The sequence below is a fragment of the Alcaligenes sp. genome (genome assembly GCF_050255915.1).
In the GTDB taxonomy this organism is placed as follows: domain Bacteria; phylum Pseudomonadota; class Gammaproteobacteria; order Burkholderiales; family Burkholderiaceae_B; genus Alcaligenes; species Alcaligenes aquatilis.
This window is the reverse complement of record NZ_JBFWIQ010000018.1, coordinates 1-57671: the sequence shown is the minus strand read 5'-3', so window position 1 is coordinate 57671 and position 57671 is coordinate 1. Positions and strand designations below refer to the sequence as shown.

Below are 57671 nucleotides of genomic sequence, written 5' to 3'. Positions count from 1 at the left end.
CGCTGGTGGCCTGCACCAGGGAACCAATCAAGCCTACCGCCAGCGGAGCTTCAAACAAAACCGGATAGCGGCCAGTAGGAATACGGCGGGCCGACAGACGCGACAAGGTACGCTCGGCCGCGTAACGGCCAACCGACTCGGGACTGGCCAGACGGGAAGGATCACGCGAGCTGCTGTACCAGTAATCGCGGTGCATATGATCACCCTTGCCGGCAATGGGGCTGACACTGAGCGAATGACGGCTGTAGGGATAGCCACCCAAAAAGCCGCGGCTGTTGCCCATCACAAAGTGCCCTTCCAGCGTATCGACCGACGCACCTTCGGAATTGCTGATCAGTGGGCTTAGCTCCAGCGCGGCTTGCTCGGCACGGATCGCCAGCTTAGTCGCCTGGTCGGCATCCAGCATCCAGGGGTGATGCAAGTGCAGATCGGGATAGCTCTGGGCCAACATGTCTTTTTCAGGCAGACCGGCGAACGGATCTTCAGCGGTATAGCGGGCAATATGCCAGGCCGCTTCCACCGTTTCACGCAGCGCCTTGACTGAAAAGTCCGAGGTCGAGGCCGAACCACTTCGCTGGCCTGCGAACACCGTAACACCCAAGGAGCGGTCTTGCGTCTGCTCTACCGTTTCCAGTTCCATCTGGCGTACCGAGACGGCCAGACCTTTGTTTTCTGAAATATCGACGGCAGCATCACTGGCGCCCAGTTTTTTGGCATGCCGCAGCGCCTCGTCTACCAATTCGCAAAACTGGAACTGATTGGCACTGATCGACAATTGGGAAATAGTTGGATGACTCATTGCTACTCTTTGAGGGTTAGGCGGTTATCATAGCCAATTGGCGACAATCTTTGCTATTTCACTTCTATGGCCCGTCCACGCACTGAAATCGATGAAAACGGTTACGACCGCCCCAGCAAATCGCAGGTAAAACGCGAAATGCACGCTCTGCTTGACCTAGGCAAACGCCTGATCGAGCTCTCGGACGACCGACTCAAACAACTTGATCTGGGCGAGTCCTTAATGGCCGCCATCAAGGATGCCAAGCGCATCAGCCCGACGGCCCGTGAAGGACGCCGCCGTCAAATCCACTATGTGGGCAAGCTGATGCGCAATGTGGATCCCGAACCGATCCTAAAGCAACTGGACGTCTGGGAAAACGGCTCCAAGGAAGACACCCGTGCCATGCACAGGCTGGAAGCGCTGCGCGACCTGTTGTTGCGTGATGACGACGCTCTGACTGAATTCATGAATGAATTTTCCGGCGCCGATATCCAGCAATTGCGCACCCTGATTCGTGCCGCACGCAAAGAGGCGGAGAAAAATGCCACACTGGTACAAGGCCAGGATCCACAGCGCAAACACTACCGCGCCCTGTACCAGTACATCAAGACCTTGGTAGATCTTTCGGAGTCCGCATGAACCCGCTGCTTGAGTCGATTGAAATTGAAACCGGTGCCAATCCCCAGCATGCCGTTATCTGGCTACATGGTTTAGGTGCCGACGGCCACGATTTTGCCCCTATCGTGCCAGAGCTGGGCCTGCAAAACGCCCCCGCTATCCGTTTCATTTTCCCGCACGCCCCCATCCAGCCCGTCACCATCAACGGCGGCATGGCCATGCGTTCCTGGTACGACATTTATGTAGCTGACCTGGTACGTCACGAGGATGAAAGTGGACTGCGTAAATCTCAGATCGAGGTGCAAAACCTGATTGCACGCGAAAATGCCCGTGGCATTCCTACCGAAAACATTGTGCTGGCCGGTTTCTCGCAAGGCTGTGCCATGACCTTGCAAACCGGACTACGCTTGCCCGAACGTCTGGCCGGCATGCTCTGTCTGTCCGGTTACCTGCCTTTGGCCGCAGCAGTAGAAAACGAGCGCCATCAGGCCAATCAAAACACACCTATTTTCATGGCGCATGGCAACATGGACCCAGTTGTGCCGCTGACCCGTGCCGAAGCCAGCCGTCAGCAGCTGGAGGCCATGGGCTATCAGGTGCAATGGAATGTCTACCCCATGCCCCACGCGGTTTGCCCGGAAGAAATCAGTGCGATTGGTCACTTTCTGAAGCAGGTACTGCGCTAATCAGCTCACAAGAAAAAAACGCCGCTGCAATCACAGCGGCGTTTTTTCTTGATTCAGTTTTTTATTGATACACCCGAGCGATACGCTCCTGCCATCTCTTTTCCCGAACCAGCACCCCATCCTCCTTTAGCACCCGCGTAAATGTCAGGTAGAAATAAGACTCATCGGACTCGATCCGGGCTTGGGCGGACATATCGATCTCCCGCCCCTGGATGCTAAACACATTGCGCCGATCGCCCTGATAGCGCGCCTTGGCGGGTGCAGCGTCGTTGACCTCCCAACGATACATTTCCTCGGAACGGTATAAATTGTCATGCAACACCCAGCTAAGCTCGTTGCTGGTCGTAAAGATCGCATCACCCGTCTCTTCGTTACGAACGCTGCTGAATACAGGACCGTCGCCATCGATAGTGCGACCAAAGGGAGCCGCTTCGCTAGCCTGGGGTGGCGACATGATGCAAGCCTGCGTGCCCTGCTCCCGCACAGGCACCACCGGCAAATCCACCCAGGTATCAACCCCCGGAAACAGACTGGTGACACCCGCCGTCGGGCTGGGCCAGACCATGGGAAACTGCGCATTGCTTACCGCCAAACGAATGCGATGGCCTGGCTTGAAACGCCATGTGGTGAAGTGAATGGAGGTCTCCAGGTTGGTCGCCTCACCCGGCACCAAGGCCTGAGGCTCCAGACGCGAAACACGCTGAGAGGGATTGATGATTGCCCCGCTGACCAAAGAAACCTGCCCATCGGGGGCCACATCTTCCAGCCGTACCGTCCATTGATAAAAAGGCGCATCAGCCGCTACCTTCAGGCTTACCTTGGGCATGCCCATGATTTCCATGGCCTGGCTCAAAGGTGCGGAATCATAAACCAGGCTATGGGCATCGTCGGCTGACATGTCCCCCGTCTGCTCGCCCCACCAGCCGCCCCCCGCCAAACCCGCTCCGGCCTTGTAAGGTAAGGTCTGGGCCAAGCCTGAGGCAGGAGCAATAGCCGCCAGTTGGTGCCCGGCTTGAGGATGCAGGCGTTCAGTCCTCGCGCCCTCCACGGGCCATTGCGAATCGCAGCGCCAATAACCAGGCACGGTTTGCCGATCTGTAGCCGGAGCATGGCCGGTACGCATAAAGGCCATCCGGCGGGGTTCATCCAGAATCCCGGTATCTATATCTTTAAGCCAGTAGTCCCACCAGCGCACCGCCTTCTCGCGCCACTCATAATTCGGGCCAGGTACACCATACTCCGGCCAGGCATGGTTCCAGGGTCCCATCTCCACAATCACAGGGGCTTTCGAGGTTCGACTGACATCCAGCGCAAAATCGCGATAACCATCCAGCAAGCCACCAATCAAATAGGCCGGCACTTCCAAAGGCTGCTTCTTGAAGGCCAGAGACTCGGCGCGCCAGAAATCGCCGTCCTGCTGTTGACGCAGCCAGGTAAAAATCCAGGGCTCGCGGTCAAAACGGTTCTTGAAGTACTCCTGATCAATCCGATACTCCGGACTTTGCGGCATGGCGTTATCGGTATCAATCTGGTGCGCATAGGAGTCGATATGCAAGGCACCATCAATATAGTGAACGTCGTTGTAGAACAGATCGGTAGAACCGTGTGCCGCAATAATGGCCTTGAGTGCAGGCGGTTTTCTGTGTGCTGTCATCAAGGAATTGAACGCACTCCAGGACAAGCCATACATACCCACCTTGCCGTTGGACCAGCTCTGGCGGGACAGTTGATCAATCAGCTCCTGGGCATCTGCAATCTCGGCAGCGGAATATTCGCTGACAGGGACCGGGCCAGTACTACCTCCCGTGCCACGCACGTCGACCCGCGCCACCACATATCCCCGCTTGGCAAAATAAGAGCCATACTCGTAGTCACCCAGCGCAAAAAAATCGTCCTTGCGATAGGGCAGCATTTCCAGAATGACTGGGAAGGTTTCTCCCGGTGCTTTGGCCAACGGTCGGTAATACGTCACCGCCAGGCGCACGCCATCCCGCATTTCCAAGCTGTCGTTCTCCAGGGAGAACTCGTAATGGTTTTTTTCTGACGACATCGTTGTCTGCCCGGAACAAGCCAGCAGACCGCCAATCAAGAACAAACCAAGCAGCCATCGCTGCACAGCAGCCAGATTCAATCGCATCATTGTGTCCCCGGTATAAAGTGCCGTCGGTGTTGAGCACCATCCATTGATGTGGCGGCAGCCGCGCTCAAACGCTGTGCTGCCTGCCATCACGAGCGCATCATAGTCCCGACACCGTTGAGTGAGTCGGGACATTAGGGGCACAATTAAACGGGTATTTCCCTGACAAACGGATTGAGCTGTCTGTGCTTAATCCGATCGACGCGTCTCACCCAGGTCCAACCAGACACGCCGCATACTGGGGTCCTCCGGATCCGCATCGTTCTGAAAACCCAAGCGCTTCATCAAGGCTTGCATAGGCGAGTTGGAAGCCAGCACATAGCCATCGATATAGGTCAGCCCTTGCTCGGCAGCGGCCTGGATCAGCGCCTCCATCAAGATCACGCCCAGACCGCGCCGCTGCCAGGCATCCCCTATCACCAGGGCATATTCCGCCCCCCGGCCATCGCCATTACGAAGATAGTGGGCAAAGCCAATAATCTCGTCACGGGGATGGTTACGGTTATCAGGATTGGGCGAACGCACGGTAGCAATCAGCGCCAGTTCCCGGTCGTAGTCGATGCGGGTGTAGCGGGACAGCATGCGTGGTGTCAGTTCACGCAGCATGGACACAAAGCGCATGTAGCGGCTTTCGTCCGACAGGCCGCGCATAAAGGTCTGCAAAGCCTCGGCATCCTCGGGGCGGATGGGGCGCAAGGTCCAGCGCTGTCCGTCCTTGAACTGACGCCGTTCAATCATGTTGCGCGGATAAGGATGAATCGCCATGTGACGATAGCCGGCTGTCTCAGGCAGCACCAGCATGGACTGCTTGCTCAAGGAGATCGAGATACTCTTGATGTACAGGCTGTTCTCACCCGCCATAATGGGATCGAGCACCACACGACGCACGCCGGGCAGCTCACTCATCAAGTCCGACAAACGCTCCAGCACCTGCAACAACTGCGTCAATACCAAGGGCGTCAATTGCGAGGAAAGGCTCTTGCGCCACAAGGGACTACGCTCGACCAATTGGCGTGCCAGATAACGGTTCAAGGGTGGCAGTTCCACCGCCGGATAGGACGAAGAAAGCCAATCCGCGTGATCGGCCCCACCAAAGACCGCATAAGGACCCAACTTGTCATCGGTTTCAAAGCGCAGGCCCATGGGCGGAACATCGGGATCAGGTTCACCCTGATCGTGTGTCACACGCAAGTCGACAACCGGCACGTGAAAGTAGCGCAGCAAATCGCGACACTCCTGCTCGCTGGCCTCGCGGCGCTCGCTTTGAATCTGGCGCACCAATTCACGGGCAGGTTCTACTTCCGGCAAGGTGCCCAGCGGCAAAGGCGGCAAGGTCTGCTGCGACAAGTGCTGGTTGTAGTGATAGCGGGCCAGCAAGTCGAACGCATTGGCTGCGGTATCCGGAGTCCGGAAAGCCGGCGTCCCCACCCCATCGAGCAAATGACGCAAGGGCCGCATATCCGCATCCCCAATCAAACACGTGATGATGGGCTTGCGAGCACTGGCCGACAACATGGCCAACTCACGCGATACCGCCGGCATATCGGCCAAAGGGTCCGGGGTCAACAAGACCAGCACCCCGTCAATATCCTTATCGTCCAGCAAGGTGGAAATGACCGAGTCGATACGCATGGGCGTCAGTGGTACATAGGTCACCACTGGATTCTGAACCTGATCGCCAGGGGCCAGCAGGTTGTCCAGCGCCCGCTGGGTCGAGGGCGAGAGCTCTGGGCAAGTCACTGCCGCATCCGAACCCAGAACATCCAGGGCCATCTGCGCCGCACCGTTCCCATTGGAAAACAAAGCAATACGCCGCCCTTTGGGCCGACGGGTATAAACCAGCACTTTCAGAGCCGAGAACAACTGCACAAAGTAACGAATGCGCACCGCCCCCACGCGTCGCATCAAGGCATTGAATACCGCCTCGTGGGCCTCGCCTTGCTGACGCTGGCCGCCTACCTTCAAGACCACCACCGGTTTGACCGCCGCCACCGCGTGCAAGGCACTGGTGAAACGGCGGGACGCGGGCGTATGTTCCAAATACAGCGCAATACTGTCCGTGCGCGGGTCCATGGCCAGATATTCCAGCACCTCGGGCACATCGATAACGGCCTCGTCCCCCACCGACACAATCGCAGAGAAACCCAGGCTGACATCTTCGGCCCAGTCCATCAAGGCCGAGGTAATGGAACGCGACTGAGATACCAGAGCCACACGGCCCGCCAGTGCCATTTGTGGCTCGTGACTTAAATTGATGCCCAGATGCGGCCGCTGTATTCCAAAGGCACGTGGCCCCAATATCAGACAATTATTAATGCGGGCCCAGGAGCGCGCATACACCATGTCTTCCATGGGATCGCGGGAGGCCAGGTTCGAGGGCAGGAGCAGGACCACACGGGGTTTGTGTACCCGGATCGCATCCAGAGCCTGCGGCAAACGCACCGGCTCAATACAAACCAGCGCCAGATCCAGGCGCTGTGTCTCCGTCAATCCTTCCAGACGATCCGGCACTTGCACTTGCGTGGCGGTTATACGAGCCTGCGTGATCCGTCCAGCCAATCGGGCTGGCACCTCTTTGAACAGAGGCATAGGCAAGGTGGAGACGACCAACACCGAACGGGGCTCAAACAATGCTGTCAGACGATGCCTTAGGGCTGCCATGATTGTTCCGCCATAAGAAAACCACACACCAAAATAATGAATCCCCTCATCTTAAGCACAGCTGTCTACAAATAAAAGAGACTAGGCCAGCTATCTCTGTCTTGCATCATGCCGTCAGTTTTTACCCTGGAGCAGGCCGTTCATATACTTTCGTATAGAAACCATACGCCAATGCCTGGGGAAAAACGGCTCAAAGCCAGTCGCAAAACGGCTTGCAAACCGTAAAATAACATTCGTTCGGAAAGCAGGAACGTTCATTTCCTCTGACAGGAAAAACACACTATGTCCAACGACGACAGTCGAAGAAACAGGCTGCACAGGCCCCTCAGACACACCTGATCCGCTCGGTTGTCTGCTGATAGGGCTTGCGCAGCACGATCAGGAGTCAACCATGCACCGCATTATTCATACAGAACCGATCCGGGCCTTTGCGCCTTGCCGATCGCCACTTGCTACACCGTGCCATACCGAGCGCGCTGTCCCCAGCCATCGCCCCGCTCTTGCCTGGCGTAACAACACGGTCTGACGCTGACTAAATAAATCCGCTTGTTCTTACCTGTAGTCTGCCGACCCTCAAACCGGTCGGCAGGATCTGCTGCGTCCATCTCTTGGGATGGACGGCACAGTCACGCCTGTACCCCAGGAGCATTACCATGAGCATTCAACAACACCGTTCGCCACTGCGTTCAGTGGACAACGACGCCAAGCTGCGTACGGCCACCGAAACCGGGCTTAGCCTGGAGACAACCCTGGCCGCTGTGCAAGCCAATCTGAACGGCCTGACCGACGCCCAGGCCTTGAGCCGCCTGACCGAATACGGCCCTAATGAGGTCGCCCGGGACAAGCCTGCCCACGCCCTGGTTCAATTGGCCCTGGCCTTCAAGAACCCCTTTATTGCAGTGCTGATGGTGCTGGCTGCGGTCAGCGCCGTCACTGACATCATCCTGCCCATACGCTCAGGCGAAGAGGTGGACTACACCGGCGTGCTGATTATTGTGGTCATGGTCACCTTGAGCGGCCTGCTGCGTTTCTGGCAAGAGTACCGTTCCGGCAAAGCCGCCCAGGCCCTGAAAGCGATGGTGCGCACCACCGCCAGCGTACAACGACGCGCTACCGTGTCCAGTGCCACGGTCATACGCGAAATCCCCATGAGCCAGATCGTGCCCGGCGATATTGTGCGCCTGTCGGCTGGCGACATGATCCCGGCAGACCTGCGTCTGATCGAGTCCCGCGACTTGTTCGTCAGCCAGGCTGCCCTGACAGGAGAAGCCCTGCCTGTTGAAAAGTACGATGTCTTTAGCGCCGTCAGCAGCAAGAGCGCCTCTGCTTCCAGCCCCCAGGCCGGTGTGCTGGAACAGAATAATATGTGCTTTATGGGCACCAACGTGGTCAGCGGTACGGCCACGGCTGTGGTTGTAGCCACCGGCGCCAAGACCTATTTTGGTTCGCTGGCCAAAGCCATTGTGGGTTCGCGCGCCGAGACCTCGTTTGACCGGGGCGTAAACAGTGTTAGCTGGCTGCTGATTCGCTTCATGCTGGTCATGGTACCCATCGTGCTGCTGATCAACGGTTTCTCCAAAGGCGACTGGACCGAAGCATTCCTGTTCGCGCTGGCCGTTGCCGTCGGCTTGACCCCTGAAATGCTGCCCATGATTGTGTCCTCCAACCTGGCCAAAGGTGCAGTCGCCATGGCCAAGAACAAAGTGGTGGTCAAACGTCTGAACGCAATCCAGAACTTTGGTGCCATGGACGTGCTGTGTACTGACAAGACCGGCACCCTGACACAAGACCGCATCATTCTGGAACACCATCTAGGCCTGGATGATCGCAACAGCCCACGTATTCTGGAACTGGCCCTGCTCAACAGCCTGCACCAAAGCGGCGTGAAAAACCTGATGGATCAGGCGGTGCTGCGCTTTGCAAAGCAAACCCCCTCTGCCTTGCAAGCTATTGGTTCCTACCGCAAGATCGACGAACTGCCTTTTGACTTTGTACGTCGCCGCCTGTCGGTTGTCGTAGAAAATCCGCAGGGCGAACAGCTCATGGTCTGCAAAGGGGCGGTGGAAGAAATGCTTAGCATTGCCACCCACGTGCAAGAGGGCGATCAGCGTTTGCCACTGGATACCGAGCAGCGCGCCCGTCTGCTGAAAATGGCCTACCGCTACAACTCGGACGGCTTCCGTGTCTTGCTGATTGCCACTCGCCGTATTCCCCTCGAACAGGCCAAAAACCGTTACGAAGCCCAGGACGAACGCGAGATGACCGTGCAAGGCTTGCTGACCTTCCTGGACCCTCCAAAGGAAAGTGCTGCTCAAGCGATTGCCGCCCTGACCGAACACGGTGTGGCCGTGAAAGTCCTGACCGGCGACAACGAAATCATTACCGCGAAAATCTGCCGTGAAGTAGGCCTGGCACCCGGCAAGCCTTTGCTAGGGCCTGAAATCGAGCTGATGCAAGACCCCGATCTGCGTTGCGCTGTCGAGCGTCACTCGGTTTTTGCCAAGCTCACGCCCCTGCAAAAATCGCGTGTGCTCAAAGCGCTGCAGGCCAATGGGCATACCGTCGGTTTTCTGGGTGACGGCATCAACGACGCTCCCGCCCTGCGCGATGCCGACGTGGGGATCTCGGTTGATAGCGGCACGGATATTGCCAAGGAATCGGCAGACATCATCTTGCTGGAAAAGAACCTGCTGGTTCTGGAAGAAGGCGTGATCAAAGGCCGCGAGACCTTTGGCAACATCATCAAGTACCTGAACATGACAGCCAGCTCTAACTTTGGCAATGTGTTCTCGGTGCTGGTGGCCAGTGCTTTCATTCCCTTCCTGCCCATGTTGGCCATCCACTTGCTGATTCAGAACCTGCTCTACGATATCTCCCAACTGGCTTTGCCCTGGGACCGCATGGACAAGGACTTTCTGCGCAAACCCCGCAAGTGGGATGCCAAAAATATTGGCCGCTTCATGATCTGGATTGGCCCGACCTCGTCCATTTTTGACATCACTACCTTTGTCTTGATGTGGTACGTGTTTGGGGCGAATACGCCTGAACTGCAATCGCTGTTCCAGTCCGGCTGGTTTATCGAAGGTTTGCTCTCGCAGACGCTGGTTGTTCACATGCTGCGTACGCAAAAAATCCCCTTCATCCAAAGCACGGCGGCCCTGCCTGTGATGCTGATGACCTTCCTGATTGCCGCTGTCGGCATTTACCTGCCCTTTTCCGGTGTGGGGGCTATGGTTGGCCTGCAGCCTTTGCCTTGGGAATACTTCCCTTGGCTGGTCGGCACCTTGCTGGCGTACTGCCTGGTCGGACAGGGTATGAAAATGCTGTACATCCGCCGCTTTGGCCAGTGGTTCTAAACCTGACAGGTCTGGGCTCCCACCCGTCCTGTCGGGAGCCCAGACCTGGATAGGCAATCAGATACAAGCCCAGGTATATGATGACGACACGAAAGATACGATCCTGCTGCCTGCCCCCACACGAAAAACATGAAACCACCTTTTAGCGTCTTGTCGAGCAAAACCTACCGCGCCTTGGCCCTGACCGGCATTTGCATTTTGATGGCGTTGGTCTTTATTGCCGATACCATCACCAACTACGCTATCGCCGCTGCGGTCTTTCATACTCCGCTGCTGCTGATAGCAATTCGTTTTCTGTCGGCCCGACAAGTCATTACCCTGGCAAGTTTCAGTATGGTGCTGACAGTGGTCAGCGTCCTGTTAACCCGTGCGGGCGACTACGAGGTGGGTCTGATCAATACCGGAATCAGTCTGGTTGCCATCGCCATCACCACGTATCTGGGACTCAAGCTCAAATCCGTGCAGGCAGCCGCACATGAAACGCGCGAACATTTGCTGCGCTTATCCCGTTTGACCACGCTGGGCCAGCTCAGTACCTCCATTGCCCATGAGGTCAGCCAGCCCCTGGCAGCCATCAACAGCAGCACCGGTGCCTGCCAGCGCTGGCTGCAAGCCTCGCCGCCAAATATAGAGAAGGCACAGGCTGCCGCACAGCGGATTGCGGACGACGCCCAACGTGCCAAAGATGTACTGGACCGTGTGCGCAGCATTACCCGCAACGAAGCCCCAACCAGCAGCGCTTTTGATTTGAACCTGGCCTTGACGGAACTACTCAAGCTGTCAGATGGCGAGATGCGGCGTCAGCATATTGATCTACGCCTGGCCTTGCAATCCGATCTGCCCCAGGTCTTTGCCGATCGGGTTCAGATTCAGCAAGTGATGGCCAATTTGCTGCTCAATGCCATCGAGGCCCTGTCACCCGCCTCGGACTTTCATGCGGCTCGTATCACGATAGAAACCCGCCTCTTGCCCGGCGATAAACCGCAAACCAGCAAGGTGCTGTTTTCCATTAAAGACAATGGCCCCGGCTTGTCGGACACGCTGTTACCCCAATTGTTTGATACGTTCTGGACCACCAAGGCTACCGGTCTGGGCCTGGGCCTGACCATCAGCCGCAGCATTATTGATGCCAATAACGGCCATATCTGGGCCACTGACCAAGCTGATGGCGGTGCTGCCTTTCATTTCACCTTACCTTTGGCGCCATGACAGATCATCTGGACTCTTCTCTGAACACGCCCACGGTCTACATCATTGATGATGACCCCTCCATTCGCGCCGCCCTGGACGACTTGCTGGCCAGCGTGGGGGTGAACGCACTGAGCTTTGCCTCTACGCGGGATTTTCTGGCGCATCCCTTATCTGACGCCCCCGCCTGTCTGGTGCTGGATGTGCGCATGCCCGAGCAAAGCGGCACGGACTTTCATTTACAGATGGAGTCGCGCGGGCTGCACATGCCGGTCATCTTTATTACGGGCCACGGCGATATTCATATGGCGGTCAAAGCCATCAAACACGGGGCCTGGGATTTTCTGACCAAACCTTTCGGGGATCAGGCCCTGATTGACGCCGTGCAATCGGCTCTGGCCGCGGATGCGCAACGCAAGGAACAGGCCAAAGCCCAGATGAGCTTGCAGCAACGCTGGGACAGCCTGAACGCGGGCGAACGTGATGTGTTTGTGCGCGTGGTGCAAGGCCTGCTGAACAAGCAGATCGCTGCCGAGCTGGATGTGAAGGAGGTCACAGTCAAAGTGCGACGTGCCCGCGTCATGCAAAAAATGCAGGCCGCTTCGCTGGCGGAGCTGGTGCGCCAGTTCGATCAGCTCAATACGGAAACAGGCCAGTAGGACACTTCTGCGCGGTGATTCTTTCTTAGTTGACGCGCTGGGTTAAAATACGCAGATTCGGTCCCGTATGCGGGCTTCCCAAGGTCAAGGCCACACACAAGTTATGAGCACGTCTACTTCCAACGTCATCCGTACCCGTTTTGCCCCCTCGCCCACTGGTTATCTGCACCTGGGCGGCGCGCGCACCGCACTGTTTTCCTGGGCTTTTGCCCGTCATCATCAAGGCTCTTTTGTGCTGCGCATTGAGGATACGGATCTGGAGCGCTCTACCCCCGAGGCGGTGCAAGGCATTCTGGATGGTATGCAATGGTTGGGCCTGGATGCGGACGAAGGTCCGTTCTACCAGATGCAGCGCATGGATCGTTACCGCGAGGTCATCGCCCAGTTGCTGAAAGACGGCCATGCTTATTACTGCTACAGCAGCCCCGAGGAAGTGGAAGCCATGCGCGAGAAAGCGCGTGTTCAGGGTTTGAAGCCTCGTTATGACGGCACCTGGCGTCCTGAGGCCGGCAAGCAATTGCCTGCTATCCCGGCGGACCGCAAGCCTGTGGTTCGTTTCAAGAGCCCGCAGTCCGGCGCAACCAGTTGGGACGATATGGTCAAGGGTCGCATCAGCTTTGATAACAGCGAGCTGGACGATCTGGTCATTGCCCGTCCTGACGGTACCCCTACGTACAACTTCTGCGTGGTGGTGGACGATTGGGACATGGCAATCACTCATGTGATTCGTGGTGATGACCACGTGAACAACACGCCACGTCAAATTGTGATTTTACAGGCCTTGGGCGCGACTTTGCCCGAGTACGGTCATGTGCCCATGATTCTGGGCCCGGATGGCGAGAAACTGTCCAAGCGCCATGGTGCGGTCAGCATCATGGATTACGACAAGGACGGCTATTTGCCTGAAGCCATGGTCAACTATCTGGCTCGTTTGGGCTGGAGCCACGGCGATGACGAGCTGTTCACCCGCGAGCAGTTGGTGGAATGGTTTGATACGCGCAGCCTGAGCAAGTCGGCTTCGCAGTGGGATCCCAAGAAGTTGAACTGGGTAAATGCCCACTACATCAAGGCCAGCGACAATGCGGATCTGGCCGAGCGCGTGGCTCCCCGTATTGAAGCCTTGGGAGGCAAGACCGACGGGCAGGATTTGCCTGGCATCATGGGTTTGTTAAAAGACCGCGCCGAGACCTTGAATCAACTAGCTGAAGGTGCCCTGTTATTCTGCCGTCCTTTCGAGCCTGCCAGTGATGAGCTGCTGGCCGAGGTGTTGACGCCGGAAGCGCGTGTCTTGCTGCGTGATTTTGCCAGCAAGGCAATCAGCTTGCCACAGTGGAATACGGAGAATCTGGCTGCTTTGATCAAGCAGGTTCTGGCCGATCACGAGGTAAAAATGCCCAAGCTGGCAATTCCTTTGCGTGTCGCTGTGACAGGACAGAAACAAACGCCTGCGGTAGATGCGGTGCTGGCTCTGGTTGGACGCGATAAGGTTTTGGGGCGTTTGGCTGGGCTGTAAACATTATCGCCAAGTGCTTGAAGGGCATCTCATTCGAGGTGCCCTTTTTGTTTTTATCGCTTTTTATCGTTCGGTCTGTGTCGCCAGAAAATGCAAGACAGCTACCGGACTCACACTCCCCCTTGTTGGAGGCCAGCCGCCCACACAGTAAAACCATTGAAATGATGCCCCATACACTTGCCCTCGCCCCAAGGCTATGGGAAGCACTCAAACAGGCGCATTCAGGTGGCTGACTTCAACCGTGGCTTCACCTTTGTCACTGCTGGCCCAGACCGTGCCGTCCTGAACATTCAGATTGATGGTCATGCCACGCTCGGCCAGAGCGGCTAAAGCATCGGTCCCGGCGGCATCCAGCGCATAAACCTGTATATTGCGAGCGCGGCTGATCTTGTCCTTGATACCACTCCACCAGACGGACACATTGCGGCCATAGGCCAATACCGTCACTTTTTCAGCACGGCCACTGGCTTTGATCAGACGTCTATCGTCCGGCAGGCCCACTTCTAGCCAATGCAACAGATTGCCGCCCAGATCATGCTCCCACAGGGCGGGTTCATCCGAGTCGCTTAGCCCGCGTGAGAAGCTCAAAGCGTCATCCGCTTGCGCATACAAACCGTAAGCCAGCAAACGCACCATCAGCCGCTCTTCGGTCTCGGAGGGATGACGGGCCAGCGTCAGGGTATGACTGCCGTAGTAGGCCCGATCGTTATCGGCCACATTAAGTTCAGCTTTATAAATCGTTGCGCGCAGAGCCATGGAGCATCCAGCAAAAGAAACAGACAAAAAACTGGCCGCCCCCAGGACGGCCAGGAATCATTCAAACCGCCGCAATCAGAATGGCAGGCGGTAGCCAGGCGACATTCTGGTCAGGCGATAAGTCGTACCACTTTGATCACGCAGCACCAGATTGCGGGCTGTCAGGGTGACGATGTTGTAGTGGTTTTCGTAAATCGGGTCGCCCGGCTCGGTGATGACCCCATTGGATTCTTGCGTGTGGATCTGCAAGTCATTGCCCTTGCGTACCCAGCAACCGCTTTCGTTCAAACCTTGCGACGGCTTGTTGGGGCGTTTGACCTGTTCGGTATACGCCATGGACCCATCGGCCTGCAGGGTGAACAAGGTACGCAGCTCGCCAACCACGCCTTTTTGGCGGTGCTTGCTTAACCAGTTACCAGCCAGTTGATCTCCAGCCGCAGCGGGCTGACATGCTGGATGAACAGGTTTGGCAGGAGCAGTTTGTGCAGCAGGCTCGGGAGCTGGCGCCTTGACCGCGCAGGCGCTCAAAAAAACGGTCGCCAGCACAGCAACCCAGCAAGTGCGTCGCAAGATATTCGCCTTCGTCATAAAACCCCGTCTTTCATGCTTTTATACCGACCCACCGCAGGTCGGCGAATCCTGTTTATTCTACCCGAAGGCGCTTGTATTACCCCATAACAAGATGCTTCAAAGTGGCAAGGGCAGGCGGGTCACATTCTTGATCTCGCGCATGGCCACAATCGTGCGGGTTTGGCGCACACCCGGCATATTGAACAAGAAGCGGTGCAGGAAATCGTCGTAGGACTCGGCGCTGGGCACCATGATCTTCAGCAAAAAATCCGCATCACCGGTCACGGCGTGACATTCCAGAATCTCGGGCGCATCGCGTACGGCACGGATGAAGTTATCGACAATTTCACCCGAATGACGGTCCAGACTGATCTGGGTAAACATGCAGCTTTGCAGGCCCACCTGACGCCGATCCACGCGCGCATAATAGCCCTGGATGACCTTGTTTTTTTCCAGGTTCTTGATGCGCCGCCATACGGGCGCAGTGGACAAACCCACCTGCTCGGAGACCTGCTGAGCCGAGGCTCGACCATCCAGCTGCAAGGCATCCAGGATTTTTAAGTCAGTTTTATCCATATTTAAACATTTACGAAATGAACATTTCAAAGAATAGGGAATACACGCAACTATAACGCAAAAAAAAGCGAGGACAGACTCTCTATCATGATCTCTATCTGGAGGTTTCATCATGACGCAGTCCGTCGACACTCAATACAAGCTAAGCGACAACCTGACCGCCCGATCAGGACGCATCTTTTTAACTGGCACACAGGCCCTGGTGCGCATGTTGCTGACCCAGGCTCGCCTGGATAAAGAGCACGGTTTGAACACCGCCGGTTTTGTTTCCGGCTACCGTGGTTCGCCACTCGGTGGCGTGGACATGATCATGTGGAAGGCCCAGAAGCATCTGGACCAGGCCAAGGTCCGTTTCCAACCTGCTATTAATGAGGACCTGGCTGCTTCCATGATTATGGGCACCCAGCAAGCGGGCGAGCGTGACGACCGCACTGTCGATGGCGTGTTCTCCATGTGGTATGGCAAGGGCCCCGGTGTAGACCGCGCGGGCGATGCCTTGCACCATGGCCATGCAGCCGGTGCGTCCCAGCACGGCGGCGTCCTGATGATTGTGGGTGATGACCACGTGGCCTCGTCCTCGTCCATCCCTCACGCCAGCGAACAATCCCTGATCGCCTGGGGCATCCCGGTGGTCAACCCCAGCTCTGTTGAAGAATACGAGCGCTTTGGCATTTGGGCTTGGGCCTTGTCGCGTTACTCCGGTTCCTGGGTAGCCTTCAAAGCCATTACCGAAACCGTGGAAAGCGGCCGCTCTTTCGAGATCACCCCTTTGGATGATCTGGCCCCGGCCTTGGCCGACAAGCAAGGCGGCAAACACCCCTACGACCCCAGCAAATTCCTGACGCCATCCATGGAAGGCACTCTGGATGCCCGCCTGGATAGCGTGCGCGAGTTTGCCCACAAGTACAGCCTGGACCGCATCCTTGAAGCGGCACCTGATGCGCGTATCGGTATTGTGTCCACCGGCAAAGCCACACTGGACACGCTGGACGCACTGCAACAGCTCAGCAGTCTGAAGGATCTGCCCGCCATTCGTCATCTGAAAATCGGTTTGAGCTGGCCAGTTAACCCGCAATCGCTGAACGATTTTATTGAAGGTCTGGACCACGTTCTGGTCATTGAAGAAAAAGGCCCGATCATTGAAGACCAGTTAAAGAACCTGCTCTTTAACCGTGCCCAGCGCCCCACTGTGTCGGGCAAGCGCGATATTGAAAATGAAGTACTGATTCCTGCTGATGGTCAGCTCAGCCCTGCCCGTGTGGCCGTGGGTCTGCGTCGCTGGCTGGGCCATCACGCCAATGTGCAATTGCCTGCCTGTACGGTGCAAAACCTGGCACCGATTGACACCAATGGTCTGACCCGCCGCCCCTACTTCTGTTCAGGCTGCCCGCACAATACCTCCACCAAAGTGCCCGAAGGCAGCCAGGCCATGGCCGGTGTGGGTTGTCATTACATGGCGACCTGGATGGACCGCAAAACCCGTGGTCTGACTCAAATGGGTGGTGAAGGCACGGACTGGGTGGGCCTGTCCCCCTTTATCCAAACGGGCCACATGTTCCAGAACATGGGTGAAGGCACCTACTTCCACTCTGGCTATCTGGCGATTCGGCAGGCCATTGCCGCCAATGCCAACATTACCTACAAGATTCTGTTCAACGATGCCGTCGCCATGACAGGCGGGCAGCCCGTTGACGGCCCGATCTCTGTGCCCCGCATTTGCCAGCAAACCATTGGGGAAGGTGCCCGTCGTGTGGTCATCACCACCGATGAGCCCGAGCGCTATCGCGGTGTCAGCCTGCCTGCCGGTGTGGACGTTCATCATCGTCGTGAGCTGGATCGCTTACAGCGCGAACTGCGCGAAATCCCAGGCGTCACCATTCTGATTCACGACCAGACCTGTGCGGCTGAAAAGCGCCGTCGTCGTAAAAAGAACGAGTACCCCGACCCTGCCCGTCGCCTCTTTATTAATAAGGCGGTCTGCGAAGGCTGTGGGGATTGCGGTGTGCAATCGAACTGCCTGTCTCTTGTGCCTGCTGAAACGCCCGAGGGTCGCAAGCGTCAGATCGACCAGTCCAGCTGTAACAAGGACTACTCCTGCGTGGACGGTTTCTGCCCCAGCTTTGTGTCGGTGATGGGCGGAGCCCTGCGCCGTGGTGATCAAAACGGTCAGGCCGACATGAAGGCCCAGTTGCTGGCCAAACTGGACACGCTGCCGCAAGCTGCCATTCAAGCTCGCGACTGCAATGTGATTGTGGCCGGCGTGGGGGGGACGGGTGTGATTACCATTGGTGCGGTGCTCTCCATGGCCGTGCACCTGGAAGGTCGCTCCAGCTCCGTGCTGGACATGACAGGTCTGGCGCAAAAAGGCGGCACAGTCATCAGCCACATTCGTCTGTCAGCCAACAAAGAGAACACAGGTGCCGTGCGTGTAGATCCCGGCCAGGCCGACCTGGCCATTTTGTGCGACGTGGTGGCAGCCGCCCACCCCAATGCCCTGTCTTGCCTGCGTCCTGGACATACTCACGCCATCATCAACGAATACCTGGCCCCTACCGCCGAGTTCACCCGCAACCCCGATGCCCCGCTGGATGCACAGCACTTGCTGAGTCAATTGAAGGCCACCGCTGGCGAGAACCAGGTACGTTCTTTCAATGCTCACCAGGCCGCCACCCTGCTGTTTGGCGATAGCCTGCTGTCCAACATGCTCCTGCTGGGCATGGCGTGGCAGCAAGGCTCCCTGCCCGTCAGCAGCGCGGCGATTGAACAGGCCATCCGCCTCAATGGTGTGGCTATTCAAGCCAACCTGGATGCCTTCCATTTGGGGCGCGTACTGGCTCACGACGAAAAAGCATTGGCCAGCCTTTTGGCTCCAGCCGCTCAAGTCATAACCTTGCAGCGTCGTGAAACGTTGGAACAAATCATGCAGCGCTGCACCAGTAGCCTGGAGCAATACCAGAACACCGCCTATGCCCAGCGCTTTTCCAGCACCATCCATGCACTGCGTGAAGCCGAACAAAAACTGCGTCCTGGCCAGCGTCCCGTCTTGACTGAAAAAGCCGCTCGCAGCTTGTACAAGCTAATGGCCTACAAGGATGAGTACGAAGTGGCTCGCCTATTTAGCTCGCCCGCGTTCCGCCAGGATCTGGAACAGCAATTTGAAGGTAACTTCTCCTTGCGCTTTCATTTCGCACCGCCTTTACTGGCACGCCGTGATCCGGCCACAGGTCGCCCACGCAAGATCACCTTGGGCCCCCGCACGGCCACCTTGCTGCGCTGGATGGCCAAAGGCAAAGGTCTGCGCAACACACCGCTAGATCCCTTTGGCTACACCCATGAGCGCCGTATGGAGCGTCGCTTCTGGCGCGAATACCAGAGCCTGCTCAACAGCTTGAGCAAGAATCTGGATCAGACCAACTACGCCACGGCATTGGAACTGGCCGAACTGCCCCAACAATTGCGCGGCTTCGGTCCCGTGAAAATGGAGTCAGCCAAGCAATACGAAGCCCGGTTCGCGGAGTTGACGCAGCAATTGAAAAACACAGGTCTGACAATTCAGGCGGTTCCCGCCTAAGCCTTGCCCGCTACGACTGTCGCAACCATTAACCTGCCCTTTCAGCCCTGCCTATGCGGGGCTTTTTTTTGGGGGAATTGATGGCACAGGTACAGAACGCAACTTATTGGAGACAGCAAGCGGGGATTAACAAAGCCATATGCTTGTGCTACATGATTATTACTTGACTGTGTAAGGGCTTGCGTTAGACTGCTAAGCGTATAAGGTATTAACCTTAGACGCCTGCGTCATTTGAAAAAGGCCATTGCAGTTTTCCAGGCCAGGTCAAATGGGTGTGGACAAACTAAAGACTTGTTCTCAAGGAGCATGATCATGGCAACAGCCAAGAAAGGCGCAGCAAAAGCAGCAAGCACCAAAACAGCTAGCCCCAAAAAAGCAACGCCAGCCAAGCCCGCTACAGCACCAGTAAAAGCTTCCGCTACCAAGACCAGTCCCAGCAGCAAAACCGCTGCCCAAAAGTCCCCCACTAAAACCACGGCGGCCAAGACCAGCAAGGCTGCTGTAAAAGCGCCTGCCAAGTCTGCAACCAGCGCACCGGCCAAGAAAACGGTTGCGAAAAAAGCAGCGGTGAAGAAAACCACTGCGGCAAAGAACACGACGGTCAAAGCTACCGCGACCAAAACAGCCGCCGTAAAAACCGTAGCCAAAAAAACAGCAGCGAAAAAAACGGTCGCTAAAAAAGCCGTGGCCAAAAAGACCGCCGCTAAAAAAACAGTAGCCAAGAAAGCGACTGCGCCCAAAGCAGCCAGCGCTAAATCTGCTCCTAAAAAACCTGCTGCCCCCGCTGCCGCAAAAAAAACGGCCAGCACCAAGGCAAGCAAACCCGTGGCCAAAAAAGCCACTCCCAGCAAGGCGGCAGCAAAACCTGCCACTAAAGCCGGCACCAAAGCAGCAGTAAAGACCGCGGCAAAAAAAGCCAGTCCTGCTGCTAGTGCCAAGAAACCCGTAGCTCCAAAGAAGAAAGAAGTTAAATCCGTGACCGCAGAAACCAAGACCCCAAAGACCAGCACAACGCCTAAAACCACCGCTAAGGTAGGTAATAAAACCGCAGCCCGCAAAGCGAGCAAAACGGCAGCATCACCAGCCGAACCGCTGCGCGACGACGTCAACCCCGCTGGCTCCTGGCCCTTCCCAACTGGCAAGCGTCCTTAATCACACGCCGCTTTTATATTTTTCCCCAAAGAGCCACCCTGGTCAGGGTGGCTCTTTGGTTTGTAGCACTTGCATGCGACAATTCCCTCTCCCATCAATTCATACCAAGCAACTATGTTCAGTGAAGTCGCCCTCTTCCTAATCCATATTGTTCTGTCGCTGCTGGGCACGATTTTGCTACTGCGTGCCTGGGTTTATGCGCTCAGAATCCATCCCTTCAACCCTTATTCGCAAGCCATGTTCAAAGTCACGGACTGGCTGGTCATGCCTTTGCGGCGCGTGATCAAAAGCGGCAACCGTTGGGACTGGACCTCCTTGGTCGCAGCCTGGCTAAGCGCACTGGTCTACCTGGTCCTCAGTGCGATGGTGCTGACCGGATCCATGTCCATGCTCTCGAACTTCCCCATGTTCTTGCTGGCAGCCGTCTTTACCTTGCTGCGCTGGGCCTTGAGCCTGATCTTCTGGGTTGTGCTGCTGCAAGCCCTGCTATCCTGGATTCAGCCACAATCACCCAGCATGCCTTTGCTGCGCTCGATTACTGCCCCCTTGCTGGACCCGATACGCCGTGTCCTGCCCGACTTGGGTGGCCTGGATCTGTCGCCGCTGGTCATCTTGCTGCTGACCCAAGTGCTTAATATGGTTATCACGCGCACGGCTTTCAGCCTGGTGCCAATCTAAGCACGACACGCTGCACGCTTAAAAAAAACCTGGGCCATGCCCAGGTTTTTTACTTTGATGCATCGCCATGCTTGATCTTTGCCAACTTTCTGAACCGCATCAGAGTCATCCTCTAGAACACGCAACCCGCAGCCATATTCAAGCAAACAAGCTCATTCTGAATTAGGCTGATCTCCTCCAAAGTCTGGAAAAAACCTTCCTTTCCTGCCCCGAATTCAAGAGCAAGAACCAGGGTGTCTTGTCCCAAGGCGGACTTTATACTGGTCTCATCGCCAATCAGCACACCACTTCCATGACTCGTCTTCCATCAAAACAGGACCGGGCCCACCGCTACCGCGAGGCCGAACAATTCCTGGCCGCACTGGACCCGGACTGGCAAGCCTTGGTCACCCATGTGGGCCCTTGCATCCATCAACCGCGCCCCGAGCGCGACCCCTACGAGGCCCTGATCCGCTCGGTGGTGTATCAGCAATTGCACACCCGTGCGGCTGAACGCATCCTGCAACGCCTGATTGATATTTATCCGCACGGCCACTGCCCAACACCTGAACAGGTACTGGCCACTCCCTATGAAACCTTGCGTGCTTGTGGCTTGTCCGGCGCCAAGGCCAACAGTATTTTGGGGCTGGCTCAGGCGCGTTTGGATGGCATCATTCCCGATCAGGCCACCGCTTTGCAAATGCCTGATGAAGAGCTGATCAAGCAATTGACCACGCTACGCGGCATAGGCCGCTGGACGGTGGAAATGATGATGATGTACACACTGGAACACGAGGATATTTTGCCTGCAGACGACTTTGGGGTGCGGGAGGGCTATCGCCATTTAAAGCGCCTGGACAAAGCCCCCTCAGCCCGAGCTTTACGTGACATTGGCCAAGCCTGGGCCCCCTATCGCAGCGTCGCATCATGGTATTTGTGGCGTATGCCCAAACACACACCCGTAGCGGCTCCTGCCCCAAACAAGGTACATCGAAGTCAACGCCTGCAGGCCAAAACGCCTCGCCCACAAGGCCCAGGCAAGCCAATTCGTTTTGCAATTACCCAATCCAGCTTGGGAGCACTGATGGTCGCAGAAAGCGAGCGCGGGATTTGTGCCATTGCTTTAGGCGATGATCCCAACATCTTGCTGGCACAGTTGCAGGATCGCTTCAAGACTGCCGAACTGATTGGTGCAGATTCCCTATTCAATCAGCGGGTCGCTCAAGTACTGGCTATGGTAGAAGAACCGACCCAAGGCTTGGATCTGCCCCTGGACATTCAAGGCACCGCCTTTCAACAGCGTGTCTGGGAGTTTCTGCGTCAGATCCCGGCAGGCCAGACCTTAAGCTATACCGAGCTTGCCAAACGCTTGAATATGCCCAATGGAGCCCGTGCAGTCGCACGAGCCTGTGCCAGCAATATTCTGGCCATTGCCATCCCCTGCCATCGAGTCTTGCGACAAAGCGGTGATCTGGCAGGCTATCGCTGGGGACTGGAGCGCAAGAAAACCTTGCTGGAGCGTGAACGCGCACAATAGAGGCACGACTTTTTAGCAGACATGAAAAACCCGGCCATTGGCCGGGTTTTGTGTGCGCAAAGCCCTGAGGCCTTGATTACATCGGCACCACACGAGTTGGGCCGTTACCGCTAAGCATACGGACACGCTGACCTACGGACAGAGGAACATCGGCTTCCTGAGCCACCACACGGGTTTCGCCATTATCCAGTTGCACCGTGATCTCCAGCCCCTGGGTCTTGCCCATGCGGTTTTCAACCGCATTACCAACCAGACCACCCAAAATAGCACCACCAATACTTGCCAGGATGCTGCCACGGCCACCACCAATGCTGCTGGCGGCCACTCCACCCAAGGCCGCGCCACCGACGGTGCCCACGCCGGAGTTCTGATCTTCCTGAATAGTGACAGCGCGTACCGAAACAACGGTACCCAAACGCACGATTTGCTCTCGCTGAGCCTGACCGTAGCTGTACACCGAGCTGGATGCTGATTTATTGGCACAACCGGCCAACAAAAACACCGGGGCCGCCAAGCTTGCCACTACCAGCAGACGCACTTTGGGTCGATCAAAAAAAGAGACGTACATACGGTTTACTCCAAAAAACGTAGCTGGCCGAACCATAAAAAATGGTAGAACGCTATCTTACAGACTGCGCTCAATCCCATAGTGCTGTTTTAGCATGGCCGAGATATCTGACCGTTTAAATTCATGATTTTGCGGGCCATCGACCTGGATTTTAATACTGCCCATCAAGTTGCCCAAGCAGCAAGCCTCCTGCCAGCTCCAACCTTTTGTAAGTCCATATAACAAACCTGCGCGATGGGCATCGCCACAGCCGGTAGGATCAACCACATGGTCCACTGGCACAGGGGCAATGTCATAAGCCTGCCCGTTGTGGTAAAGCGTGCTTCCATACTCCCCACGCGTCACAATAGCGGCCTGCAAACCCTGTGCGATCTCGGCCATGCTCTTGGCGGTACGTTGCTCAATGACTTCGGCTTCATATTCGTTCGCCGTAAGAACTTGACACAGTTCCAACATTTCCAGCAGATCTTCGCCCGTAAACAAAGGCATGGCTTGGCCCAAGTCGAAAATGAACGGCGTGCCTTGTGCGTTCAGGCGACGAGCATGCGCAAACATACCATCTTTGGAGTCCGGAGCCACAATGCCCCACGCCGCTTCTTGACCGGACAGATCAATTTGGGCCGAACTGATCATGGCACCCGGGTGGAAAGAGGTAATCTGGCTGGCAGCCAAGTCTGTAGTGATAAAGCACTGAGGGGTGAACATATCAGGCATCACGCGCACCATGCTGGTATCAATCCCCAGATCCTGCAAACGCTGCACATAATCCACACCATCACTACCTACCGCCCCCACGGGCACAGGACGGCCACCCAACATATTTAATGTGTAGGCCATGTTGCCAGCACAGCCGCCCCACTCTTTACGCAAACTGGGCACAAAAAAGGACACACTCAGGGTTTTGATGCTATCGGGCAAGATGTGATCTTTGAAGTACCCCTCGAAAACCGCGATCGTATCAAACGCGATCGAACCACATACCAGCACTCGCTCGGTCATAAATTACCTTATGGAAAAAAAGGGCTAATCTGGTAGCCATTAACCTGGAGCGGCCCGGTATTCAAAGGCAGACGCACCATAATTTCACTGCGCGCTGCAAACGCGGGCTCGCGTCGCTCGGGAGCCAGATACTGATCGGGCGCGATATTGCGCCGGGCGATCAAGGCTCCGGAAAAATCTTTCAAGTCCAGAACCAGTGTCGGCCACTCCTGGGGCCGCTCAAACTCGTTGCGCAGCGTAAAGCCCAACGTAGATTGCCCTGGCTGATTCGGCGCTTTATGCAAAGCCGAAGCCTGTACACGGATCTGGTCCAGACGGCGCTCGTAGGGCACCTTGCACGACAAGGTCTGGCAAGTACGCTCAAACACGGGCCGCAGCATCGGTATCTGGCTGACAATCTGCACGCGATACACGTACATCAGCTGCAATACGAACACGACAATGCCAAGGACACACAAGCTGGTCCAGATCAGCGAACCCACACGCTGGCCAAAACTGGCCTCGCCCTCGTAACGCGTCTCGCGTTGCAAGGCGGGGTTGGGATCAATCACCCAACCTTGCTGGACGTGATCCCCATCATCATCGTGGGTGCCGTCCGCCTGCCGTGAGGGGAAAGACGCACGCAAAGCACTGGCACGATCCCCCACACTGAATTGGGGTTCGGCAGCCGACCAGGGGGCCTGACCAATATGGTGTCCACCCTCTGGTTCAGCGGCTGTGCTGGCCGATACAAAAAAAGCAGCGTCTTGATCCCCCCTGGTTACAGGCTCGGCTCGAGAGCGGGCGCGGATAACAGAAGGTTCTGACGGCCGCAAAGAGGGCTCTATAGACTCAACAGACGGTTCTGCCAGCCGCACAAAAGGCTCCGCAGCATTAACAGAAGACGCTGCCGGCGTAAGCGGCGCCTGTGCCAGAATGGAGTCGGGAAATTTGCGTACCTGCAAGGAGTCGTGGGCAGTGCCTTCATCACGCGGTGGTGCATGACGGGAATGCTCTACAAAGCGCGGCCCTGGAATAGGGCTTTGCAAGTCCACTGTCTGCACCTGCTCTTGCCGGTGTGAGGCCAATGGTTCAGGCCCCAGACGCGGCTCGGTCTGAACCGGTACAAGCGGGGAACGATAAGAAGGCTCAGGAGCTTGATCATCAATGACCTCTTCAAAGCCATCGAAGATATGCGCACATTGAATACAGCGTATATAGCCTCGGCGGCGCTGCAGCGTTTCTACGCTGGCTGCAAACGATGTCCCGCAACGGGGGCAGCGAGTCTTTAGCTCCATGAACTCACCTTAGGTTCTACCGTCTTACAAGAGGCGTTGACCAGCCAAACACACCCAGCCATCACGCTCTTGCCAGACCGACAAGGGTAGGTAGGCGGAATAGACCTCGATCATTTCCTCCGCCTGCCAATCGTAAATACCGGACAGAATCAGGTGCCCTCCCGGTTTGACACGGTTGGCCAGCATAGGGGCCAGCATACGCAGGGGATTGGCCAGAATATTGGCGACCACCAGATCGGTTTGCCCGGCGGGCATGGCATCGGGCAGCAAGCCTTCAACCTCGACCTGATTGACTTGCGCATTGTAGCGCGTGGCAATCACGGCCTGCTCGTCAATGTCCACACCCACGGTATGGCCGGCGCCCAGCTTGCGAGCCGCAATCGCCAAAATGCCGGAGCCGCAACCGTAGTCCAGCACTGTCTGGCCAGACCGCACATGATGGGCCAACCAATCCAGACACAGGTGCGTCGTGGGGTGGCTACCGGTACCAAACGCCAGGCCAGGATCCAGTTCAATACGAACCAAGCCATCATCACCTTCCTGAGCGACGGGCAGATCCTCGTCATCCTTGTGCCAGCTAGGCACGATCAGGATACGATCGCCCACCGGGATGGGGCCAAACTGCGACTGCGTCAAACGTACCCAATCCTCATCGGGCACTTCGCGCACGCTCCATTGAGCCTTTTCAGGCTCCAGTACACCGGCGTCAAAAAGCGGTTGTAGCAACTCTTCAGGCTCCAGCTCCTCGGGCAGCAAAGCGACGACCCGATTGCGGTCCCAGGCCAGCACATCCGGCTCGATACCGGGTTCGCCAAACAGGGGCTTTTCCTGGTCGGTATCACCGTCGGCATCTTCCACCGACACCGACAAGGCGCCTGCTTCAAGCAAGGCATCGGACAAGCGCTCGGCCTCGTGTTCCTGACAGCTCAGTAAGAGTTCACGCATACATAGTTTCCATAAAGCAAAACAGGGGGCTCGCCCCTGTTTTACGTAATCATTATTCTTATCAGGTCAGGCCTGTGGCCTGACCTGTTGCTGCCCTTACTTGTTACGTTGGGCCAGCTTTTGTTCCAAGTAGTGAATACTGGTGCCGCCGGCCTTGAAGCTGGCATCCTGCATCAACTCCCGGTGCAGCTCCACGTTCGTCTTGATCCCTTCCACCACCATTTCAGACAAGGCAATGTCCATACGGGCGATGGCTTGCTCACGCGTTTTACCATAGGTAATCAGCTTGGCAATCATCGAATCGTAGTACGGGGGCACGGTATAACCGGTAAAGACATGCGAGTCGATACGCACGCCAGGGCCGCCAGGGGTGTGCCACTTGCTGACCAAACCTGGGCTGGGTACGAAATTGAACGGATCTTCTGCGTTGATACGGCACTCGATCGAGTGACCTTCAAACTCAATGTCACGCTGGCGCAGCACGAACTTCTCGCCCGCAGCCACTTTGATCTGCTCTTGAACCAGATCAATGCCGGTGATCATTTCAGTGATGGTGTGCTCAACCTGAATACGGGTGTTCATCTCAATAAAGAAGAACTCGCCGTTTTCGTACAGAAACTCGAAGGTACCTGCGCCGCGGTAACGCATCTTGCGGCAGGCATCAGCACAGCGCTCGCCAATACGCTCGATCAGGCGACGGGCAATACCAGGGGCCGGTGCTTCTTCAATCACTTTCTGGTGACGACGCTGCATGGAGCAATCGCGCTCGCCCAGCCAAATAGCATTGCGTTCACCGTCAGCCAATACCTGAATTTCGATATGGCGTGGATTCTCGAGGTACTTTTCCATGTAGACCTCGGGATTGTTGAACGCCGAAGCCGCTTCAGTCTTGGTCGTGGCAACCGCAGTCAGCAAAGCCGCTTCGGTGTAGACCACGCGCATGCCACGGCCACCACCACCGCCAGAGGCTTTAATGATGACTGGGTAGCCTACTTCACGCCCGATGCGAATGATTTCAGCCGGGTCGTCCGGCAAGGCGCCATCCGAACCAGGAACCACAGGCACACCGGCCTCGATCATGGCCTTTTTGGCCATGACCTTATCGCCCATCGTACGGATGCTCTCGGGACGTGGGCCAATAAAGACAAAACCGCTCTTTTCAACACGATCAGCGAAGTCCGCGTTTTCAGCCATGAAGCCGTAGCCAGGGTGAATGGCCTCCGCATCGGTCACTTCTGCTGCCGAGATAATGGCAGGCATGCTCAGGTAGCTGTCACGAGCCTGGGCGGGGCCAATACACACGGCCTCATCAGCCAGCCGCACGTACTTGGCATCACGATCTGCTTCAGAATAAACGACGACTGTCTTGATACCCATCTCGCGGCAAGCGCGCTGGATACGCAAGGCAATTTCGCCCCGATTGGCGATTAGGATTTTTTCAAACATATCATCAACCGATGACGAACAAAGTCTGGCCGTATTCCACCGGCCCGCCATTTTCAACCAGAATTTCTTTGATCACGCCGGACTTGTCGGCTTCGATCTCGTTGAGCAGCTTCATGGCTTCGATAATGCACAAAGGCTCGCCTTCCTTGACCGTTTGGCCCACTTCCACAAAAGGAGAAGCGCCTGGGCTAGGAGCACGGTAGAAGGTGCCAACCATAGGAGCCTTGACGGCGTGGCCTTCAGGAGCGGCGGGTGCAGCGGGAGCGGCGGCAGGAGCGCCAGCGGCAGGGGCTACCACCTGGGCTACCGGAGCCTCGGGTGCATAGACCACGGGAGCAGCCGAGCTTTGCGAAAATTTAACAATGCGAACCTTGTCATCGCCTTCAGTGATTTCCAGCTCGGCAATGCCAGACTCGGCGACCAGATCGATCAGGGTTTTGAGTTTTCTAAGATCCATGCGTACTTCCCGCAACGCCGCACTAGCCACTGACTGGGTCAGGACGGCATTAAAAAATATTGGTCAAAAAAACGAAATGAACCGCTTAACTATTCAAAGCGAACCGCAGGGCGGCTTCATAACCATACGCCCCCAAACCAACAATGACACCGCTAGCGATGTCAGAGAGATAGGAGTGGTGACGGAACGGCTCACGACGGTGAACATTGGACAGATGAACTTCAATAAACGCAATACCGACACCGGCGAGTGCATCCCGTATCGCTACGCTGGTATGGGTATAGGCCCCAGCATTGATCAGGATGAAATCAACGCCCTCGGTACGGGCTTGATGAATTCGATCAACGAGCCCGCCTTCGTGATTGCTTTGAAAAAAATGACACTGCGCACCATGCTGGTCGGCCAGCACCTGTAAACCGCTATTGATATCGTCGAGAGTCTGATGTCCATAGACATCGGGTTCCCGGGTACCCAGCAGGTTGAGGTTAGGCCCGTTAAGGACCAGGACATGTTTCGCCATAGCGGATTTTTCGTCAAGACAGACCGCCTTTTTACGCTAAATAACGTCATTTGTCCATAAACCTGCTTGGCTTACAAATAGTTAGCATTGGTTCAATACCGTTTTAAACAGGGACGCACCAGGTCTGCAATTTGACGAAATTAAGCGAAAAAGTCGGCCAGTTAGCGTTGAGCTTTAATAACTTCGTCCAACTTTTCGGGATCTATCTGGCCCAAAATGCGTTCACTGATCCGGCCATTGCTGCCGAACACCACGGTAAAGGGCAATCCACCCTTTTTATTACCCACGCTGCGCATTTGTTTCAAACCACCCGAGCCAGCCAGCAAAATGTCGTAGCTGACCGGCACGCGCTGCAGAAACTCCGTTACGTTATCCAGCGAGTCCACCGCAATGCCCACAAAGTTCACATCCGGATAGCGTTTGTGCAGCTCCTGCAGATCCGGCATCTCCTTGACGCACGGTGCGCACCAGGTAGCCCAGAAGTTGACCACCAGTGGCTTACCTATATAAGTAGAGAGCGCGTGATCTTCGCCCTGAAGGTCCTTGAAACTTTGCGCCAGGAAAGGGTCTGAAGGCAGCAAACTGGCCCAAGGAGCGGGATGCAAGGCTAAAAGACTTGCACACACTAGCGATTTCTGCAAAAAAAGACGCCTACGCATACCGGCTCACACCTGAAAAATGTCATCCGGGCATGATAGCACCGGCCCTCACCAAAGCTCACGCATCAGATCAAACAGTCGTCTAGAATACAGGCCGGAGGATTGTCATGCACATACATATACTAGGCATTTGCGGCACATTCATGGGTGGTCTGGCCCTGATTGCCCGTTCGGCTGGCCATACAGTCACAGGTTGCGACGCCGGGGTCTACCCCCCCATGAGCACGCAGCTGGAAGAACAAGGCATCGAGCTCATCGAAGGCTTTGGCGCAGAACAGACCGAGCTGGCCCCTGATCTCTATATAGTGGGCAATGTGGTCACGCGCGGCAATCCTCTGATGGAAGCCATTCTGGATCAGGGCCTGCCCTACACCTCTGGCCCGCAATGGCTGGGCGAGAACATCCTGCACAAGCAACACGTTCTGGCCGTGGCCGGCACGCACGGCAAAACCTCCACCAGCTCCATGCTGGGCTGGATTCTGGAACAGGCCGAGCTGTCCCCCAACTTTCTGATCGGTGGCGTGGCTCCAGGCCTGGGCGTGTCGGCCCGTTTCAATCCTGAGCAATCCCTGTTTGTGATCGAGGCCGACGAATACGACACCGCTTTCTTCGACAAACGCTCCAAATTTGTTCACTACCGCCCCCGCACAGCCATTCTGAACAATCTGGAATACGATCACGCTGATATCTTCCCTGATCTGCACGCTATCCAGACACAATTTCACCATCTGGTACGCACCATCCCCTCCACCGGGCTGATTCTGCGCCCCACCCACACCCCAAGTCTGGACGAAACCCTGGCCCGAGGTTGCTGGACACCGGTCGAGCAGTTTGGTCCCGAAGGCGACTGGGACAGTCGAGCAATCAGCCCCACCTCGTTTGAAGTGATTTTCAAAGGCCAGACTCAGGGCACCGTCCAGTGGACACTGACGGGCGAACACAATCGTCTGAACGCCCTGGCCGCTATCGCCGCTGCCTACCATGTTGGCGTCAAGCCCGCACAAGCTTGCGCTGCGCTAAGCCAGTTCGCCGGTATCAAGCGCCGCATGGAAGTACGTGGCGTGGTCAAGGACATTACCGTCTACGATGATTTTGCCCACCACCCCACTGCCATTGCCACCACCCTGGCGGGTCTGCGCGGCCAAACCGGCAAGGCCTCCCGGATTCTGGCCGTACTGGAGCCACGCTCCAACACCATGAAGCTGGGTGCCATGGCGGCTCGCCTGCCCGGTTCACTGGAAGATGCCGACCTGGTGTTTTGCTATGGCCAGACCCAGGGCAAACACGCACTGGGCTGGGATGCGGCCCAGGTACTGGCGCCATTAGGCGATCGCGCCACAGCGTGGACTGATTTGGATAAAATGGTTCAGGCCATTGTTCAGGCCAGCCAGCCCGGCGATGCCATTGTCGTCATGAGTAACGGCAGCTTTGGTGGCATTCATCAGCGTCTGCTGGATCAACTGTCACGCTGACCCTCTTATCTATATAGCAGGTGCCTCCATGATCCTCTATCTACACGGCTTTCGTTCCTCGCCTTCGTCCTATAAAGCGCAGCGCCTGAAACAAGCCCTGCAAGACAGGGGCTTGCTGCACCTGTGGCGCTGCCCGCAGTTGCCCGCCAGCCCGGCCCAGGCCATTGCCATGTGCAAGCGTATTGTGGACACACAAATGCAGGCGGGCATGGACGCCGATCAATTATGTGTAATCGGCTCCTCGCTGGGCGGTTACTATGCCAGCCACCTGGCACAGCACTATCACAGCCGCGCCGTGCTGCTTAACCCGGTGGTCTACGCAGGACGGGATCTGGCAACCCAAGTGGGCGAACACGTCTGCTATCACTCGCCCGATCCCTTCCATTTCCTGCCCGACCATGTAGATGAGCTTAACGACATTCACGTACCGCGCCCCAGCGATCCCCAGCGCTTTTACCTGCTGGCTGCCAAAGGAGATGAAGTCCTGAGCTGGCGCGAAATGGCGGACTGGTACAAAGGCAGCCAAGGACACATTCTGGAGGGCGGAGATCACGGCCTGACCGACTTTGATCCTTGGATCGACGAAATTTTGCGCTTTGCCCTGCCACAACCTTAACTATCTTTACCGGATGGCCAGTCCCATCCAGATGGAAAATCATGTACGTCCTTTTTGAAGACAGCGGTAATTTCAAAGCAGAAAAAATCTTTTCTGACAGCGATACCACCATGCAGGTGGAATCCGCGTCTGGCAAACGCAGCAAAATCAAGAAAAACAGCGTTCTATTTACCTTCGAGCAGCCCGGCCCGGCAGAACTGCTGGAAAAAGCCCAGGCACTGGCCGAATCCCTGGATATCAACTTTTTGTGGGAATGCGCCCCTCAGGACGAATTTGAGGCCTCCACGCTGGCACAGGAGTATTTTGGCCACGCACCCAACGCTATCGAAAAGACCGGCACCCTCTTTGCCTTGCATAGTGCGCCCGCCTACTTCCACCGTCGTGGCAAGGGACTGTATCGCCCCGCCCCTCCGGAAATTTTGCAAGCTGCCCTGGCTGCCATTGAGAAAAAGCGCCTGCAGCAAGAGCAAATCCAGACCTGGGCCGAACAGATGATCAAGGGCGAACTGCCGCCTGAAATCGCTCAGAAGGCCAGCACCTTCCTGACCCAGCCAGACAAGAACACACTGGAATGGAAAGCCTTTGACCAGGCCCAGAAAGAATTGGGTGTCAGCACGGAAAAGCTGCTGCTATCGCTGGGTGCCTGGTCCAATCCGCTGACCTTGCATCAACATCGCTTTCTGGCCGCGCATTTCCCCAAAGGCACGGGCTTTCCCCATATTTCCCTACAAGACTGGGGACAGGATCTGCCCGAGGCCAATGTCACCGCTTATTCAGTGGACGACGCCAATACGATTGAAATTGACGATGCCCTGTCCGTCCAGCATCCAGAACCGGGGCGCCTGCGTGTCGGGGTTCACATCGCTGTGCCTTCACTGGCCATGACACGCGGCAACGAGATCGACCAAATTGCCCGCAATCGCATGGCTACGGTGTACACGCCAGGCCATAAGATTCCCATGCTGCCGCCCGAACTGATCGCGCGTTTCTCGCTGGATCAAGGCCAAACTCGCCCTACCCTTTCGCTGTATGTAGATGCGGATATCAGCACCGGCGAAATCCTGTCACATCAGACCCGTCTGGAACGCATTACTGTGGCGGGCAACTTGCGTCAGCATGAACTGGACCCACTGATCAGCGAAGCAGCCCTGGCCGACGAAAACGCCGAGCTGCCTTACGAACAATGGCTGCGCCCCCTGTGGAACTTCTCACGCCAATTATCGGCTCAGCGTGAAGCGGTAAGGGGTAAGCCAGAAAACAATAACCGGGTCGAGTACAGCTTCGAGCTGGATGGCCCGCACGACGATCCCAACTCCATCATTCGCCTGGTACCTCGTGTGCGCAATGCGCCGCTAAGCCTGTTGATTGCTGAATACATGATTCTGGCCAATCAGTTGTGGGGCGGCTTGCTGGCCGAGCACAATGTACCTGGCATCTATCGCTCCCAGCAGTTCATGCGTACCCGCATGTCCACCACGCCCGGCCCGCACGAATCCATTGGTGTGCCGCAATACATCTGGTCCACCTCGCCCCTGCGCCGTTATGTGGACCTGATCAACCAGGGCCAGATTCTGGCGGCTGCCGAGCACGGGATCTCTGCACGTCTGGCGGCCCCCTTTCAGCCCAAAGATGCGGATTTGTACGCCATCATTGGGGCCTTTGAATCGCAATACACCCAGTGGTCGGACTACCAGTCCTCTCTGGAGCGCTTCTGGTGCCTGCGCTGGCTGCAACAAAACGACATCAAACAGGTCCAGGCCAGCTTCATCAAGGAAGATCTGGTGCGCCTGACCAATGTGCCACTCGTGCTTCACGTACCTGGCCTGCCCACGCTGGAACGTGGCCAGGAAGTCACGCTGGATCTGTTGTCTTTCGACGAACTGGCTTTGACGGTAGAAGCCCGCTTGCGCTCGGTCGCCACGGCGGACTGACGACCATGGTCAAACCCGACCGCCGCCACGCGCCCAAAGATTATCTGTGGCTGGCGGTCGCCCTTTCAGCACTGATTCACCTTTTGCTGATCTTCTGGCCCAGCCGCCCTCCCTCACCAGCGCCGGCCAATCATCTGGATGTAGCACTGGTCAATTTCAGTACCGATTCGGTGCCCTTAAGCCCGCAACTCTTGGCGCAACTGAATCTGGATGGAGGTGGAGAGCATCAGCAAGGACAGGCCAGCACCCCTTTGCCACTGACGGATCCTAATCTACCCAATCAGTTGGTGCTGGAAGCCTTGCGTGCCCGCCAGCAAAGCCTGGAAGCTGAACAGCAGCGCCTGCTCGGTGAGCTGGAAAGCCGGGACAAAGCCCCGCCTTCCACACCCAACCCTGAATATATTGGAGCTTCCATTGAGCCCGGCCCGGACGACCATGATCTGGACCCGCACCTTCAAAATAGCCAGCTAGCTATTTTGCGCGAGCAAATCCGTGAACAGCAACGCCAACCACGCTATCACTATGTAGGCCCCAGCGCCAAAGCCAGCGAGCAGGCCCAGTATCTAGACCAGTGGCGTCAAAAAATTGAGCAAACCGGCACGCGTCACTACCCGAAACAGGATGGCAAACAGCTATACGGTCAGTTGCAAATGACGGTTTACATCCGACGCGATGGCAGCTTGCTGCGCGCCCAGATTACTGAACCCTCGGACCAGGCCGCCCTGAATCTGGCTGCACGACGTATTGTTGAGCTGGCCGCCCCCTTCGCCCCCCTACCTGAGCACGTGGCCCCCGGCGCGGATGTACTCGTCATTACCCGCAGTTGGAGCTTTACGCATGACAAATTCAGTATGCAAGGCGGGGGTACGCAGTAAGAGCGTATTGTCCACAGCAAGCCCAAGCACGAGCAGCCCCTAGGGTAAAATACCTGCTTTCAGCCTGAGTGCTGAGTCCTCACAACAAGACACGCATCGCCTAACCATGCCCGACACGACCCCCGCCAAGCGCTACGGCGTTATTGGCCACCCTATCGAGCACAGCCGCTCCCCACACATTCATACGCAGTTTGCCAGCCAATTCAACCTGGCCCTGAGCTACGAGCGTATCCTGGCGCCGCTGGATGGCTTTGCCGCCACCGTGGAGGAGTTTTTCAAGAACGGCAGCGGCCTGAACGTCACTCTGCCTTTCAAAGAGCAGGCCTATGATCTGGTCGGCCCACGTCTGAGCCGTCGGGCCCGCATGGCCGGAGCCGTCAATACCTTGTGGCTGGAAGATGGCCAACTACATGGATGCAATACCGATGGCGTGGGCCTGTGCTCGGACCTGCTGCGTATCGGCCACAAGCCGGAAGGCAAACGTATCTTGCTGATCGGTGCAGGGGGTGCTTCACGTGGGGTGGTGTTCCCTTTGCTGGAGGCCGGTTGCGAGATGCTGCACATCATCAATCGCACCAGTGCCAAAGCCTACGACATTCGTGAACAGGTCGTCGCGCTAGACCCGGATGCCTCCCGCCGCCTGAGCGCAGGCGGTCTGGATGACCATTGCGGCGACTGGGATATTGTGATCAATGCCACCTCGGCCAGCCTGAACCAAAATCTGCCCGAACTGCCCAACGCGCGTTACCGCAGCAATTCCCTGGCCTACGATATGTTCTACGCCAGTGAGCCCACCGCTTTCATGCGCGCCGCCGAGCAAGCCGGTGCCACACAGAGCATAGATGGCCTGGGCATGCTGGTCGGCCAAGCGGCCGCCAGCTTTCAAATCTGGCACGGTGTGAAGGCCGATGTCGAACCTGTACTGGCCAAGCTGCGCCAGGAAATCGGGCAAGTCTGACGTGCGTCGCCTACTGGTCCATCCCTGGAAACTGGCGGGCCTAGCCGCCTTGGCCGTGGCTGCCGGTGTCCTGATCTATCAGATCGCCCTGTTTGTAATGGTGCTCTGGTACAGCGTGATGCCACCACGCATGACAACCTTCATGGCGGCAGAACAGGGCCAGTTACGCAGCGCCAATGCAGACGCCGAACTGCACTACCAATGGGTCCCCTATGACCAGATCAGCGTCAATTTGAAACGTGCCGTAATTGCCTCCGAAGACTCAAACTTCCTGAACCACTCCGGTGTCGAATGGGATGCCATTCGTCAAGCATGGGAATACAACCGCCGCCAGTCAGAAAAAGGCTCTGCCCGCCGTCGCGGCGGCTCTACCATTTCCCAACAATTGGCCAAAAATCTGTTTCTGTCAGAGTCCCGAAGCTATTTGCGCAAAGGTCAGGAACTGATTTTGACCTATATGATTGAAACCGTCATGAGCAAGGAGCGTATCCTGGAGCTGTACCTGAACGTGGCTCAATGGGGAGAAGGTGTATTTGGTGCCCAGGCGGCAGCACGCCACTACTTCAAAGTCGATGCGGCCAAACTCAGTGCCATGCAATCGGCCCGTCTGGCAAGCATGTTGCCCAATCCGGCCTACTATGACAAAAACCGTAACAGCTCCTACTTACAATCGCGCACACGCACCATCAGTCAACGTATGCGACAAGTCGCTATTCCCTGACTGCAATCTGCATTTTTGTTAAGCTAGCCACGTCTTTCCTGGGCCCTATTTTCATGCGCACCGCTCGCCGCTATCTCGCTTCCGAAATCTATCGCTCCAGCGCTGTGGTGCTGATTGCCTTGCTTGGCCTGTTCAGCTTTTTTGCCCTGATCGAAGAGCTGGACAACGTAGGCTCCAAATTCACCCTGATGAATCTTTTTTACATCCAGGCCCTGGAGCTACCCACCCGTTTGTACGATCTGCTCCCCATCGGCCTGCTGATTGGTGCCACCCTGGCCCTGGCCAGCCTGGCACAACGCAATGAGCTCGTGATTTTGCGCGCCTCAGGCGTCAGCGGCCTGCATATGATGCTGATGCTCTGGACCATTACCTTGCCCTTGGTGGCCGGTGCTTTTGTCCTGTCCGAGTACGTCACCCCTATGGCCGAGATCAAATCCAGCGAGCAAGGCATGGCCTTACTGGGCCGCTCTGGTGGCGGGCGCCTGGACAGCGGCTACTGGTTCAAGGAAAGCAACGATAGTGGTGGGGTGCGCATCATCAATATTGCCAATCTGCAAGGCGATGGCAAAGTCAGCGATGTCAGCGTGTTTGACTTCTCGGACGGACAACGCCTGAGCTCAATGACACAAGCGCCAACGGGTCAATTCCACAAAAACCAGCTGGACTTGCAGGACGTGACCGAAACCTACGTCAGCGAACAATCCCACGAGGCCTTGGCCCAAGACAAGGCGCCGGACCAGCCTCTGGTTCGCATAGAAAAACGTCCAGACCTGTCACTGACCACCACACTGACACCTGATCGTCTGATTGCCCGAGTGGTCACACCCGAACGCATGTCCATTCTGGATTTGAAGGATTACATTGGCTATCTGGATGCGAACAAGCTGCAAACCAAACGCCAGGTTGTCGCCTTGTGGCGCAAAGTTGCCTACCCCTTCACCTTGCTGGTCATGATTACCATTGCCGCACCTATCGGCTTTATGCAGACCCGCCACGGCGGTGTAGGAACAAAAGTCTTTACAGGTATCTTGCTGGGCGTAGGCTTTTTCATGATCAACCAGTTGGCCTTGAACGTAGCCATGCTCAGTAACCTGGCGCCGTGGGTCACCGCACTGGTTCCAAACCTGATTGCCATGGCCATGGCCTTGAGTGCCCTTATCATGATGGAAAACCGGCACAATCGGCGTCGCCGAAACTCCAGTACGACTAACTAAATCATGTCCTTAGCTACTTCCCCTGCCATCTGGGCGATTGGTGATATTCAAGGCTGCTGCCGCCCCCTGGACAGCTTGCTCAGCCACCCTGATGTCGCAGCCGATAACCAGGCCAAGTTCTGGTTCGCAGGCGACCTGGTCAACCGTGGCCCGGACTCGCTCGGTGCGCTGCGCCTGATTCGCTCCCTGGGGGATCGCGCCGTCTGCGTGCTGGGTAACCACGACATCCACTGTCTGGCCGTAGCGGCCGGAGTGCGCAAATCCGGCAAACAAGACACCTTGCAGCCATTGCTGGCTGCCCCTGACGCAGTAGAACTGCTGGACTGGTTACGACACCAGCCGCTCGCCCACTACGAACATGGTCATTTGATGGTGCATGCTGGCGTGCATCCCGACTGGAGCCCACAACAAACGCTGGAATACGCCCACGAGCTGGAGGCACTGCTGCGTGCGGATGACTGGCAAGACAAAATTATCGAATTGTTCGGCAACAACCCGGATCGTTGGGATGCCGGACTGCAAGGCTATGACCGCCTGCGTGCCCTTGTCAGCACCCTAACGCGCATGCGTATGTGTGATGTGAATGGCCGCATGGACTTCAAGCACAAAGGGGCACCGGATGCCGAATCGGGTTTGCTGGCGTGGTTTGAATTGCCAAATCGCGCCTGTGCCCAGGTGCCTATTATTTTTGGTCATTGGTCTACGCTGGGCTTGCTGAACACGCCTACAGTGATCAGTCTGGATACCGGCTGCGTCTGGGGGCGTCAGCTTAGCGCTGTGCGTCTGCAAGACCGACACCTGGTTCAGATTCACTGCCCGGAAAGCAAAAAACCGGGCTGAGCCTCTCAGGCCTCGACGGTGACAGCTTCGGGACAAACGACGGCGCGAATCTGTTCACGGGCATTTTGTGCCGTTTGTGAGCGCCCCCACTCCGTACAGGACTGGGCTGGGATCAGGTCAAGAAAATGGCAATGCACCGACACCTTGCGGGCGCTTAGCAACACCCAGATGTTGGCTACCAGGGATTGCTCCCCCACAAAGGCAAAACGCTCACTGCGTTGCCCAGCTTGCTCAAACAACAAAGCCATCGGTTGAATATCGACATTCAAGGCAATGGCAGCCTCAAACAAACTGGCGTGGAAAGGCCGGACATCCATTCCTGTGGAAGTAGTGCCTTCAGGAAAAAGCCCTACAGCATCACCACGCTCAAAGCAGCTTGCCATTTGCTGGCTGACAACCTGAATGGCACGACGCTGACCACGCTCGATAAACACGGTCCCTGCACCGGCAACCAGCCAGCCGATGACAGGCCAGCGTCGAATATCGCTTTTGGCAATAAAAGACGTGCAGCGCACGCTATTGATGACGAAGATATCCAGCCAGGACACATGGTTGGATACGTACAGTACAGCGCGATCCTGAACCGCCTGACCATGCGCAATAACACGCACCCCGCAGATACACATCAAAAGGCGCGACATGCGCAGCACCATGACGCGACGTCCACCTGGACGCAATACCGGAAAAAGCAGACCGACGCTTAACAAGCCGACCACGACCCACACAATCAGAACGACAGCGCGCCAACTAAAACGAAATAAACTAATCAAAAGGCTGCAACCTTATAGAGGGCTCAGGCCGATGGCAGGCTGTCCAGATATCGCTGCAGGATCACGCAAGCTGCCATGGCATCATCATCGTCATTATTGCCCAGCAATTCTTGAGCCTCCATGCTGGAGCCCCGCTCATCGACCAGGTCTACTACAACACCGTAGCGACCGTGCAGTTGGTTGGCAAAACGCCGACACCGCAGCGAAGCATACTGCTCGCCGCCATCCAGGGTCAAAGGCAAACCTACCACGACGCGATCGGGCTGCCACTCCTTGAGCAAAGCCTCGATAGCCGCAAAGCGCTGTTCCCGTGTAACGGGCCGCAAAATCGTATAAGGACGGGCCTGGCGCGTCAAGGTATTGCCCAGCGCCACGCCAATTTTTTTCAAGCCATAGTCAAAGGCCAGCAAGGTTTGCGCCGAGCTGACCATTGACGGTGTTTCATGTTCAGGCATGGCCCGCAGCACCTGTCAGGGTAAAAGGACTGATTCCCAGCAAAGCCAGGGCGCGATCGTAGCGCTCACCAACCGGAGTAGAAAACAAGATTTCATGGGTAGCCTTGATGCTCAGCCAGGCATTGTCGGCCATCTCGCTTTCCAGCTGACCGGCGCCCCAACCGGCATAGCCCAGCGTGACCAGCATATGCACCGGTCCCTGGCCTTGAGCCACATCCTGCAGCACATCGCGGGAGGTTGTCAGGGTCAGATCACCCACCCCCAGGCTGGAGGTATAGGTTTTGTCGGAGTCATGGAGAACAAAGCCGCGATCCGTTTGCACGGGCCCACCGAAGTAGACCGAAGTCCCGGCCAGATCAGCCCGGTTTTCCACGTCCACTTCAATGCGCGACAACAATTCAACCAGGCTAAGATCCGTTGGTCGATTAATGACCAGGCCCAAAGCACCTTGTTCATTATGTTCACAGACATAAATCACCGTGTCGGCCAAGCTGCCCGATACCACACCGGGCATGGCAAGTAACAGGTGGTGCGTTAGGTCAGCGCTTTCTTGGATTAGCGGGGACTGGCTAGTGGCACTCATACACACCTCCCGTCAAAACAAACCACCTTGGAACTTGAGATGATCACACTTGGATCATTTCGAAGTCTTCCTTACGAGCGCCGCATTCGGGACAGACCCAGTTCGGAGGGACATCTTCCCAGAGTGTGCCCGGTGCAATGCCTTCCTCAGGCAAACCAGCTTCTTCATCATAAATCCAGCCGCAAATCAGGCACATCCACGTACGCATAGTATTCCTACTGTATTTGTAAACATAGTCCGATCCGCGTGCAAATCGGGGCAATCCATTAAAATGGGGTTCATATTACTAAATTACTCAACCTGTGACATCCAGAGCCTTGCTGGCCCTGCAGGTGTATCCAAGACAAGATGGCTGCTGAAATCAAAAATTCAAGTCCTGCCCTGGCGCTCGTGCTGGCTCCTTATGACCCAAGCGGTGGCGCCCACCTGCCTGCCGATGCCATTAATGGCGCCCATCTGGGCTGCCATATCGTCAGCGTGCCCACTGCCTTGCTGGTACGCGATAGTGCCCAGCAAGAAAACATCCAAACTCTGGCCGAAGACATTGCCGACGATCAGGCACGCTGCTTGCTGGAAGACATGAACATTCAGGCCATCAAGTGTGGCCCCGTCTACAGCCCGGAAATCGCCAGCATGGTGGCCGAGCTTTGTTCCGACTATCCCGAGCTGCCTTTGGTGCTGCATCTGAGCGCCATGCCCACCGGACTGGACGAGCAGGATGCGGACGACGCTCTTGATGCCAGTTTACGCCTGCTCCTGCCTCTGAGCTCCTTATTATTGATCGACCACCCAAGCCTGGAGCGCTGGCAAGCCGACGAGCTACTGGGCGATACCCCGGACGCTGTAGAAACCCTGCTGAACAACGGTGCCAATGCTGTGCTGGTGACAGGCGTGCCAGGGGCTGCCGGGCAATGGCACACACGGTTCCAGGGACATCATGGCCGTCTGGACTACAGCATGCCGCTTGATGGCGGCCTGCGTCAGCAGGACATAGACAGTTTGCTGGCTACCGCCTGCCTGAGCTTTCTGGCTCAAGGTCACGAGCTGGATAACGCGGTAGAATCAGCCTTGCTGCATCTACAGGCACGCGCCACCGACACCTTCCAGCCCGGTATGGGCCACCGCCTGTTCAACCCTGTTACCCCCCAAAATGACTAACGCCGCCACCCTGCGCTTTCCTGCCGGTCTCTACGGCATTACTCCCGAATGGGACGACACTGCCCGCTTGCTGAACGCCGTACGTGCTGCTCACGAAGGGGGTTTGCAGGTGCTGCAATTTCGTCGCAAGAATGGCCCGGAACCAATCCGCCAACAACAGCTCAAAGAGTTGATCAAGTTATGCCTGTCTTTGGATCTGCCGCTATTGGTGAACGATCACTGGAGCTGGGCGCAAGAGTTTGACGTGCAAGGCGCACACCTGGGCAAAAGCGATGGCGAGCTGACCCAGGCCCGTCAGGCACTGGGGCCGCAAGCCCTGCTGGGACGCTCCTGCTACAACAGTCTGGATCTGGCTCGCCAGGCCTTGGCGGACGATGCAGACTACATTGCCTTTGGGGCCATGTACCCGTCCAGCATCAAACCCGAAGCACCACCGGCTGAACTGAACACCTTGCGACAAGCTCGACTGCTTTGCCAAGAACAAGAACACGAGGGACGGCGTGCTGCCATTGTTGCGATTGGCGGCATCACACCCGAGAAAATGCCCGAACTGCTGCAAGCAGGGGTCGATAGCGTTGCCGTTATCAGCAGCCTGTTTGAGACCAGCGATATACGCGCCACGGCGCAACGCTTTACCGACTACTTTCACGCCCAGGACTGATCGCCTTTCGTGCGCTGATTTATCTAGCCTGGCCTTGACCTTTTCACATCTGGATTTTTGCCTCATGTCCCGTAACTCCGAACTTTTTGAACGTGCCTGCAAAGTCATCCCCGGCGGCGTCAACTCGCCCGTCCGTGCCTTCGGTTCCGTGGGCGGTACACCTTGCTTTGTCGAGCGCGCCCAAGGCCCTTACATCTGGGATGCAGACGGCCAGCAATACACAGACTACGTCGGTTCCTGGGGCCCGGCCATTTTGGGCCACTCCGATCCGGACGTCATCAAGGCCGTACAAGAAGCAGCCGTTCATGGCCTGTCCTACGGCGCGCCTACCGAAGGCGAAGTCGTTCTGGCTGAAACCCTGACCCAAATGCTGCCATCCATCGAGCAAGTGCGTTTGGTCAGCTCCGGCACCGAAGCCACCATGAGCGCCATCCGCCTGGCACGTGGCTTTACCGGCCGCAATACCATCATCAAATTTGAAGGCTGCTACCACGGCCATGCTGACAGTCTGCTGGTCAAAGCCGGTTCCGGCCTGCTGACCTTTGGCAATCCCACCTCCGCAGGTGTACCGGCCGAATTCGTAGCCCACACCCTGGTACTGGACTACAACAATCTGGATGCCGTACGCGACGCCTTCAAACAAAAGGGCGACGAAATCGCCTGCATTATCGTTGAGCCCTTTGCCGGCAATATGAACCTGGTTCGCCCAGCCCCCGGTTTCCTGGAAGGTTTACGCGAGCTGTGTACCGAATACGGCGCCGTGCTGATTTTTGACGAAGTCATGACCGGCTTCCGTGTTGGCCCCCAAGGCGTGCAAGGCCTGACCGGCATTCGCCCCGACCTGACCACATTGGCCAAGGTGATTGGCGGCGGCATGCCCGTCGGTGCGTTCGGTGGCCGCCGCGATATCATGCAATGCGTGGCTCCTGTCGGTGGTGTTTACCAGGCAGGCACACTGTCCGGTAACCCTGTCGCTGTGGCTGCGGGTCTGGCCACCTTGAAGAAACTGGCTCAACCCGGCTTCTACGACACCCTGACCGCCAATACGGCCAACTTGATTCAGGGCCTGAAAGCCGCGGCGCAAGAAGCCGGTGTCCCCTTCACCGCCGACCACCAGGGCGGCCTGTTCGGTATCTACTTCAGCGAGAACGTCCCCACTTCCCTGGCCGAAGTCTCCGCAGGCGACATCGAACGCTTCAAGCAGTTCTTCCACGCCATGCTGGATAAGGGTGTGTACTTTGCACCGTCAGCCTTTGAAGCCGGTTTTGTGTCGGTACAGCACACCTCCGACATTACCGACGCAACCGTGCAAGCGGCCCGCGAGGTTTTTGCCAACTTTAAAAACTAAACGCGCCGGACACAAAAAAGCGGGCCTAAGCCCGCTTTTTTATTGTCTGATGAGTCAGCCCTGTGCCATCTGACGCAGCACAAAGCGCTGCAGCTTGCCAGTTTCGGTACGTGGCAAAGACGCCACGAACTCGATGGCACGCGGGTATTTGTAAGGCGCGGCATTCTCCTTCACAAAATCCTGCAGCTTTTTCTTGAGCTCGTCGCTACCGGTAAAGCCGGGTTTAAGCACAATAAAAGCCTGCACAATCTGGCCCCGCTCTTCATCGGCGGCGCCCACCACGCCACACTCGGCAACAGCCTCGTGCTTGAGCAAGGTGCCTTCCACCTCTGGGCCGGCAATGTTGTAGCCCGAGGAAACAATCATGTCGTCGTTACGGGCCTGGTAATACAGGTAGCCGTCCTCGTCCATCTTGAAGGTGTCGCCAGGGAAGTTCCAGCCACCCTGAACAAATTGCTTCTGGCGTTCGTCGTTCAAATACTTGCAGCCCGTTGGGCCTTTCACTGCCAAACGACCCACCGTACCAACGGGCACCGGATTCAGATCATCGTCCAAAATCGTGGCGACATAACCGGGTACCACTTGGCCAATCGCACCGGCACGTACTTTTTCTGGTGGGCTGGATACATACACGTGAATCATTTCCGTGCCACCAATGCCGTCCGTCATCTCGATGCCGCTGGCCTGCTTCCAAAGCTGACGTGTGGCGTCCGGCAAGGCCTCACCTGCCGACACGGTGGCACGCAAGCTGGCCAAGGAGTACCGATCCACCAAACCGGCCATCTGACGATAGAAGGTGGGCGCAGTAAAGCTCATGGTCACCTTGAAGCGATCAATCATGCCCAGCAGATCCGAAGGCGTCAGACGCTCCAGCAATACCGTGGATGCCCCCGCACGCAACGGGAAGCACAACAAACCACCCAAGCCAAAGGTAAAGGCCAAAGGAGGGGTACCGCAAACCACATCATCAGGCGTTAACCGCAACACATGACGCGAGAAGGTATCGCACATGGCCAGTACATCGCGGTGAAAATGCATACAACCTTTAGGCTGTCCGGTCGTGCCACTGGTGAAGGCGATCAGGCAAACATCATCGGCCGCCGTATCGCAGGCTGTGAAGTCCTCGGGTTTGCCAGCCAGCAGGGCTTCCAAACCCTGAGCGCTTTCATCGTTAAAGCACAGCAGTTGCTTGAGAGCCGGCGTATAAGAGTCATGCGCGCAATCCATGCAGTGTTCCAACTCTTCACGCAGGCGCTCGTCACATAAGGCAGCATGGATTTCGGCCTTGCCCAGAATCGTCTTTAGCTCCACGGCACGCAACAAAGGCATGGTGGGAACAGTCACCAAACCGGCCTTGATGCTGGCCAACCAGCAAGCGGCCATCATGGGGTTATTGGGGCCTCGCAGTAAAACCCGGTTCCCGGGCACCAACTTCATGTCCTCAACCAGAACATGAGCGATACGGTTGGTCAGCACATCCAGCTGCTTGTAGGTCAGGCTGCGATTCTCATCGCCCTGTGCCCACTGTAAAGCCACGCGATCACCATGCCCCGCTGCTACCTGCTCACCCAACAGCGCCACGGCGCAATTGAGACGAGCGGGATAATCCACATCCGGATTTCCTTCCAGCAACATCTCTGGCCACCACTCGATGGGTGGCAGATTGTCGCGTGCAAAGGTATCAAGGTGCGCTGAACGTTCCATCCTTATCTCCTGCGTAGATTACGCCCCACTCAGGCGTAGACCCTGTGCCATCCAAGGCGCCAGCCAAATTGGCAAGGTCTATATTGTTTAGTTCTAAAGTATATTAGCAAAAAAAACGCCTCAATATCCGCAAACCCAACTACGGGTTATCCGCAGTAGCGCGTCATTACTCGTCGTTTTCAGATGGCACCCCAGACTAGCTTGAAAATCCGTAAAGCCTTGCCCGCACATCGTAAAATTTAATAAAAAATTTCAAGATATAAGAAATAAATCAATCCGTAGCCTGATAATTTTTCAATTAAGAAAAATCACCCCAAGCATTATTCCCAAAACCCAAAAAAACATCGTAAATAGCAGAAAAATGATTAAGCAAACGGACGATACAGAAGCAAATGCCTTATACTTCAACTAAATAATCACTTGCAGTCAGACAGCTTAGCGCATCGAACCAAAGTAAAAGCACGGTCTACAGCGTAATCAAAGCTACGGTTACAAAAGTAAATAGCAGACAAGAGTTTGCATTTTTTTACTCAATGCTTTGTCACCCTTGCCAGTGCTTTCTATCAAGTTGATTAATTTAAGCTTAAAAACGAATTTACTTTGATCTGTCGCAATGTCAAACTTCGAACCAGCCCCTAAGATACCTTCCAAGCTAACCCAGCTTGCTCATGGCTGCGGTCTGCGTCCTTCAAAGCTAAATATTTTGGACATGCACCATTAAGGCAAGCTATCTATGATCATGAACGATATCCCCGCTTCCGCCGTCGCCGATGCCGCTCCCGACTTGGAAAGCCGTGCCCACAGCGACGACCACTTCGACACCCGACTGTGGTTGCGCTTGATGGCTTGCACCAATCTGGTTGAGGGCGAAATTCGCAGCCGTCTGCGTACCGAACACACCACCACCCTGCCCCGTTTTGACTTGATGGCGCAATTGCAACGTCAGCCCGCCGGCATGAAAATGAGCGAGCTGTCCCGCCACCTGATGGTCACCAACGGCAATATCACCGGCATTACGGACCAGTTGGAAAAAGAAGGCCTGGTCGAGCGCATCAAGGTGCTCACCGATCGTCGCAGCTCCCTGATCCGCCTGACACCCAAGGGCAAGCGCCAGTTCAAGAAAATGGCTGCCTCCCACGAACAGTGGTTGCAGGAGATGTTTGCCAACCTTTCGGAAAAGGCACGGGTCAACCTGTTTGAAGCCCTGGGCGAACTCAAACTGATCACTCGTAACAACGTCGCCATGGCGGCTCGCGAAAGCTAACAACGCCGCGCGACCAAAGCTATGCTCAGGCGGCTCAAAGCAAGTATCATGATTGCTTTGAGCCGCCTTTAACATTGTTTTTCGGATCGCGTCATGGCCGTCAATCTGTTCATCCCCTCTGAATCTGATATTCACCCCGTTGCCGGTGTCAAAATCGGTATTGCCGAAGCCGGTATTCGCAAGGCCAACCGACGCGACCTGACCGTGTTTGAATTGGCCCCCGGCACCAGCGTAGCCGGTGTGTTCACCACCAACCGTTTCCGCGCCGCGCCGGTGCAAGTGTGCGAAGCGCACTTGGCTACTCACGATGGCATCCGCGCCCTGGTTATCAATACCGGCAATGCCAACGCCGGCACAGGTCAGCTTGGCCTGGAAAAAGCCCAGCAAACGTGTACAGCAACCGCAAGCCTGCTAAACATCCTGCCCCAGCAAGTGCTGCCTTTCTCTACCGGCGTGATTCTGGAACCGCTGCCTATGGATCGCCTGTTGGGCGCTCTGCCCGCAGCGGTCAGCGATCTGTCCGACAACAACTGGTTCAATGCTGCTCACAGCATCATGACCACCGACACGCAACCCAAAATCGTGTCTCGTCAAATCCAGCTATCGGGTAAAACGGTGACCTTGACCGGTATCAGCAAAGGCGCGGGCATGATTCGCCCCAATATGGCCACCATGCTGGGTTACCTGGCTACTGACGCCTGTATCGCTCCCGAACTGCTGCGTGATATGTGCCGTCTGGCGGCAGATCGCTCCTTCAACCGCATTACGGTTGATGGCGACACCTCCACCAATGACTCTTTCATCATCATGGCAACCGGCCAAAGCGGTGTCACGGTGGAATCGATTGCAGACCCGAACTACAACACCTTGCTGGACGCCCTGGTCGACGCCTCTCGCGAACTGGCCCAGAAAATCGTGCGGGACGCTGAAGGTGCCACCAAGTTCATGACCATTCAGGTTGATGACGCCGGTTCCAGCGAAGAAGCCCTGAAAGTGGCTTACGCGATCGCCCATTCGCCGTTGGTCAAGACCGCATTCTTTGCCTCCGACCCTAACCTGGGCCGTATTCTGTGCGCCATCGGCTACGCAGGCATTAGCGATCTGGACGTCAACAAGCTGCGTCTGTGGCTGGGTGATGTGCTGGTCGCCGTGAACGGCGGTCGCAATCCGGACTACCAGGAAGAGGACGGCCAGCGCGTCATGCAGGAAGCCGAGATTCTGGTGCGTGTGTCCCTGGGTCGTGGTCAACACAGCGAAACGGTCTACACCTGCGACTTCTCGCACGAGTACGTCACCATCAACGCTGACTACCGCTCGTAATAAAAAAACCGTCTCCACCCAATGGGTGGAGACGGTTTTGCAGTTCAGACAGGCCCGCCTCTTTGCGGGCCTGTTCTATTTCTTGCCCATGCCCTTGACCAGCGAGAGCACCGCAAGAATCAAGAACACAACAAATAGTATTTTGGCAATGGACGCGGCACCAGCGGCAATACCGCCAAAGCCCAACACAGCGGCCACAATAGCAACAATAAAAAAGATGACGGCGTAGTAAAGCATACGATTCTCCTCATTATCAGTATGTACAGGATCATGGCTTTGTCTGGCGGGCCGTTTTTTACGGCTCAAGAAACAAGCATCAGACAAAAAACTGCTCCCGCCTCACTAACGGTCATACTTGTCGTAGAAATCCTTTACTTCGCGCTCTGCCTCTTCGCGGGTACGACCATAGCGCTCTTGCACCAAACCAGCCAACTGAGTGGCATCGCCCTTGATTTTGGCCCAATCATCATCGGTGATCTCACCCCAGACGCTGCGAGCCTTACCCGCCAATTGTTTCCATTTGCCTTCGATCGTGTCCTTATTCATACGTTTCCCCTAGTCAGGTTCGAAAAATAAATGACTTACGCTTCTGTGAACGCAACATCTCTACCGTAACGGAAGGACGGCAAAACAAAGGCCACAGATTGAGGGGAAATGTAACAAGTTAGCGCTTCTGCCCTGATCGGGGGAATCTCCCGCTCTGACCTGCCTTACACAGTCTGCGTCCTTGCCCAACCCTCTACAGCCTAGGGGAGACGAAAGGATTGGATGCAAAATACTGACAGGAGAAGGCCCAAGCCATTGACAGCAAAGCCTTTTTACTCTATTATTTTTTGCTTGGCATTTTGCGTGTCAAGATTTTTTTATGTTAGATGGCATTACAGCGGGCTGTTATTTGTTATTGGCCTTTTAAGCGATGCCTGTTTGACTCTTTAAGGGATTCCCTATGTACGCGGTTATAAAAACCGGCGGTAAGCAATATCGCATTACTGCTGGCCAAAAACTCAAAATAGAACAGATACCGGCAGACATTGGGCAAGAAATTTCGCTTGACCAGGTTCTGTCCGTCGGCGAAGGTGAAGCACTGCAAATCGGTGCTCCTTTCGTTGCTGGTGCTGTGGTCAAGGCTACCGTTCTTGCGCAAGGCCGTCACGACAAAATCAAGATCTTCAAAATGCGCCGTCGCAAGCACTACCGCAAAACGCAAGGCCATCGTCAAAACTACACCGAAATCCGCATCGAAGCGATCAACGCCTAAGTTATTGCTAGAAGCGAATTTGGTATTTTCTTCATCTAGGAGCTAAAGAAATGGCACAGAAGAAAGGCGGCGGCTCTACGCGGAACGGCCGTGACTCACAGGCCAAACGTCTGGGCGTTAAAGTCTACGGCGGTCAGGTAATTTCGGCTGGCGGCATCATTGTTCGTCAGCGCGGCACTCAGTTTCACCCCGGCGTGAACGTGGGCATTGGTAAAGACCACACCCTGTTCTCCCTGGTCGATGGCAAAGTCAAATTTTCCGTCACTGGTGCTCTGAACAAGCGTACCGTTTCGGTCGTTGCTGGCGAATAAGCCACCCGATCCAAGCGTACTCGCTGCGAAAAAGCCCTGCCGCCCTAGGCAGGGCTTTTTTTATGCATGGCCCCTGTGCCATCCTGAAAACCCGCCCACCCGGCTTAGCCAGTCTCCCTACGGCCACAGCAAGAGATTAAAAATCGGCCACTATCACGGCACATACCGGCAGCTAAGCCAATCTCCTATACACTAAGCAATTGGGGTTTTTGTTTAAAATGGTCTGCTCCCAGACCAGCAGCAAATACTGTTCTGCGGCCCCTGGACCTATACAGCACTCATCACCATGAAATTCGTAGACGAAGCGACCATTGAAGTGGTCGCAGGCAAAGGTGGAAACGGCGCTGCCAGTTTCCGCCGAGAAAAATTTATTGAAAAAGGTGGCCCCAATGGCGGCGACGGCGGACGCGGTGGCAGCATTTATGCCCAGGCCGATCGCAACGTCAACACCTTGATCGACTACCGCTACGCCCGCCTGCACCGCGCTCGCAACGGCGAAAATGGCCGTGGCTCCGACCAGTACGGCGCGGGTGGTGAGGACATCACCCTGCGTGTGCCGGTAGGCACCATGATTTTTGACGCGGAAACCGGCGAGCAGCTGTTTGACATGAAGCGCCATGGCGAGAAAATCACCCTGGCCCAAGGCGGCGCCGGTGGTTTGGGTAACCTGCACTTCAAATCCAGTGTGAACCGTGCCCCACGTCAATTTACTTATGGCAAGGAAGGCGAGCATCGGAAGCTGCGCCTGGAACTGAAGGTACTGGCTGATGTCGGTCTGCTGGGCATGCCCAATGCCGGTAAATCCACGCTGATCACCCGCATTTCCAACGCCAAGCCTCGCATTGCGGACTATCCCTTTACCACCTTGCATCCTAACCTGGGTGTGGTGCGTTCGTCCGAAGCACACAGCTTTGTGGTTGCCGATATTCCTGGCCTGATCGAAGGTGCCTCTGAAGGTGCTGGCCTGGGCCACTTGTTCTTGCGTCACCTGACTCGCACCCGTATTTTGCTGCATCTTCTGGACGTATCCAGCCTGGATCCGGACGAGGATATTGTGGCCAAAGTAGCTGCGGAAGCCCGTGCCATTGTTGAAGAACTGCGTCTGTACAGCGAGGAGTTGTACGCCAAGCCACGCTGGCTGGTGCTGAACAAGCTGGACATGGTGTCTGATCCTGAAGACCTGAAAGCCCGCCTGCTCAAAGAGCTGAAATGGGAAGGCCCGGTATTCGGCATCTCCGCTCTAACCGGTGTGGGCACGCAAGATCTGGTGTATCAGCTGCAATCCTGGTTGGACGAAGAAAGCCGCAAAGAGCATATCGAGCAAGATATTGCCGACGGCACCCATATTTACGACGAGAGGTTTGCCCCAGACTGATCGTGCTACATAGGTCCCGGGCTTATAGACTCCAGGACCGAACCCCAAAATGCCCGGAAGACGCGGTTAAACCAGCCGCCCTACTCCTGGCATTTTCTCTATTTACACGCCAAGCGATGGATTTCTGAACTCGTCATGCAGCACTCTTCTCATTCTGAATCGGCCGTTGCACAATCGCGCCGATTGGTTATTAAAGTAGGTTCGTCCCTGGTCACCAACGAGGGCAAAGGGATTGACCTGGATGCCGTAGAGCAATGGGCTACCCAGATTGCTCAACTGCATGCCCAAGGCAAGCAATTGGTGCTGGTCTCCAGCGGTGCCATTGCCGAAGGCATGGCCCGCCTGGGCTGGCCGCGTCGACCGAAGGCCATGAATGAGTTGCAGGCAGCGGCCGCCGTAGGCCAGATGGGCTTGATTCAAGCCTATGAGGTGGCTTTTGCTCGCCACGGTGTACGCACCGCCCAGATTTTGTTGACCCATGAAGACCTGGCAGACCGCCATCGCTACCTGAACGCACGCGGCACTATCAACACCTTGTTGGATCTGGGGGTGGTACCCATCGTGAACGAGAACGACACGGTGGTCACGGATGAAATCCGTGTGGGCGATAACGATACTCTGGGCGCTCTGGTCACTAATCTGATCGAAGCCGAAACACTGATTATTCTGACCGATCAAGCTGGCCTGTATAGCGCCGACCCGCGCAGCAATCCCGATGCGCAATTCATCTCGCTGGGACAAGCGGGCGATCCGACGCTGGAAGCCATGGCAGGCGGCTCGGGCAGCAATATCGGCACCGGCGGCATGATCACCAAGATTCTGGCCGCCAAGCGCGCCGCACAAAGCGGTGGCCACACCATCATTGCCTCGGGTCGGGAACAACAAGTCCTGTCGCGTCTGGCACAAGGTGAGCGCATAGGCACAGAGTTACGTGCCACCCTGCCTGTACGTTCGGCCCGTCAACGTTGGCTGGTCGACCAACTACGTGTGCGTGGTCGCGTGTCGCTGGACGAAGGCGCAGTACGTGCCCTGGTAGACGGCCACAAGAGCCTGCTGCCCGTAGGTGTCACCCATGTCGAGGGCGAATTCGACCGTGGCGATGTCGTTGCCTGCGTGGACAAACACGGTGTGGAGTACGCCCGTGGCTTGGTCAATTACTCCTCGGACGACACCCGCCGCATCATGGGCCAGCCTAGCCACCTGATCAATGAATTGCTGGGTAGCGAACACGATACGGAGCTGATCCACCGCAACAATATGGTGTTCCCGCGCAGTGGGCCAGATCAGGACTAAGCCTTGACCCCTGCCCTGCCCGCCTGTTGAAATAGACGGATAAAACGTATCGAATTGCGACGGTCCGTGCGAACTGTCCGCGCCTGATCGCAACACTTCCCCTTTCGGGCGATGCGCCCAAGGAACCGTATGAAGATCCTCGTGTTAGGTGCTGGCGTAGAAGGCGTAACCAGCGCTTATTATCTTGCCCGCCAAGGACACAGCGTAACGGTCATTGACCGCATGGCTGGGCCCGCTCTGGAAACCAGTTTTGCCAATGCTGGTCAACTCTCCTTTGGCTATGCCTGCCCCTGGGCCGCGCCGGGTATCCCACGCAAGGCCATCAAGTGGATGTTCGACGAGCACCCTGCCCTGACGATTCGCCCCGATGGCACACTGGCACAAATCAAATGGCTGCTGGCCATGTGGCGCAACTGCACGGCAGACCGCTACGCCACCAATAAAGAACGCATGGTGCGTCTAGCTGAATACAGTCGCCATTGCATGGCCGAGTTGCGCGCCCAGACCGATATTCAGTTCGAGCACCGCTCCCAAGGCACCTTGCAGGTTTTCCGTACGCAAAAGCAACTGGATGGCATTGCTGCCGACATCGAGGTGCTGAAAGAAGCCGGTGTCCCTTACGAACTGCTGTCAGCGTCTGAGCTGCACACGATTGAACCGGCGCTGCGGCATGTAGAGCACAAATTGAGCGGCGGCCTGCGTTTCCCTGAAGATGAAACCGGCGACTGCCAGATGTTCACCCGCCGTCTTAGCGAATTGGCTGAGCAGGAAGGCGTGGAGTTTCGCTGGAATCAGAATATTCAGCGTATTCACAGCAATGGCACAGAGATCAGCGGCGTGCAAAGCTCCGACGGCTTGCTGACCGCCGATGCCTATGTGGTAGCCCTGGGCTCCTGGTCTACGGGTCTGATGAAAGACCTGCAAGCCATTCCGGTCTACCCATTGAAGGGCTACTCCATTACCGCCACGATTGCGGACGCCTCCCGTGCGCCCCAATCCACCCTGCTGGATGAAAGCTACAAGATCGCCCTGACACGCTTTGACAATCGTATTCGTGTGGGTGGCATGGCCGAGGTGGTGGGTTTTAACAAGCGCCTGAATCCACGCCGTGAACAGACTTTGCTGATGGTCTTGAATGACCTGTTCCCCGGCAGCTACCAAAGCGATGCGGACCTGCACTTCTGGACCGGCCTGCGTCCCAAGACACCGGACAGCACCCCGATCGTCGGTCGTAGCCGTTACTCCAACCTATTCCTGAACACCGGCCACGGCACACTGGGATGGACCTTGGCTACCGGCAGTGCGCAATTGCTGGCTGATCTGATCAGCAACAAAGAGCCTGCAATCCGTGCTGACGACTTGTCGGTGCAGCGTTACTACTAAGCCCCTGCTCTAGAGCATCAACAAAGGCTTTGCCAGGTTTAACCGGCAAAGCCTTTTTCAACTCCCCTGCCCTAATGGCGCGCCGGTTCGGCCAGCAACTGGCAATTGGCCGCAAACATATAGCCCCAGTTATGGATAGAGCGTATCGGTAAAGCCGTCCCACCCTGGCTGAATTTGCGCCGCATACGGCTGACCAACACACCCAGGCGATTGATATGCAAGGCGCCAGGCGGATTGCTGATGACATCTGTTTTACTGGCAACAGCCCGCATCAGCTCGTAATGGCTAGCCCGGCGATCCTCCTCTCGCAGCAAACGGACCATAAAGGCACGCTCCGTGCTGGTGAGACTAAATGACATGCCAACCGGTGATATCAAGGTCCAGCCTTCCTGATCCAGCACCCACTCCTGAATCAAGGAGGGTTCAGGAATAATGGGCATCTGCATCAAACGCCGTTGCAGACTCTGCAAACTGGCCGCCAGCAACTCCAAAGACGCATCCTTGGGACAAAACTGATCGCCGCCACTGTGCAAGGCTTGCAACATGGCCGAGTCCGTGGCGTCGGACTGCATCAAGATCCCGACTTGCGGACACAGCATCCGTAAGCGCACGGCTGCAGAGCAAATCTCTGCCAAAGTGCCTCCCAGCCAGGCAATACATAGTGAACCGGCATGACGCCCGCGCGTTTGAGCCAACTGCAATAAAGCCGTTACATCCGGACAAAAAATTAGACGATAACCACGTTCAGCCAGTGCCTGAATTTTTTGTTCTAGTAAATTCCGATCAGGGATAGCCGTGGCCAGGTAGAGCACAACAGGACCGCCAGCAATTTCATTTGCAACCGACATAGTTGAAACCTTAACTATAATGACATCTGATGACTATGTCGGACAGTATAAATCACGACTGTGATTTTTTATCAAAACCATCGTGCTGGAAGTTACATCAACAATCTGTTGTGTGAAACATTTCTCCGAACGCCTTCGCCATGCACGTCAATACCGCGGTCTTTCTCAGGCGGATTTGGCACGTCTATGCGGATTGACTCAAAGCGCCATCTCCAACTACGAAAACGGTACTCGTCGAGATGCCCGCGAAATACTGGAGCTGTCCAGAGCCTTGAATGTCAGCGCTGTATGGCTGCGCAAAGGTGTCGGCAAGATGGAGTTCTTGGACGACAGATATACCTTGTCCGAACCTCAGGAAGGCGCTCCGATTGTCTCCTGGCCGTTCCGTCTGTTCTCCGTCGATGAGGTGGTTGCGCTAGCCGATAGCGAACGGGATTTGCTCGATCGCACTTTGCGTCATTTGCTGGACGGCATGAAAAAGCGTTAGACATTACTCGTTTCTGCACCCTACCTGCTGTCGCCAAGCGTCGCACTCTACTCAGTGGCTGGTAGTACACACGGCGTGATACCAGACTGCGCCCACACCTATCCTAACCTTCTCTTTGCCTAGCGAAGCAGATTGGGCCGGATCGTTTTATCACATACGGGGTTTTTCTTGAAAACCATCGTGCAGGGCGTTCCATGAACAATCTGTAGTGTGAAACACTTCTCTGATCGCCTCCGTCACGCCCGCCTGCAACGCGGCTTTTCCCAAGCCGAACTGGCCCGCCTGTGTAACCTTAGCCAAAGCGCCATCTCCAATTATGAGAGTGGCACGCGGCGTGACGCGCGCGAGATTCTGGATCTGGCCAAAGCCCTGAACATCAGCGCCCAATGGCTCAAGAACGGGCTGGGCAATATGGAGTTGAGCACAAGCCATGCGGCCACCTTGCAAGACTCCGGCGAAGGCCCGCCCATTGTGACCTGGCCCTTCAACCGCTTTTCCGTGGACGAGATTGTGGCTTTACCCCCCAAAGAGCGTGACCATCTGGATCAAACCATCCGTCACCTGCTCAACGGCATGAAAAGAAAATAAGCCTTATACGTCCACAAGCAGCTCTAAAGTACCTATACTTGTCGGCACGCAGGGGTACTCGCCATTTGGCGGGTTGAGATAAACCCTCGTACCAGTACGGATAATGCCGATGCTGGGAGCGTGTGCCACAGGTGCAATGCCTGCACGGCACTTCTTCCTATATCGGCTCCACCATTTCCTTGGAGCTGCAATGACAAGCAAAACCCCTTCTTTTACGGCCACTGCGGCCAGCGTAGACCCGGCTGCGATCCAGCCCTTACCCAACTCCCGAAAGACCTATCAAACCGGCTCACGGCCTGATCTGCGTGTGCCTTTTCGGGAAATCTCTCTGGCTGATACGCCCAGCCACTTTGGCGCCGAGCCAAACCCTCCCTTAAGCGTTTATGACACCAGCGGTCCTTACACAGACCCCTCGGTACAGATCGATATTCGCAAAGGTCTGCCTGCACTGCGCCAAGCCTGGATTAGCGAGCGCAATGACACCGAGTTGATGGCAGGACTCAATAGCCAGTACGGTCAGGCCCGCCAGGCTGATCCGGAGCTGGACACCTTGCGCTTTGAACTGAAGCGTCAACCCCGGCGCAGTACTTCGGGTGCCAATGTCACGCAAATGCATTACGCACGGCGCGGCATCATCACCCCTGAAATGGAGTTTGTGGCGATTCGGGAAAATCTGCGGCGCGAGCAATACATTGAAAGTTTGCGCGCCAGTGGCCCACAAGGTGAAGAGATGGCCCGCCGCCTGACCAAGGTACACCCCGGTCAGGGCTTCGGAGCCAGCTTGCCCACCACGGTAACACCCGAGTTTGTGCGCGATGAGATTGCGCGTGGCCGAGCCATTTTGCCCGCCAATATCAACCACCCGGAAACCGAACCCATGATTATTGGCCGCAATTTCCTGGTGAAGATCAACGCCAATATCGGTAACTCGGCCCTAGGCTCCACCATTGGCGAAGAGGTCGAGAAAATGACCTGGGCGATTCGCTGGGGTGCAGACACCATCATGGATTTGTCCACGGGCAAGAATATCCATGAGACGCGCGAATGGATTATTCGCAACTCACCCGTTCCGGTGGGCACCGTGCCTATTTACCAGGCACTGGAAAAGGTCGGCGGCATTGCCGAGGATCTGACCTGGGATATTTTCCGCGACACCCTGATTGAGCAAGCCGAGCAAGGTGTGGATTATTTCACCATTCACGCTGGTGTGCGTTTACCCTTCATTCCCATGACAGCCAGTCGCATGACAGGCATTGTGTCGCGTGGTGGTTCCATCATGGCGAAGTGGTGTCTGGCGCATCACCGCGAAAGCTTCCTGTACGAGCATTTCGAGGACATCTGCGAGATCATGAAGCAGTACGACGTGGCTTTCTCACTGGGTGACGGCTTGCGCCCCGGTTCGGGCTATGACGCCAATGATCAGGCGCAATTCGCGGAACTGCGTACCTTGGGCGAGTTGACTCAGGTTGCGTGGAAGCACGATGTTCAGGTCATGATTGAAGGCCCAGGTCATGTGCCTTTGCATCTGATTCCAGAGAACATGCAGTTGCAGCTGGAGCACTGTCATGAGGCCCCCTTCTATACCTTGGGGCCTTTGGCAACCGACATTGCACCGGGCTACGATCACATCACTTCCGGTTTGGGCGCGGCGATGATTGCCTGGCAAGGCACGGCGATGTTGTGCTATGTGACGCCCAAGGAGCATCTGGGCTTGCCAAACAAGAAAGACGTGAAGGACGGCATCATCACGTACAAGATCGCGGCACATGCCGCGGACTTGGCCAAGGGGCATCCTTCGGCGGCATTCCGGGACAATGCCTTGTCCAAGGCGCGCTTTGAATTCCGTTGGGATGATCAGTTCAATCTGGGGCTGGACCCGGATACCGCGCGTGAGTTCCACGACGAGACTTTGCCTAAAGACTCGATGAAAGTGGCACACTTCTGCTCCATGTGTGGGCCCAAGTTCTGCAGCATGAAGATCTCGCAGGATGTACGTGACTATGCCAAGGCTAACGGCCTAGATGAGCAGTCCGCTGTGGATCAGGGGATGAAGGAGATGTCAGTACAGTTCGTTCAGCAGGGCAGCAAGCTGTATCAGGAGGCTTGAAGCTTTATTGAAGACAGGCCTGGTGTGAACATGATCGTTGTTTGATCAGGCCTTGATGGGTTAAAGCCCTGGGTGGATTTTTTCTGCCTGGGGCTTTTTTTGCGGGGTTCGTTGCTTCATTTATTGCTTCATTTGTAGGAACGCGAAGCTTGTCAGGCAAAAGAGATCGTTGCAGAAGACGCCAATTGAGCCTAGCTTCAGGGTGTCCGGCCTGAGAGTTTGCCGGTGCTGCGCACCGGTGCCCTTGTCGGAAGATAGCTACGGGCGCATCCTGAACTCACCGGGTACTTGGTCCCCCGGACCAAGTACAAGCGTCCGGCTCAAACAGCAGGATGCTTGCACCCCTACGCTATCTCCCGCCTGCGGCAAACCCTCTAAACCGACCGGACACCCTGAAGCTAGGCTCAACTGGCTCACAATCGTTTTTTTCTGGACAGTTCAAACCGCATGCTTGGATGGCGTATGACACTTTCCTGGCCTGCGTCGAATCTATGACATCTCACCTCAGACCTCTTGCTCTTATCTCTTACCTCCTTACCTCAGACCTCAGACCTCAGACCTCAGACCTCAGACCTCAGACCCAGATCCTAGATCCCAGATCCCAGATCCCAGATCCTCAATGCATGATTACGTGAATAGCCACGGTATAAGCCCTTGGGGGCGGTGGGGACCCGGAGGGGCGATTCAGAGTACTTGCCGCAGGCGGGGGCATCATCCGGGATGCAAGCACTCTGCTGTTTGAGCGGGACGATTGTGGTTCGTCCGGGGGACGAACCACCCCGCGAGTTCAGAGTGCGCCCGGATGAGAACCTCGACAAGGGGACCGGTGCGCAGCACCGGCA

Annotated in this window: 53 protein-coding genes (1 of these 53 running past the window's edge); 31 read left to right on the top strand and 22 right to left on the bottom strand. The window is 56.3% G+C overall.

The window, feature by feature from the left end:
* Nucleotides 1–799 carry the 5' portion of a metalloprotease PmbA gene (gene pmbA / locus AB7E06_RS18010; RefSeq protein WP_121739586.1) on the bottom strand. It extends 569 nt beyond the left edge of the window, so 799 of the gene's 1368 nt are visible here — the first part of the coding sequence; it begins with the start codon at nt 797–799; its stop codon lies beyond the left edge, outside the window.
* 66 nt (nt 800–865) lie between these two features.
* On the opposite strand from pmbA, the gene yjgA reads away from it, so the two are divergent.
* Both yjgA and AB7E06_RS18000 read left to right on the top strand, forming a co-directional pair.
* On the top strand, nt 866–1420 hold the full coding sequence (gene yjgA / locus AB7E06_RS18005) for a ribosome biogenesis factor YjgA (protein WP_094197718.1): 555 nt from the start codon (nt 866–868) through the stop codon (nt 1418–1420).
* Nucleotides 1417–2085 (top strand): alpha/beta hydrolase, encoded by a 669-nt coding sequence (locus AB7E06_RS18000; RefSeq protein ID WP_094197719.1) that lies wholly within the window; start codon nt 1417–1419, stop codon nt 2083–2085. Before yjgA ends, AB7E06_RS18000 begins: the two co-directional genes overlap by 4 nt.
* Nucleotides 2086–2146: 61 nt before the next feature.
* Here the strand turns inward: AB7E06_RS18000 and AB7E06_RS17995 are convergent, their stop codons facing one another.
* Both AB7E06_RS17995 and AB7E06_RS17990 read right to left on the bottom strand, forming a co-directional pair.
* Complete coding sequence (locus tag AB7E06_RS17995; protein ID WP_234354340.1) at nt 2147–4225, bottom strand: CocE/NonD family hydrolase; 2079 nt, start codon at nt 4223–4225, stop codon at nt 2147–2149.
* A 186-nt stretch (nt 4226–4411) separates the two neighbouring features.
* Nucleotides 4412–6883: a GNAT family N-acetyltransferase gene (locus tag AB7E06_RS17990; RefSeq protein ID WP_094197720.1), complete on the bottom strand. Its 2472-nt coding sequence runs from the start codon at nt 6881–6883 to the stop codon at nt 4412–4414.
* A 653-nt stretch (nt 6884–7536) separates the two neighbouring features.
* Between AB7E06_RS17990 and mgtA the strand changes: the two genes are divergently transcribed.
* The 4 genes from mgtA (at nt 7537) to gltX (ending at nt 13599) form a co-directional block, all read left to right on the top strand.
* Nucleotides 7537–10239, top strand: coding sequence for a magnesium-translocating P-type ATPase (gene mgtA, locus AB7E06_RS17985; RefSeq protein ID WP_094197721.1), 2703 nt, complete (start codon nt 7537–7539; stop codon nt 10237–10239).
* A gap of 129 nt (nt 10240–10368) precedes the next feature.
* Nucleotides 10369–11448: a sensor histidine kinase gene (locus AB7E06_RS17980; RefSeq protein WP_234354341.1), complete on the top strand. Its 1080-nt coding sequence runs from the start codon at nt 10369–10371 to the stop codon at nt 11446–11448.
* Entirely contained in the window at nt 11445–12086 is a 642-nt protein-coding gene (locus AB7E06_RS17975; protein WP_094197722.1) for a response regulator transcription factor, read from the top strand. Before AB7E06_RS17980 ends, AB7E06_RS17975 begins: the two co-directional genes overlap by 4 nt.
* 103 nt (nt 12087–12189) lie before the next feature.
* Nucleotides 12190–13599 carry a glutamate--tRNA ligase gene (gene gltX / locus AB7E06_RS17970; protein ID WP_094197723.1) on the top strand — a complete coding sequence of 470 codons (1410 nt, stop codon included), beginning with the start codon at nt 12190–12192 and terminating at the stop codon, nt 13597–13599.
* Between the two features lie 207 nt (nt 13600–13806).
* Here gltX and AB7E06_RS17965 read toward each other — a convergent pair whose 3' ends face one another.
* The 3 genes from AB7E06_RS17965 to AB7E06_RS17955 form a co-directional block, all read right to left on the bottom strand.
* Nucleotides 13807–14355 (bottom strand): YaeQ family protein, encoded by a 549-nt coding sequence (locus AB7E06_RS17965; protein ID WP_094197724.1) that lies wholly within the window; start codon nt 14353–14355, stop codon nt 13807–13809.
* 75 nt (nt 14356–14430) lie between these two features.
* A complete protein-coding gene (locus AB7E06_RS17960) occupies nt 14431–14925 on the bottom strand; it encodes a hypothetical protein (RefSeq protein ID WP_427957943.1) in 495 nt (164 codons plus the stop codon).
* A 117-nt stretch (nt 14926–15042) separates the two neighbouring features.
* Nucleotides 15043–15501, bottom strand: coding sequence for an Lrp/AsnC family transcriptional regulator (locus tag AB7E06_RS17955; RefSeq protein WP_009460635.1), 459 nt, complete (start codon nt 15499–15501; stop codon nt 15043–15045).
* Between the two features lie 112 nt (nt 15502–15613).
* On the opposite strand from AB7E06_RS17955, the gene AB7E06_RS17950 reads away from it, so the two are divergent.
* The 4 genes from AB7E06_RS17950 to AB7E06_RS17935 all read left to right on the top strand — a co-directional run bounded on the left by AB7E06_RS17950 (nt 15614) and on the right by AB7E06_RS17935 (nt 22418).
* On the top strand, nt 15614–19072 hold the full coding sequence (locus AB7E06_RS17950; RefSeq protein WP_427957941.1) for an indolepyruvate ferredoxin oxidoreductase family protein: 3459 nt from the start codon (nt 15614–15616) through the stop codon (nt 19070–19072).
* A gap of 306 nt (nt 19073–19378) precedes the next feature.
* Entirely contained in the window at nt 19379–20224 is an 846-nt protein-coding gene (locus AB7E06_RS17945) for a histone H1 (RefSeq protein ID WP_427957939.1), read from the top strand.
* A 114-nt stretch (nt 20225–20338) separates the two neighbouring features.
* Nucleotides 20339–20902 (top strand): YggT family protein, encoded by a 564-nt coding sequence (locus AB7E06_RS17940; RefSeq protein ID WP_094197728.1) that lies wholly within the window; start codon nt 20339–20341, stop codon nt 20900–20902.
* A 292-nt stretch (nt 20903–21194) separates the two neighbouring features.
* Nucleotides 21195–22418, top strand: a complete 1224-nt coding sequence (locus AB7E06_RS17935) for a methylated-DNA--[protein]-cysteine S-methyltransferase (protein ID WP_125277692.1) — start codon at nt 21195–21197, stop codon at nt 22416–22418.
* Between the two features lie 76 nt (nt 22419–22494).
* On the opposite strand, the gene AB7E06_RS17930 is transcribed toward AB7E06_RS17935, so the two are convergent.
* The 8 genes from AB7E06_RS17930 to AB7E06_RS17895 all read right to left on the bottom strand — a co-directional run bounded on the left by AB7E06_RS17930 (nt 22495) and on the right by AB7E06_RS17895 (nt 29289).
* Complete coding sequence (locus AB7E06_RS17930) at nt 22495–22986, bottom strand: glycine zipper 2TM domain-containing protein (protein WP_003801873.1); 492 nt, start codon at nt 22984–22986, stop codon at nt 22495–22497.
* Nucleotides 22987–23043: 57 nt separating this feature from the next.
* Nucleotides 23044–23985, bottom strand: coding sequence for a carbohydrate kinase family protein (locus AB7E06_RS17925; RefSeq protein ID WP_094197730.1), 942 nt, complete (start codon nt 23983–23985; stop codon nt 23044–23046).
* An 8-nt stretch (nt 23986–23993) separates the two neighbouring features.
* A complete protein-coding gene (locus AB7E06_RS17920; RefSeq protein WP_094197731.1) occupies nt 23994–25262 on the bottom strand; it encodes a zinc-ribbon and DUF3426 domain-containing protein in 1269 nt (422 codons plus the stop codon).
* A 24-nt stretch (nt 25263–25286) separates the two neighbouring features.
* On the bottom strand, nt 25287–26207 hold the full coding sequence (gene prmA / locus AB7E06_RS17915) for a 50S ribosomal protein L11 methyltransferase (protein ID WP_321268744.1): 921 nt from the start codon (nt 26205–26207) through the stop codon (nt 25287–25289).
* Between the two features lie 96 nt (nt 26208–26303).
* The gene (gene accC / locus AB7E06_RS17910) at nt 26304–27653 is read right to left on the bottom strand and encodes an acetyl-CoA carboxylase biotin carboxylase subunit (protein WP_094197733.1); all 1350 of its coding nucleotides are present in this window, start codon (nt 27651–27653) and stop codon (nt 26304–26306) included.
* Nucleotides 27654–27657: 4 nt separating this feature from the next.
* Nucleotides 27658–28110, bottom strand: coding sequence for an acetyl-CoA carboxylase biotin carboxyl carrier protein (gene accB, locus AB7E06_RS17905; protein WP_094197734.1), 453 nt, complete (start codon nt 28108–28110; stop codon nt 27658–27660).
* 85 nt (nt 28111–28195) lie between these two features.
* Nucleotides 28196–28630: a type II 3-dehydroquinate dehydratase gene (aroQ, locus tag AB7E06_RS17900; RefSeq protein WP_094197735.1), complete on the bottom strand. Its 435-nt coding sequence runs from the start codon at nt 28628–28630 to the stop codon at nt 28196–28198.
* A 161-nt stretch (nt 28631–28791) separates the two neighbouring features.
* Nucleotides 28792–29289, bottom strand: a complete 498-nt coding sequence (locus tag AB7E06_RS17895; protein ID WP_094197736.1) for a TlpA family protein disulfide reductase — start codon at nt 29287–29289, stop codon at nt 28792–28794.
* A 107-nt stretch (nt 29290–29396) separates the two neighbouring features.
* Here AB7E06_RS17895 and mpl point away from each other — a divergent pair, with 107 nt between their 5' ends.
* The 8 genes from mpl (at nt 29397) to AB7E06_RS17855 (ending at nt 37916) form a co-directional block, all read left to right on the top strand.
* Nucleotides 29397–30761, top strand: coding sequence for a UDP-N-acetylmuramate:L-alanyl-gamma-D-glutamyl-meso-diaminopimelate ligase (gene mpl / locus AB7E06_RS17890; RefSeq protein ID WP_230019281.1), 1365 nt, complete (start codon nt 29397–29399; stop codon nt 30759–30761).
* Nucleotides 30762–30789: 28 nt separating this feature from the next.
* Nucleotides 30790–31377, top strand: coding sequence for a YqiA/YcfP family alpha/beta fold hydrolase (locus AB7E06_RS17885; RefSeq protein ID WP_094197738.1), 588 nt, complete (start codon nt 30790–30792; stop codon nt 31375–31377).
* Between the two features lie 41 nt (nt 31378–31418).
* Nucleotides 31419–33308 carry a ribonuclease catalytic domain-containing protein gene (locus AB7E06_RS17880; RefSeq protein WP_094197739.1) on the top strand — a complete coding sequence of 630 codons (1890 nt, stop codon included), beginning with the start codon at nt 31419–31421 and terminating at the stop codon, nt 33306–33308.
* Nucleotides 33309–33313: 5 nt separating this feature from the next.
* Entirely contained in the window at nt 33314–34183 is an 870-nt protein-coding gene (locus AB7E06_RS17875) for an energy transducer TonB (RefSeq protein ID WP_094197740.1), read from the top strand.
* 106 nt (nt 34184–34289) lie between these two features.
* Nucleotides 34290–35141, top strand: a complete 852-nt coding sequence (gene aroE, locus AB7E06_RS17870) for a shikimate dehydrogenase (protein ID WP_094197741.1) — start codon at nt 34290–34292, stop codon at nt 35139–35141.
* A complete protein-coding gene (gene mtgA / locus AB7E06_RS17865; protein ID WP_420534748.1) occupies nt 35092–35862 on the top strand; it encodes a monofunctional biosynthetic peptidoglycan transglycosylase in 771 nt (256 codons plus the stop codon). Before aroE ends, mtgA begins: the two co-directional genes overlap by 50 nt.
* A 53-nt stretch (nt 35863–35915) precedes the next feature.
* Nucleotides 35916–37076: an LPS export ABC transporter permease LptG gene (lptG, locus tag AB7E06_RS17860; protein WP_094197743.1), complete on the top strand. Its 1161-nt coding sequence runs from the start codon at nt 35916–35918 to the stop codon at nt 37074–37076.
* A gap of 3 nt (nt 37077–37079) precedes the next feature.
* Nucleotides 37080–37916, top strand: a complete 837-nt coding sequence (locus tag AB7E06_RS17855) for a symmetrical bis(5'-nucleosyl)-tetraphosphatase (protein WP_094197744.1) — start codon at nt 37080–37082, stop codon at nt 37914–37916.
* Nucleotides 37917–37921: 5 nt separating this feature from the next.
* Here AB7E06_RS17855 and AB7E06_RS17850 read toward each other — a convergent pair whose 3' ends face one another.
* The 4 genes from AB7E06_RS17850 to AB7E06_RS17835 all read right to left on the bottom strand — a co-directional run bounded on the left by AB7E06_RS17850 (nt 37922) and on the right by AB7E06_RS17835 (nt 39932).
* A complete protein-coding gene (locus AB7E06_RS17850) occupies nt 37922–38686 on the bottom strand; it encodes a lysophospholipid acyltransferase family protein (protein WP_094197745.1) in 765 nt (254 codons plus the stop codon).
* A 23-nt stretch (nt 38687–38709) separates the two neighbouring features.
* Nucleotides 38710–39117 carry a Holliday junction resolvase RuvX gene (gene ruvX, locus AB7E06_RS17845; RefSeq protein WP_094197746.1) on the bottom strand — a complete coding sequence of 136 codons (408 nt, stop codon included), beginning with the start codon at nt 39115–39117 and terminating at the stop codon, nt 38710–38712.
* 16 nt (nt 39118–39133) lie between these two features.
* Nucleotides 39134–39655, bottom strand: a complete 522-nt coding sequence (locus AB7E06_RS17840) for a YqgE/AlgH family protein (protein ID WP_376914154.1) — start codon at nt 39653–39655, stop codon at nt 39134–39136.
* A 112-nt stretch (nt 39656–39767) separates the two neighbouring features.
* Nucleotides 39768–39932, bottom strand: coding sequence for a rubredoxin (locus AB7E06_RS17835; RefSeq protein WP_009460582.1), 165 nt, complete (start codon nt 39930–39932; stop codon nt 39768–39770).
* A 140-nt stretch (nt 39933–40072) separates the two neighbouring features.
* Here AB7E06_RS17835 and thiD point away from each other — a divergent pair, with 140 nt between their 5' ends.
* The 3 genes from thiD (at nt 40073) to hemL (ending at nt 42891) form a co-directional block, all read left to right on the top strand.
* Entirely contained in the window at nt 40073–40882 is an 810-nt protein-coding gene (gene thiD / locus AB7E06_RS17830; protein WP_108728542.1) for a bifunctional hydroxymethylpyrimidine kinase/phosphomethylpyrimidine kinase, read from the top strand.
* Nucleotides 40875–41543 (top strand): thiamine phosphate synthase, encoded by a 669-nt coding sequence (gene thiE / locus AB7E06_RS17825; RefSeq protein ID WP_321268739.1) that lies wholly within the window; start codon nt 40875–40877, stop codon nt 41541–41543. The genes thiD and thiE overlap by 8 nt, the downstream gene beginning before the upstream one ends.
* Nucleotides 41544–41607: 64 nt before the next feature.
* Complete coding sequence (hemL, locus tag AB7E06_RS17820) at nt 41608–42891, top strand: glutamate-1-semialdehyde 2,1-aminomutase (RefSeq protein ID WP_094197750.1); 1284 nt, start codon at nt 41608–41610, stop codon at nt 42889–42891.
* 54 nt (nt 42892–42945) lie between these two features.
* Here the strand turns inward: hemL and AB7E06_RS17815 are convergent, their stop codons facing one another.
* Nucleotides 42946–44595 carry an AMP-binding protein gene (locus tag AB7E06_RS17815; protein ID WP_376914151.1) on the bottom strand — a complete coding sequence of 550 codons (1650 nt, stop codon included), beginning with the start codon at nt 44593–44595 and terminating at the stop codon, nt 42946–42948.
* A gap of 733 nt (nt 44596–45328) precedes the next feature.
* On the opposite strand from AB7E06_RS17815, the gene AB7E06_RS17810 reads away from it, so the two are divergent.
* Together AB7E06_RS17810 and argJ are read left to right on the top strand one after the other, a co-directional pair.
* Complete coding sequence (locus AB7E06_RS17810; RefSeq protein ID WP_009460574.1) at nt 45329–45859, top strand: MarR family winged helix-turn-helix transcriptional regulator; 531 nt, start codon at nt 45329–45331, stop codon at nt 45857–45859.
* Nucleotides 45860–45952: 93 nt separating this feature from the next.
* A complete protein-coding gene (gene argJ / locus AB7E06_RS17805; RefSeq protein ID WP_121739613.1) occupies nt 45953–47179 on the top strand; it encodes a bifunctional glutamate N-acetyltransferase/amino-acid acetyltransferase ArgJ in 1227 nt (408 codons plus the stop codon).
* 75 nt (nt 47180–47254) lie between these two features.
* Here argJ and AB7E06_RS17800 read toward each other — a convergent pair whose 3' ends face one another.
* Nucleotides 47255–47416, bottom strand: coding sequence for a DUF1328 domain-containing protein (locus tag AB7E06_RS17800; RefSeq protein WP_009460570.1), 162 nt, complete (start codon nt 47414–47416; stop codon nt 47255–47257).
* A gap of 105 nt (nt 47417–47521) precedes the next feature.
* Nucleotides 47522–47725: a CsbD family protein gene (locus AB7E06_RS17795; protein WP_094197753.1), complete on the bottom strand. Its 204-nt coding sequence runs from the start codon at nt 47723–47725 to the stop codon at nt 47522–47524.
* 400 nt (nt 47726–48125) lie between these two features.
* Here AB7E06_RS17795 and rplU point away from each other — a divergent pair, with 400 nt between their 5' ends.
* The 5 genes from rplU to AB7E06_RS17770 all read left to right on the top strand — a co-directional run bounded on the left by rplU (nt 48126) and on the right by AB7E06_RS17770 (nt 52799).
* The gene (gene rplU, locus AB7E06_RS17790) at nt 48126–48437 is read left to right on the top strand and encodes a 50S ribosomal protein L21 (protein ID WP_003801901.1); all 312 of its coding nucleotides are present in this window, start codon (nt 48126–48128) and stop codon (nt 48435–48437) included.
* Nucleotides 48438–48487: 50 nt separating this feature from the next.
* Nucleotides 48488–48748: a 50S ribosomal protein L27 gene (gene rpmA / locus AB7E06_RS17785; RefSeq protein ID WP_094197754.1), complete on the top strand. Its 261-nt coding sequence runs from the start codon at nt 48488–48490 to the stop codon at nt 48746–48748.
* A gap of 286 nt (nt 48749–49034) precedes the next feature.
* Nucleotides 49035–50123, top strand: coding sequence for a GTPase ObgE (gene obgE, locus AB7E06_RS17780; RefSeq protein WP_094197755.1), 1089 nt, complete (start codon nt 49035–49037; stop codon nt 50121–50123).
* Nucleotides 50124–50258: 135 nt separating this feature from the next.
* The gene (proB, locus tag AB7E06_RS17775; RefSeq protein ID WP_094197756.1) at nt 50259–51416 is read left to right on the top strand and encodes a glutamate 5-kinase; all 1158 of its coding nucleotides are present in this window, start codon (nt 50259–50261) and stop codon (nt 51414–51416) included.
* 129 nt (nt 51417–51545) lie between these two features.
* Complete coding sequence (locus AB7E06_RS17770) at nt 51546–52799, top strand: D-amino acid dehydrogenase (protein WP_427957926.1); 1254 nt, start codon at nt 51546–51548, stop codon at nt 52797–52799.
* Between the two features lie 71 nt (nt 52800–52870).
* Here AB7E06_RS17770 and AB7E06_RS17765 read toward each other — a convergent pair whose 3' ends face one another.
* Complete coding sequence (locus AB7E06_RS17765; RefSeq protein ID WP_108728537.1) at nt 52871–53647, bottom strand: response regulator transcription factor; 777 nt, start codon at nt 53645–53647, stop codon at nt 52871–52873.
* 112 nt (nt 53648–53759) lie between these two features.
* Between AB7E06_RS17765 and AB7E06_RS17760 the strand changes: the two genes are divergently transcribed.
* The 3 genes from AB7E06_RS17760 to thiC all read left to right on the top strand — a co-directional run bounded on the left by AB7E06_RS17760 (nt 53760) and on the right by thiC (nt 56829).
* Nucleotides 53760–54134: a helix-turn-helix domain-containing protein gene (locus tag AB7E06_RS17760; RefSeq protein ID WP_094197759.1), complete on the top strand. Its 375-nt coding sequence runs from the start codon at nt 53760–53762 to the stop codon at nt 54132–54134.
* Between the two features lie 210 nt (nt 54135–54344).
* Nucleotides 54345–54722 carry a helix-turn-helix domain-containing protein gene (locus AB7E06_RS17755; protein WP_094197760.1) on the top strand — a complete coding sequence of 126 codons (378 nt, stop codon included), beginning with the start codon at nt 54345–54347 and terminating at the stop codon, nt 54720–54722.
* A 190-nt stretch (nt 54723–54912) separates the two neighbouring features.
* Complete coding sequence (thiC, locus tag AB7E06_RS17750) at nt 54913–56829, top strand: phosphomethylpyrimidine synthase ThiC (RefSeq protein ID WP_108728535.1); 1917 nt, start codon at nt 54913–54915, stop codon at nt 56827–56829.
* The last annotated feature ends 842 nt before the right edge of the window (nt 56830–57671 follow it).

Excerpts from the sequence above, each read along its gene's own strand:
- AB7E06_RS17840 (WP_376914154.1), bottom strand. The coding sequence starts at position 39,655 with ATGCCCGGTGTGGTATCGGGCAGCTTGGCCGACACGGTGATTTATGTC.
- AB7E06_RS17810 (WP_009460574.1), top strand. The coding sequence starts at position 45,329 with ATGATCATGAACGATATCCCCGCTTCCGCCGTCGCCGATGCCGCTCCC.
- AB7E06_RS17965 (WP_094197724.1), bottom strand. The coding sequence starts at position 14,355 with ATGGCTCTGCGCGCAACGATTTATAAAGCTGAACTTAATGTGGCCGAT.
- hemL (WP_094197750.1), top strand. The coding sequence starts at position 41,608 with ATGTCCCGTAACTCCGAACTTTTTGAACGTGCCTGCAAAGTCATCCCC.
- mgtA (WP_094197721.1), top strand. The coding sequence starts at position 7,537 with ATGAGCATTCAACAACACCGTTCGCCACTGCGTTCAGTGGACAACGAC.
- AB7E06_RS17795 (WP_094197753.1), bottom strand. The coding sequence starts at position 47,725 with ATGAATAAGGACACGATCGAAGGCAAATGGAAACAATTGGCGGGTAAG.
- AB7E06_RS17980 (WP_234354341.1), top strand. The coding sequence starts at position 10,369 with ATGAAACCACCTTTTAGCGTCTTGTCGAGCAAAACCTACCGCGCCTTG.
- aroQ (WP_094197735.1), bottom strand. The coding sequence starts at position 28,630 with ATGGCGAAACATGTCCTGGTCCTTAACGGGCCTAACCTCAACCTGCTG.
- thiC (WP_108728535.1), top strand. The coding sequence starts at position 54,913 with ATGACAAGCAAAACCCCTTCTTTTACGGCCACTGCGGCCAGCGTAGAC.
- mtgA (WP_420534748.1), top strand. The coding sequence starts at position 35,092 with ATGTCGAACCTGTACTGGCCAAGCTGCGCCAGGAAATCGGGCAAGTCT.
- AB7E06_RS17835 (WP_009460582.1), bottom strand. The coding sequence starts at position 39,932 with ATGCGTACGTGGATGTGCCTGATTTGCGGCTGGATTTATGATGAAGAA.
- AB7E06_RS17765 (WP_108728537.1), bottom strand. The coding sequence starts at position 53,647 with ATGTCGGTTGCAAATGAAATTGCTGGCGGTCCTGTTGTGCTCTACCTG.
- AB7E06_RS17930 (WP_003801873.1), bottom strand. The coding sequence starts at position 22,986 with ATGTACGTCTCTTTTTTTGATCGACCCAAAGTGCGTCTGCTGGTAGTG.
- argJ (WP_121739613.1), top strand. The coding sequence starts at position 45,953 with ATGGCCGTCAATCTGTTCATCCCCTCTGAATCTGATATTCACCCCGTT.
- rpmA (WP_094197754.1), top strand. The coding sequence starts at position 48,488 with ATGGCACAGAAGAAAGGCGGCGGCTCTACGCGGAACGGCCGTGACTCA.
- yjgA (WP_094197718.1), top strand. The coding sequence starts at position 866 with ATGGCCCGTCCACGCACTGAAATCGATGAAAACGGTTACGACCGCCCC.
- AB7E06_RS17935 (WP_125277692.1), top strand. The coding sequence starts at position 21,195 with ATGACTCGTCTTCCATCAAAACAGGACCGGGCCCACCGCTACCGCGAG.
- AB7E06_RS17955 (WP_009460635.1), bottom strand. The coding sequence starts at position 15,501 with ATGGATAAAACTGACTTAAAAATCCTGGATGCCTTGCAGCTGGATGGT.
- AB7E06_RS17990 (WP_094197720.1), bottom strand. The coding sequence starts at position 6,883 with ATGGCAGCCCTAAGGCATCGTCTGACAGCATTGTTTGAGCCCCGTTCG.
- AB7E06_RS17815 (WP_376914151.1), bottom strand. The coding sequence starts at position 44,595 with ATGGAACGTTCAGCGCACCTTGATACCTTTGCACGCGACAATCTGCCA.
- AB7E06_RS17925 (WP_094197730.1), bottom strand. The coding sequence starts at position 23,985 with ATGACCGAGCGAGTGCTGGTATGTGGTTCGATCGCGTTTGATACGATC.
- rplU (WP_003801901.1), top strand. The coding sequence starts at position 48,126 with ATGTACGCGGTTATAAAAACCGGCGGTAAGCAATATCGCATTACTGCT.
- prmA (WP_321268744.1), bottom strand. The coding sequence starts at position 26,207 with ATGCGTGAACTCTTACTGAGCTGTCAGGAACACGAGGCCGAGCGCTTG.
- lptG (WP_094197743.1), top strand. The coding sequence starts at position 35,916 with ATGCGCACCGCTCGCCGCTATCTCGCTTCCGAAATCTATCGCTCCAGC.
- ruvX (WP_094197746.1), bottom strand. The coding sequence starts at position 39,117 with ATGGTCAGCTCGGCGCAAACCTTGCTGGCCTTTGACTATGGCTTGAAA.
- AB7E06_RS17855 (WP_094197744.1), top strand. The coding sequence starts at position 37,080 with ATGTCCTTAGCTACTTCCCCTGCCATCTGGGCGATTGGTGATATTCAA.
- AB7E06_RS17945 (WP_427957939.1), top strand. The coding sequence starts at position 19,379 with ATGATCATGGCAACAGCCAAGAAAGGCGCAGCAAAAGCAGCAAGCACC.
- AB7E06_RS17895 (WP_094197736.1), bottom strand. The coding sequence starts at position 29,289 with ATGCGTAGGCGTCTTTTTTTGCAGAAATCGCTAGTGTGTGCAAGTCTT.
- mpl (WP_230019281.1), top strand. The coding sequence starts at position 29,397 with ATGCACATACATATACTAGGCATTTGCGGCACATTCATGGGTGGTCTG.
- gltX (WP_094197723.1), top strand. The coding sequence starts at position 12,190 with ATGAGCACGTCTACTTCCAACGTCATCCGTACCCGTTTTGCCCCCTCG.
- AB7E06_RS17975 (WP_094197722.1), top strand. The coding sequence starts at position 11,445 with ATGACAGATCATCTGGACTCTTCTCTGAACACGCCCACGGTCTACATC.
- AB7E06_RS17940 (WP_094197728.1), top strand. The coding sequence starts at position 20,339 with ATGTTCAGTGAAGTCGCCCTCTTCCTAATCCATATTGTTCTGTCGCTG.
- thiD (WP_108728542.1), top strand. The coding sequence starts at position 40,073 with ATGGCTGCTGAAATCAAAAATTCAAGTCCTGCCCTGGCGCTCGTGCTG.
- AB7E06_RS18000 (WP_094197719.1), top strand. The coding sequence starts at position 1,417 with ATGAACCCGCTGCTTGAGTCGATTGAAATTGAAACCGGTGCCAATCCC.
- aroE (WP_094197741.1), top strand. The coding sequence starts at position 34,290 with ATGCCCGACACGACCCCCGCCAAGCGCTACGGCGTTATTGGCCACCCT.
- AB7E06_RS17950 (WP_427957941.1), top strand. The coding sequence starts at position 15,614 with ATGACGCAGTCCGTCGACACTCAATACAAGCTAAGCGACAACCTGACC.
- accC (WP_094197733.1), bottom strand. The coding sequence starts at position 27,653 with ATGTTTGAAAAAATCCTAATCGCCAATCGGGGCGAAATTGCCTTGCGT.
- accB (WP_094197734.1), bottom strand. The coding sequence starts at position 28,110 with ATGGATCTTAGAAAACTCAAAACCCTGATCGATCTGGTCGCCGAGTCT.
- thiE (WP_321268739.1), top strand. The coding sequence starts at position 40,875 with ATGACTAACGCCGCCACCCTGCGCTTTCCTGCCGGTCTCTACGGCATT.
- AB7E06_RS17995 (WP_234354340.1), bottom strand. The coding sequence starts at position 4,225 with ATGATGCGATTGAATCTGGCTGCTGTGCAGCGATGGCTGCTTGGTTTG.
- AB7E06_RS17800 (WP_009460570.1), bottom strand. The coding sequence starts at position 47,416 with ATGCTTTACTACGCCGTCATCTTTTTTATTGTTGCTATTGTGGCCGCT.
- AB7E06_RS17875 (WP_094197740.1), top strand. The coding sequence starts at position 33,314 with ATGGTCAAACCCGACCGCCGCCACGCGCCCAAAGATTATCTGTGGCTG.
- AB7E06_RS17920 (WP_094197731.1), bottom strand. The coding sequence starts at position 25,262 with ATGGAGCTAAAGACTCGCTGCCCCCGTTGCGGGACATCGTTTGCAGCC.
- proB (WP_094197756.1), top strand. The coding sequence starts at position 50,259 with ATGCAGCACTCTTCTCATTCTGAATCGGCCGTTGCACAATCGCGCCGA.
- AB7E06_RS17885 (WP_094197738.1), top strand. The coding sequence starts at position 30,790 with ATGATCCTCTATCTACACGGCTTTCGTTCCTCGCCTTCGTCCTATAAA.
- AB7E06_RS17770 (WP_427957926.1), top strand. The coding sequence starts at position 51,546 with ATGAAGATCCTCGTGTTAGGTGCTGGCGTAGAAGGCGTAACCAGCGCT.
- AB7E06_RS17880 (WP_094197739.1), top strand. The coding sequence starts at position 31,419 with ATGTACGTCCTTTTTGAAGACAGCGGTAATTTCAAAGCAGAAAAAATC.
- obgE (WP_094197755.1), top strand. The coding sequence starts at position 49,035 with ATGAAATTCGTAGACGAAGCGACCATTGAAGTGGTCGCAGGCAAAGGT.